55 protein-coding genes and 1 pseudogene (2 of these 56 only partly in view) are annotated in these 57437 nt (G+C 56.8%); 15 read left to right on the top strand and 41 right to left on the bottom strand.

Annotation, left to right across the window (positions count from 1 at the left end; translation table 11 throughout):
• The 5 genes in view from K3762_RS05525 to K3762_RS05505 are tightly spaced (at most 23 nt apart) and all read right to left on the bottom strand, a layout consistent with a single transcriptional unit that may run on beyond the window.
• Positions 1 to 136: the 5' portion of a hypothetical protein gene (locus K3762_RS05525; RefSeq protein ID WP_260012174.1), read on the bottom strand. The gene continues 14 nt to the left of window position 1, outside the view; only the first 136 of its 150 coding nucleotides appear in the window; its start codon is at positions 134 to 136; the stop codon falls past the left edge of the window.
• Between the two features lie 23 nt (positions 137 to 159).
• Positions 160 to 477, bottom strand: a complete 318-nt coding sequence (locus K3762_RS05520; RefSeq protein WP_260012172.1) for a hypothetical protein — start codon at positions 475 to 477, stop codon at positions 160 to 162.
• Complete coding sequence (locus K3762_RS05515) at positions 474 to 677, bottom strand: hypothetical protein (protein ID WP_260012170.1); 204 nt, start codon at positions 675 to 677, stop codon at positions 474 to 476. The genes K3762_RS05520 and K3762_RS05515 overlap by 4 nt, the downstream gene beginning before the upstream one ends.
• Positions 674 to 871: a hypothetical protein gene (locus K3762_RS05510; RefSeq protein ID WP_260012168.1), complete on the bottom strand. Its 198-nt coding sequence runs from the start codon at positions 869 to 871 to the stop codon at positions 674 to 676. The genes K3762_RS05515 and K3762_RS05510 overlap by 4 nt, the downstream gene beginning before the upstream one ends.
• A gap of 11 nt (positions 872 to 882) precedes the next feature.
• A complete protein-coding gene (locus tag K3762_RS05505) occupies positions 883 to 1671 on the bottom strand; it encodes a hypothetical protein (protein ID WP_311198988.1) in 789 nt (262 codons plus the stop codon).
• Positions 1672 to 1963: 292 nt separating this feature from the next.
• Here K3762_RS05505 and K3762_RS05500 point away from each other — a divergent pair, with 292 nt between their 5' ends.
• Together K3762_RS05500 and K3762_RS05495 are read left to right on the top strand one after the other, a co-directional pair.
• Entirely contained in the window at positions 1964 to 2506 is a 543-nt protein-coding gene (locus tag K3762_RS05500; RefSeq protein ID WP_260012164.1) for a hypothetical protein, read from the top strand.
• Between the two features lie 64 nt (positions 2507 to 2570).
• On the top strand, positions 2571 to 3986 hold the full coding sequence (locus K3762_RS05495) for an AAA family ATPase (protein WP_260012162.1): 1416 nt from the start codon (positions 2571 to 2573) through the stop codon (positions 3984 to 3986).
• A gap of 173 nt (positions 3987 to 4159) precedes the next feature.
• Here the strand turns inward: K3762_RS05495 and K3762_RS05490 are convergent, their stop codons facing one another.
• The 10 genes from K3762_RS05490 to K3762_RS05445 all read right to left on the bottom strand — a co-directional run bounded on the left by K3762_RS05490 (position 4160) and on the right by K3762_RS05445 (position 14535).
• Positions 4160 to 5194, bottom strand: coding sequence for a site-specific integrase (locus K3762_RS05490; RefSeq protein ID WP_260012159.1), 1035 nt, complete (start codon positions 5192 to 5194; stop codon positions 4160 to 4162).
• Between the two features lie 20 nt (positions 5195 to 5214).
• Positions 5215 to 5625, bottom strand: a complete 411-nt coding sequence (locus K3762_RS05485; protein ID WP_260012157.1) for a helix-turn-helix transcriptional regulator — start codon at positions 5623 to 5625, stop codon at positions 5215 to 5217.
• Positions 5626 to 6271: 646 nt separating this feature from the next.
• Positions 6272 to 7417 carry an alpha-hydroxy acid oxidase gene (locus tag K3762_RS05480; RefSeq protein WP_260012155.1) on the bottom strand — a complete coding sequence of 382 codons (1146 nt, stop codon included), beginning with the start codon at positions 7415 to 7417 and terminating at the stop codon, positions 6272 to 6274.
• Positions 7408 to 8787, bottom strand: coding sequence for an FGGY-family carbohydrate kinase (locus tag K3762_RS05475; protein ID WP_260012151.1), 1380 nt, complete (start codon positions 8785 to 8787; stop codon positions 7408 to 7410). Before K3762_RS05475 ends, K3762_RS05480 begins: the two co-directional genes overlap by 10 nt.
• On the bottom strand, positions 8784 to 9098 hold the full coding sequence (locus K3762_RS05470; protein WP_260012148.1) for an L-rhamnose mutarotase: 315 nt from the start codon (positions 9096 to 9098) through the stop codon (positions 8784 to 8786). The genes K3762_RS05475 and K3762_RS05470 overlap by 4 nt, the downstream gene beginning before the upstream one ends.
• Entirely contained in the window at positions 9098 to 10102 is a 1005-nt protein-coding gene (locus K3762_RS05465) for an ABC transporter permease (RefSeq protein ID WP_260012145.1), read from the bottom strand. Before K3762_RS05465 ends, K3762_RS05470 begins: the two co-directional genes overlap by 1 nt.
• Positions 10099 to 11076: an ABC transporter permease gene (locus K3762_RS05460; protein ID WP_260012141.1), complete on the bottom strand. Its 978-nt coding sequence runs from the start codon at positions 11074 to 11076 to the stop codon at positions 10099 to 10101. The genes K3762_RS05465 and K3762_RS05460 overlap by 4 nt, the downstream gene beginning before the upstream one ends.
• A complete protein-coding gene (locus K3762_RS05455) occupies positions 11073 to 12599 on the bottom strand; it encodes a sugar ABC transporter ATP-binding protein (protein ID WP_260012134.1) in 1527 nt (508 codons plus the stop codon). The genes K3762_RS05460 and K3762_RS05455 overlap by 4 nt, the downstream gene beginning before the upstream one ends.
• A 91-nt stretch (positions 12600 to 12690) precedes the next feature.
• Entirely contained in the window at positions 12691 to 13683 is a 993-nt protein-coding gene (gene rhaS, locus K3762_RS05450; protein WP_260012132.1) for a rhamnose ABC transporter substrate-binding protein, read from the bottom strand.
• A gap of 51 nt (positions 13684 to 13734) precedes the next feature.
• The gene (locus tag K3762_RS05445) at positions 13735 to 14535 is read right to left on the bottom strand and encodes a DeoR/GlpR family DNA-binding transcription regulator (protein WP_260012790.1); all 801 of its coding nucleotides are present in this window, start codon (positions 14533 to 14535) and stop codon (positions 13735 to 13737) included.
• A gap of 193 nt (positions 14536 to 14728) precedes the next feature.
• Between K3762_RS05445 and K3762_RS05440 the strand changes: the two genes are divergently transcribed.
• Together K3762_RS05440 and rhaI are read left to right on the top strand one after the other, a co-directional pair.
• Positions 14729 to 16825, top strand: a complete 2097-nt coding sequence (locus K3762_RS05440) for a bifunctional rhamnulose-1-phosphate aldolase/short-chain dehydrogenase (protein ID WP_260012788.1) — start codon at positions 14729 to 14731, stop codon at positions 16823 to 16825.
• A gap of 86 nt (positions 16826 to 16911) precedes the next feature.
• Positions 16912 to 18186: an L-rhamnose catabolism isomerase gene (gene rhaI / locus K3762_RS05435; RefSeq protein ID WP_260012126.1), complete on the top strand. Its 1275-nt coding sequence runs from the start codon at positions 16912 to 16914 to the stop codon at positions 18184 to 18186.
• A gap of 127 nt (positions 18187 to 18313) precedes the next feature.
• Here the strand turns inward: rhaI and K3762_RS05430 are convergent, their stop codons facing one another.
• The 3 genes from K3762_RS05430 to K3762_RS05420 form a co-directional block, all read right to left on the bottom strand.
• Positions 18314 to 19783, bottom strand: coding sequence for an NAD-dependent succinate-semialdehyde dehydrogenase (locus tag K3762_RS05430; RefSeq protein WP_260012117.1), 1470 nt, complete (start codon positions 19781 to 19783; stop codon positions 18314 to 18316).
• A 324-nt stretch (positions 19784 to 20107) separates the two neighbouring features.
• Positions 20108 to 21349, bottom strand: a complete 1242-nt coding sequence (locus K3762_RS05425) for an alpha/beta fold hydrolase (protein WP_260012114.1) — start codon at positions 21347 to 21349, stop codon at positions 20108 to 20110.
• A 1-nt stretch (position 21350) separates the two neighbouring features.
• The gene (locus K3762_RS05420; RefSeq protein ID WP_260012112.1) at positions 21351 to 21758 is read right to left on the bottom strand and encodes a carboxymuconolactone decarboxylase family protein; all 408 of its coding nucleotides are present in this window, start codon (positions 21756 to 21758) and stop codon (positions 21351 to 21353) included.
• A 124-nt stretch (positions 21759 to 21882) separates the two neighbouring features.
• Here K3762_RS05420 and K3762_RS05415 point away from each other — a divergent pair, with 124 nt between their 5' ends.
• On the top strand, positions 21883 to 22542 hold the full coding sequence (locus tag K3762_RS05415) for a GntR family transcriptional regulator (protein WP_260012109.1): 660 nt from the start codon (positions 21883 to 21885) through the stop codon (positions 22540 to 22542).
• 5 nt (positions 22543 to 22547) lie between these two features.
• Here K3762_RS05415 and K3762_RS05410 read toward each other — a convergent pair whose 3' ends face one another.
• The 4 genes from K3762_RS05410 to K3762_RS05395 all read right to left on the bottom strand — a co-directional run bounded on the left by K3762_RS05410 (position 22548) and on the right by K3762_RS05395 (position 26454).
• A complete protein-coding gene (locus K3762_RS05410) occupies positions 22548 to 23855 on the bottom strand; it encodes a TRAP transporter large permease (protein WP_260012106.1) in 1308 nt (435 codons plus the stop codon).
• A complete protein-coding gene (locus tag K3762_RS05405) occupies positions 23855 to 24334 on the bottom strand; it encodes a TRAP transporter small permease (protein ID WP_260012102.1) in 480 nt (159 codons plus the stop codon). Before K3762_RS05405 ends, K3762_RS05410 begins: the two co-directional genes overlap by 1 nt.
• Positions 24335 to 24400: 66 nt before the next feature.
• A complete protein-coding gene (dctP, locus tag K3762_RS05400; protein ID WP_260012094.1) occupies positions 24401 to 25438 on the bottom strand; it encodes a TRAP transporter substrate-binding protein DctP in 1038 nt (345 codons plus the stop codon).
• A 77-nt stretch (positions 25439 to 25515) separates the two neighbouring features.
• A complete protein-coding gene (locus tag K3762_RS05395) occupies positions 25516 to 26454 on the bottom strand; it encodes an NAD(P)-dependent oxidoreductase (protein ID WP_260012090.1) in 939 nt (312 codons plus the stop codon).
• Positions 26455 to 26535: 81 nt separating this feature from the next.
• Here K3762_RS05395 and K3762_RS05390 point away from each other — a divergent pair, with 81 nt between their 5' ends.
• A complete protein-coding gene (locus tag K3762_RS05390; protein WP_260012088.1) occupies positions 26536 to 27321 on the top strand; it encodes an N-acyl homoserine lactonase family protein in 786 nt (261 codons plus the stop codon).
• A 248-nt stretch (positions 27322 to 27569) separates the two neighbouring features.
• Here K3762_RS05390 and K3762_RS05385 read toward each other — a convergent pair whose 3' ends face one another.
• The 6 genes from K3762_RS05385 to K3762_RS05360 form a co-directional block, all read right to left on the bottom strand.
• Positions 27570 to 28877, bottom strand: a complete 1308-nt coding sequence (locus K3762_RS05385; RefSeq protein WP_260012087.1) for a glycerate kinase — start codon at positions 28875 to 28877, stop codon at positions 27570 to 27572.
• 1 nt (position 28878) lies between these two features.
• Positions 28879 to 29847: an NAD(P)-dependent oxidoreductase gene (locus K3762_RS05380; RefSeq protein ID WP_260012084.1), complete on the bottom strand. Its 969-nt coding sequence runs from the start codon at positions 29845 to 29847 to the stop codon at positions 28879 to 28881.
• 67 nt (positions 29848 to 29914) lie between these two features.
• Positions 29915 to 31198, bottom strand: coding sequence for a TRAP transporter large permease (locus tag K3762_RS05375; protein WP_260012077.1), 1284 nt, complete (start codon positions 31196 to 31198; stop codon positions 29915 to 29917).
• On the bottom strand, positions 31195 to 31728 hold the full coding sequence (locus tag K3762_RS05370) for a TRAP transporter small permease (protein WP_260012075.1): 534 nt from the start codon (positions 31726 to 31728) through the stop codon (positions 31195 to 31197). The genes K3762_RS05375 and K3762_RS05370 overlap by 4 nt, the downstream gene beginning before the upstream one ends.
• A 68-nt stretch (positions 31729 to 31796) precedes the next feature.
• The gene (locus K3762_RS05365; protein ID WP_260012071.1) at positions 31797 to 32774 is read right to left on the bottom strand and encodes a TRAP transporter substrate-binding protein; all 978 of its coding nucleotides are present in this window, start codon (positions 32772 to 32774) and stop codon (positions 31797 to 31799) included.
• Positions 32775 to 32872: 98 nt separating this feature from the next.
• Entirely contained in the window at positions 32873 to 33820 is a 948-nt protein-coding gene (locus tag K3762_RS05360) for a LysR substrate-binding domain-containing protein (RefSeq protein ID WP_259948277.1), read from the bottom strand.
• A 76-nt stretch (positions 33821 to 33896) separates the two neighbouring features.
• On the opposite strand from K3762_RS05360, the gene K3762_RS05355 reads away from it, so the two are divergent.
• The 3 genes and pseudogenes from K3762_RS05355 to K3762_RS05345 form a co-directional block, all read left to right on the top strand.
• On the top strand, positions 33897 to 35123 hold the full coding sequence (locus tag K3762_RS05355) for a CaiB/BaiF CoA-transferase family protein (protein WP_260012069.1): 1227 nt from the start codon (positions 33897 to 33899) through the stop codon (positions 35121 to 35123).
• 1 nt (position 35124) lies between these two features.
• A complete protein-coding gene (locus K3762_RS05350; protein ID WP_260012068.1) occupies positions 35125 to 35994 on the top strand; it encodes a CoA ester lyase in 870 nt (289 codons plus the stop codon).
• 429 nt (positions 35995 to 36423) lie between these two features.
• Positions 36424 to 36541: pseudogene (locus tag K3762_RS05345) on the top strand (ATP-binding protein); the annotation flags it as partial.
• A 175-nt stretch (positions 36542 to 36716) separates the two neighbouring features.
• Here K3762_RS05345 and K3762_RS05340 read toward each other — a convergent pair.
• The 8 genes from K3762_RS05340 to K3762_RS05305 form a co-directional block, all read right to left on the bottom strand.
• Positions 36717 to 38012 carry a TrkH family potassium uptake protein gene (locus K3762_RS05340; RefSeq protein ID WP_260012066.1) on the bottom strand — a complete coding sequence of 432 codons (1296 nt, stop codon included), beginning with the start codon at positions 38010 to 38012 and terminating at the stop codon, positions 36717 to 36719.
• A gap of 50 nt (positions 38013 to 38062) precedes the next feature.
• On the bottom strand, positions 38063 to 38740 hold the full coding sequence (locus K3762_RS05335; protein ID WP_093926265.1) for a TrkA family potassium uptake protein: 678 nt from the start codon (positions 38738 to 38740) through the stop codon (positions 38063 to 38065).
• A gap of 118 nt (positions 38741 to 38858) precedes the next feature.
• Positions 38859 to 39791: an aldo/keto reductase gene (locus K3762_RS05330; protein ID WP_260012063.1), complete on the bottom strand. Its 933-nt coding sequence runs from the start codon at positions 39789 to 39791 to the stop codon at positions 38859 to 38861.
• Between the two features lie 42 nt (positions 39792 to 39833).
• Positions 39834 to 40628 (bottom strand): N-acyl homoserine lactonase family protein, encoded by a 795-nt coding sequence (locus K3762_RS05325; protein ID WP_260012060.1) that lies wholly within the window; start codon positions 40626 to 40628, stop codon positions 39834 to 39836.
• Positions 40625 to 40915, bottom strand: coding sequence for a putative quinol monooxygenase (locus K3762_RS05320; RefSeq protein WP_243265723.1), 291 nt, complete (start codon positions 40913 to 40915; stop codon positions 40625 to 40627). The genes K3762_RS05325 and K3762_RS05320 overlap by 4 nt, the downstream gene beginning before the upstream one ends.
• Positions 40915 to 42420, bottom strand: coding sequence for a tripartite tricarboxylate transporter permease (locus K3762_RS05315; RefSeq protein WP_243265724.1), 1506 nt, complete (start codon positions 42418 to 42420; stop codon positions 40915 to 40917). Before K3762_RS05315 ends, K3762_RS05320 begins: the two co-directional genes overlap by 1 nt.
• On the bottom strand, positions 42420 to 43190 hold the full coding sequence (locus K3762_RS05310; protein ID WP_243263080.1) for a hypothetical protein: 771 nt from the start codon (positions 43188 to 43190) through the stop codon (positions 42420 to 42422). Before K3762_RS05310 ends, K3762_RS05315 begins: the two co-directional genes overlap by 1 nt.
• Before the next feature lie 69 nt (positions 43191 to 43259).
• Entirely contained in the window at positions 43260 to 44267 is a 1008-nt protein-coding gene (locus K3762_RS05305; RefSeq protein ID WP_093926270.1) for a tripartite tricarboxylate transporter substrate binding protein, read from the bottom strand.
• Between the two features lie 230 nt (positions 44268 to 44497).
• Between K3762_RS05305 and K3762_RS05300 the strand changes: the two genes are divergently transcribed.
• Entirely contained in the window at positions 44498 to 45505 is a 1008-nt protein-coding gene (locus K3762_RS05300; RefSeq protein WP_260012052.1) for a Gfo/Idh/MocA family protein, read from the top strand.
• Between the two features lie 46 nt (positions 45506 to 45551).
• Here K3762_RS05300 and K3762_RS05295 read toward each other — a convergent pair whose 3' ends face one another.
• Positions 45552 to 46247, bottom strand: a complete 696-nt coding sequence (locus K3762_RS05295) for a GntR family transcriptional regulator (protein WP_260012044.1) — start codon at positions 46245 to 46247, stop codon at positions 45552 to 45554.
• A 272-nt stretch (positions 46248 to 46519) separates the two neighbouring features.
• Here K3762_RS05295 and K3762_RS05290 point away from each other — a divergent pair, with 272 nt between their 5' ends.
• From K3762_RS05290 to otnC, 4 genes are read left to right on the top strand one after another with little or no spacing between them, the layout of a single operon-like run.
• A complete protein-coding gene (locus K3762_RS05290) occupies positions 46520 to 47617 on the top strand; it encodes an isocitrate/isopropylmalate dehydrogenase family protein (protein WP_260012042.1) in 1098 nt (365 codons plus the stop codon).
• 3 nt (positions 47618 to 47620) lie between these two features.
• Positions 47621 to 48007, top strand: coding sequence for a methylglyoxal synthase (locus K3762_RS05285; protein WP_259948239.1), 387 nt, complete (start codon positions 47621 to 47623; stop codon positions 48005 to 48007).
• A 1-nt stretch (position 48008) separates the two neighbouring features.
• On the top strand, positions 48009 to 49271 hold the full coding sequence (otnK, locus tag K3762_RS05280; protein ID WP_311198987.1) for a 3-oxo-tetronate kinase: 1263 nt from the start codon (positions 48009 to 48011) through the stop codon (positions 49269 to 49271).
• A complete protein-coding gene (gene otnC / locus K3762_RS05275; RefSeq protein WP_259948236.1) occupies positions 49268 to 49906 on the top strand; it encodes a 3-oxo-tetronate 4-phosphate decarboxylase in 639 nt (212 codons plus the stop codon). The genes otnK and otnC overlap by 4 nt, the downstream gene beginning before the upstream one ends.
• An 88-nt stretch (positions 49907 to 49994) precedes the next feature.
• Here otnC and K3762_RS05270 read toward each other — a convergent pair whose 3' ends face one another.
• From K3762_RS05270 to K3762_RS05260, 3 genes are all read right to left on the bottom strand, one after another.
• Positions 49995 to 51641: a BCCT family transporter gene (locus K3762_RS05270; RefSeq protein WP_260012040.1), complete on the bottom strand. Its 1647-nt coding sequence runs from the start codon at positions 51639 to 51641 to the stop codon at positions 49995 to 49997.
• 161 nt (positions 51642 to 51802) lie between these two features.
• Positions 51803 to 54313 carry a CoA transferase gene (locus K3762_RS05265; protein WP_260012038.1) on the bottom strand — a complete coding sequence of 837 codons (2511 nt, stop codon included), beginning with the start codon at positions 54311 to 54313 and terminating at the stop codon, positions 51803 to 51805.
• Positions 54314 to 54338: 25 nt separating this feature from the next.
• The gene (locus tag K3762_RS05260; RefSeq protein WP_260012036.1) at positions 54339 to 56003 is read right to left on the bottom strand and encodes a GMC family oxidoreductase; all 1665 of its coding nucleotides are present in this window, start codon (positions 56001 to 56003) and stop codon (positions 54339 to 54341) included.
• A gap of 176 nt (positions 56004 to 56179) precedes the next feature.
• Here K3762_RS05260 and K3762_RS05255 point away from each other — a divergent pair, with 176 nt between their 5' ends.
• The gene (locus K3762_RS05255; RefSeq protein ID WP_260012033.1) at positions 56180 to 57085 is read left to right on the top strand and encodes a LysR family transcriptional regulator; all 906 of its coding nucleotides are present in this window, start codon (positions 56180 to 56182) and stop codon (positions 57083 to 57085) included.
• A 179-nt stretch (positions 57086 to 57264) separates the two neighbouring features.
• Here the strand turns inward: K3762_RS05255 and K3762_RS05250 are convergent, their stop codons facing one another.
• Positions 57265 to 57437: the end of a universal stress protein gene (locus tag K3762_RS05250; protein WP_260012031.1), read on the bottom strand. Its footprint extends 247 nt past the window's final position; the window shows 173 of its 420 coding nt (coding positions 248-420); its start codon lies off the right edge, out of view — the gene reads right to left on this strand; the stop codon is at positions 57265 to 57267.

The raw sequence follows: 57437 nt of genomic DNA, 5'->3' as shown, positions 1-57437 counted from the left end.
CCGGGCCGATCTTCTTGCGGCCCTCAGGGTCTGGGCATGTCACGGTCACGCGCGGCGGCTCATAGACCTCCTCAACCTCTTTGGCACAGCCAGCTAGGACGCCAACTATCACCAACCCAAGCATCGCCCTCTTCATCCTAACCATCATCTCATCTTTCACTATCCCCCAAACTCTGACGGCATTGCCTTTTCAAGGCACTCATCTCGCGGCGCCTGGCTCAACCTCTCAAGGCGACCCTGAAGCGCCTCAGCGGCCCGCTTTTCGGCCTCCAAGGCTTGCTCCGCGCGCTTGGCCGCAGTGTCCGCCGCTTGCCGTGCGGCATCGCGCTCAGCCTGCAGTTCTTCGATCTGGATCTTCGCGTCCTGCATTTTACCCAACAAATTTTTAGTCCAAAATGTCGCGCCAGCACCGACCGCCAGCATGAGCAGCCAGGCCATCGCGCGGCCGCCGACTGCGTTGAGGATGGTGAAGATCATTTCTGCCTCATGTTCTTGGACATCTCATCAAGCCCAAAAGCGCCCGCGGCAAAGAGGAACACTGGCGCGACAAGGATGCGCAGCGCCTCCATCGCCGGCACAGATGGGCCAACCACAGCGGCCACGGCCAGACCGCAGACGAAGCACAAAAGCACCATCGAGACCTCGCGCTTGTATGTCTTCTGGCGCGGCTCCATCACAGCTCGATCCCCGGCTTGCAGGTTGTCGAGAGCATCATCTGATTTTGGAACAGATTGACGACGCCGCCTTTGAGCTCTTCGTGACGCTCGGCGGCGATCCGATCACTGCGCAGGATCATCGCGACGAGGGCAATGGTCAGGCAGAGTGAAATAAGAAATGCCAGGGCTAAAGGGGCAAAGGGGGATAGCTTCATATTTATAAACCTCACACGCGCGCGAACTGGAAATGCATCAAGTCAAAGTTTTTTTCGCGACCCAGGCTAGCGCCGCCGTGCTTCTCAACGATCCTCCAGAAGGCCTCATATTGAGGCTTTGCGAACTTTGCTCGACGAGATGTCCAGCGCAGCTGATTGTTGATTGGGTCCAGGACCACGGCGATGCCATAGGCGTGCGTCGATTTCCGAGAGCCGCCACGCATGTTGCGATCATTGAAACATCCGCCGAACCGGTCGAGACGCAGACGCCGGAACTCATCCTCGCCGTAATGCTCCACAGCCTCCTCGAAGATCGCAGTCAGAGGACCGGCAACCTTCTCATGACAGGAAAAGCGCGAAATAGTTTGTGAAGGATTCCAGGCGATCTTGAATGGGATTGGTAAAATCACTTTTCCAGCAGTTGCCTCAGATCCGCCAGCGGGTCCGTAAAAACGCTCAAGATCATCCTGCCGAGGCCAGCTCCCTTGAAGGGTGCCAGTGGCACTGCGATCGATCACCAGAGGGACGCCAGCACGGTGCTGCAGGTCGTATGCAAGGCAAGCGTTTTCAGTGTTGTGGCCATCAAAGCCACCAATAGTGCCAGGCTCACATCCATGCTCATCAAGGATCACTTGAGCAGCAGCAATACGGCGCCGATCGATATTCCAACCCTTTGTTTCTGGATGGTTTTCCAGGACCTCATTAATGCCCGCACGGGTCTTGGGTCCGATACGTCCATCGATGCGTCCGGGGTAGTGTTTTGCGAATTTGAGGATTTGTTGGATCTGTTCGTTTGTCACGCAGCCTCCGCTTTTCCTCACCATACATCATATCGTCGGAAAACGACTTATCGACCAGAATAACGAGACATTTATCGCAACATTGAATACATAATTAATTCTTATTTAATTGGTATTATCACGGATTCTCCCGATCAAAACGGGACATAATGAAACATTATTAATTTCGGGTTTTTCCAATTTTGCGGGATATTGGTCATATCAAGAAATCAATCCAGCAGGAGCAGAAACATGAAGGATCTTTTCGACGAGCACCCTCCCAAAGCGGCGCTCAATCACAGCACTTAACCGCGTGCGAGGTGTAGAGGGGCTCATCGCAGCTCAGGTCATCGAAGATGTGCAAAGCATCACGCGTCGCATTATTGAGGAAGGCACGATCAATCGCTCGGTCGGCTTCTCGCACACGCCAATCTCCGGTTCCAAAACCGGCGCAATCGATTTCGCAGAGTTGATGCTCTTCACTGCGGGCACGGCGTCGCTGATCGAGTATGCCCTGACAGATGGTCAGTGGCGACTTGAGGTGATCCAGCCCGGTTCGGCTGATGCATCCACGCTCACCGCAGCTCTCCACCATTTGCGCGCATCCCTTATGAGGCGCTCAGATGAGATCCGAAAGACATTCCGCAGTGGTCGGGTTGCACCCTACTCCAAGCGCGCCCTGGCGATCTTGGTGCTCTCCCTGGATGCCGCAAAACATCATTCAGAGGCATGCATGATACAGGCGGGCGTGGCCTTGTTCAGTAATGATCCCGTCGGCGATGCACAGCTTCTTGCTGAAGAGTGGGACCTTTCCAATGGCCTGGAACCCATCATCACTCCGATCAACAGGGTCTGACCTTACGGTTAGTCCTCCCTCCCCTACGCACTACACGAAAAAAAGAAAAGAAAAGAGACACAACATGGACTTCCTGAATAGCGCATGCCTGAACATAGAGACGATCACGCGGGATATCAAACCGCAGGAGTATATCGACGGGCACCTCATCCCGATGGGCGTCCCAACGCTCTTCGGCGTTGCCGGCGGCAGCGGTAAGACAACCTCGATCCTGAAGGCCGCCATCGGTGCATCGGCGACCGGTAAATTTGAGATGTTCGGCGCACGCCAGCACGACCGCCCGCTTAGGGTTGTTCTGATCTTCGGTGAAGAGGCCGGCGATGGTCTTGGCCGCAAGATCCGGTATGAGCTGAAAAACATGGAGGAGGCCACTACAGGTCAGCGCTCAGGTAATCTGAAGATCGTCAGCTGGGAAGAGTTCAACGACACCCGGGAAAATCCTGAGCCTCTCTTTTCAAGCGAAGATGGAACCCTGACGGATTCCGGTCGCTCGCTGTGGAAGGATCTGATCGAGTACAAGCCGGACTTCGTTGCAATGGACACGCTGTCCTCTTTGAGCCGCGCTGATTACAACTCGAGCAATGTGGCCTATGCGACAATGTCGGAGTTGCGCAAACTGGCAAGGAACTCTGGCGCGGCAGTTGTCATGACGGCCCACCTCAACAAGGGTGGGCAAGACAAGGTTTCACCGAAGAGCGCGCCAGGCGAGATGCTCTCATTGCTCAAAGGGTCTGGCTCTCTGATTGATGCCGCGCGCCATGCCATCGTGATGCTCTTCGCCTCACAGAATGCCTATACGAACCTGAACGCCGCCGAGAAAGATGCGCCCATGATGGCCGCGGTGAAGACCAATGTCCCGGGCTGTGAGCTGAGTGGCAGCATCTTCCCTGTTCTGCGCTCACATGAGCACCGCAATTTTGTAGCGATTGACGGCACAGGTAAGCCGCTGATCAAGGTCCAGAAAGAGGCGAACACAGCCATCCGCGGTGTCCTGCACAATAATCTGCCGAACTATATCAAGCTGGCCGCGCAGATCCGTCGCCCCTTCGCGATCTCCCAGAAATCGGCGACATCTGTGGAAACTCTGAGCCGCGCCGCCCTGGCCGAGTTCTTCCCTGATAACATTGAGGATGGTCTTATCTCGAATGTCTTGGAGGGACTAGAAGCTGAGAACATCATCGTGCGCTGCACCACGGGCCGGACAGGCACGGGCGGCGTCTGGGATGTGCCTGAGGGTGACTACGCGAACCAGCATGAGCATGAGGAGAGGATGCGCGAGATTAAGGGCAACAAGAACTACAAGCTTCCCTTCAATGCAGGCGCGCCGAGCGTGGAGGATTTCAAGAACGGCCTGATCGATGATGGCAAGACGGTCAAGAAGCAGAAGAGCGCAGATGCCGATTTGCATGCGATCCTCAGCAAGCCTGCGGAGACCCCTGAAGTGGCGAAAGATGAGCAGGACATTGAAGTGCCATTCTGATCTAAAATGAGAAAAAGGGCGTCCGAGGAGGGCGCCCTTTTGTTTATCCTGATGTGATTTTTGATGATCGTTTAACCATCATGGACGAAATCCATGATCGGTTATATACAGCATTTAGCTGTTCCCTATTATTAAACGACATCACATAACGATCAGGCGCTGATCTTTTCAGCTTATGTGAGGGCTTCGCGTGCCTCTATCATGTGATCCGGGCAGTGATGGCCGTATGTGAGCTCGACCTGTTTTGTCGATGAATGACCCATAAAACCCGCCACCTGCCAAAGGTCCACACCCGCTTGGCACATCCATGTGGCGGCCGTATGGCGCAGGATGTGCGGCGTCACATTGTCAGGTAGCCCGGCGCGCTTGACTGTCATTTTCACGCCCTTCCAGACGCTCTTGAGAGGTTTGCCGTGATATTCGATCACATGATCACCCGCGGTGTTCTCACGGGCCTCTCTGAGGATCTCAACGATGCGATCCGAGACCGGAACCATAGCCCTCTTCTTGCGCCTTACTTTCACATCTTCATCTTCATCAGGCGACACGCGCAGATCGATCTGAGCCTTGTCGAAATGGATCTGATGCCATTGCAGTTCCAGGATGGCGCCATGCCGGCCTGCGGTGGCCAGGGCCAGCTCGATGAACAGACGGATATGCGGAGCGATACTGGCCTCAACCAGGTTGGCGGCCTCTTCTCTTGTTAGCCATCGCTCGCGCGGCGCTGAGGCATCTGGAAGATCGAAAGCCTTGGGCGGCAGGGTGAGCATCTCATGGTCCACAGAAAGCTTCCATGCGGCTCTGATGGTGCTCAGCTCCTGGCGGATCGTGGGACCCTTGACGCCTTCTGCACGGCGCGCTGCTGCGTATGTCTTGGACCACTTATAGCCGGCCGCGGAGAGCTGAACGTCTTCGGCGTGGCGCTTGATTGTGCCGATGACAAACTTCCATTTCTTGTCCCACATGCCATTGATCAGCATCCCGGGTTTTTTGACCTCGATCCAGTGATCGATGACATCGCCGATGGTTTCCAGTTCAGATCCGGAAGCTGACCCGCTGACCTCTTCGATGTATTTCATCATCTTACGAGTTGCGGCACCACGAGACATTTCTCCAGTTGAGATGCGGCGTTTGCCGTCTCTGATATGCCAAGCGTCCCGTCCCGGAACTTTCAAAATGTAGATATTTCGCTCTTTGACCTTACTCATCCAGCCTTATTCCTTTTCTCTCACCCTGCCTCTTTGGTCTCTGTCTGGAGCTGGCGCTCGATCTCTTCGACGATGCGCACGGCCATCCCGGCCGGGAGTTCTGTGTTGATGCGGAGCATAAGATAGCCTGCCCGCCGACTCATCGCTGGCGTCATCTGATAGATCGGATCACCCTCGATCTCTGTCATCTCGACATCATCCAGCCCGGTGGCGTCAGGGTTGATATCGGATGGCTTGACCTTGAGCGCCCGGGCGATCGCGATCAGCTTTTTCGCGGGCGGCGGGGTCTTGCCATGGTAATATCTCCCGAAGGCGTCTCGCTTGAGCCCTGAGGCCTCGGCGACTTCGGATTGCTGCAAGTTGCGCTCCTCTAGTATTCGTTGGAGGTTCTGCGCGAAAATTGGCATCTCGTCTGTCTCGACAACTTCCATGGTCTTATCCCCTGAGTGTGATATCTTATTTCACATCATTAACACGAAAGCAGACAAAATCAAGCAATACAGGACAGCACACCCCCTCCTATAATCGAATACTGCAACCGGATTTGACGGAATGATGACACACCAGATCGGCATAATTACAGATTGACTGTCCATAACGTAGTTGCTTCTGATTTCTAGAAATCAGCCAATATTCTCGACACCCCACGAACGAGGCTCGCCCATGATCACAGCATTCAAATCCACCGGCGAAGTTTAGAAAAATGCCGACTGAGCATCATGGTCAGCATTTTCCGGAGGGAGCGATATAGGGCGGTAGCCTATTCCACCCGCACGGAGGCAGTTTGAGCTCTCGGCCGCTCCGCAGCGTTTCCGTCTGACCGGCCCTTTGTCGGTGCGTTGAACGGGAATTCCGCAGGCAATTTACTTTCACTATGAAGGTGCCTCCACCTGACGAAGATTGACTTGGGCATCTGGATCGCGGCGATCTAACTCATGTTGACGTCCTCCAGGAGAACTCAAATCCATTAAGGCCACTCTGTAAAACTTGGCTGATCACGACCAATCGCTAGGTTGCAGCTCGGTGAGCATCAACAACCTGACAAAACCCTACAGTTCTAGATGACATTCACTTCCGTCACCGAAACCGGAGCATATCCGGGGTGAGATCAGCGACCCGTGTCACGCCCATAAGGCGCATGTCGCGGGTGATTTCGGCGGTCAACTGGGTCAGCATGCGCTCGATCCCAGGCTGGCCTGCCGCGGTAAGCGCGTAGAGATAAGCACGGCCCAGACCTACAGCTTTCGCACCTATCGCCAGCGCCTTGAGAACATGAGTTCCGCGCTGGAACCCACCATCGACCATCACGTCGATCTTGTCGCCGACCGCCTGAACGATCTCGTCAAGCTGATCGAAAGCTGTCCGTGATCCGTCCAACTGTCGACCGCCGTGATTTGAAAGAACGATGCCCTGACACCCAATCTCGGCGGCCTTCTCTGCATCCTCTACGCTCATAACGCCTTTGAGGCAGAATGGCCCGCCCCACTCGCTGACCATGCGTTCAACATCGTCCCAGTTCATCGACGGGTCGAGCATATCTGTAAAATAGCGCCCGATGGTAAGCGTATCGCCCTTCATGTCGACGTGGGCGTCGAGCTGCGGCAGACTGAACTTCTCATGGGTAAGATAGTTGATTCCCCACATCGGTTTGACCGCAAACTGGATCATACCGCCCAATGTTAGGCGAAAAGGGATCGAAAAGCCCGAACGCAGGTCACGTTCGCGGTTCCCGCCAGTGATGCTATCGACGGTGAGCATTATTACATTTATGCCGCTCTCTTTTGCATTCTGCATCATTGCAGAATTAAGACCGCGATCCTTATGGAAATAAAATTGGTAGACCTGCGGTGTCTCGTGTTTCGCCGCCAGTTCGGCCATTGAGACCGTGCCCAGAGACGAAACCCCGAACATCGTCCCAAATTTTGCCGCCGCTGCCGCCGTGGCATGTTCGCCTTCGTGATGGAACAAGCGCTGTAGCGCAGTCGGCGACAGGTAGACCGGAAGATCGAGCTTTTGCCCCATGACCTCGGTCGAGAGATCGACATCGGTCACACCGCGCAGCACGTTGGGCACGAGATCGACGTTCTCGAAGGCTTCCTTATTCCGGCGCAGAGTAACTTCGTCATCCGCACCACCGTCAATGTAATTGAAGAGCGGGCCAGGGAGGCGGCGCTCGGCCAAGCGGCGGAAATCGTGGATGTTGTGACAATCGGTTAGACGCATGTCGCTTCCTTTTGAACTCTGGCGCGCCAGGCTGCGGCGTAGTGCGTAAGCAACGGGTTTTGCGAAGGCGCAACCTGAAGGGTGTGTGGCGGAGAAGAATTCTCGGCGTACAACATGGCGGCACCGACGGAGGTGCCGGTTGCGGATACCGCAATGTCGACCCCGCCTGCGTGCAGTGAAGCGAGCATGTCGAGATATTCCCGGTTGCGGGCGAAAGGGCCTTCGACGATCACCGGGCCGTCCGCGCCGACAAGATCAAGACAGGTCTTTGTCATGAGTGCGAGATAGAACCCGAGCGCGGCCATGCGCTGGCCCTGCCCCTGCGGGTCTTTTGTCCAAGTGGCTGGGCGCCCCCTGAACGGTCCCGATCCCGGCTCTACCGCAGGCAAAAGCATGATCTCGTCAGCGAGTACCAACGCGCGATCTGCATCGGTCACACTCGTATCAGCGCCAGCGCGGATGATCTCATATTCCCGCCCCCCCATAAACCGGGCCGAGGGCACGGCTTGTCCAAGAGCATTGACATTCACGAGTGTATCGCGGCCCGGGTCGAGCGAGGTTGCCTGCCCCTCGACGGACATAACCACCACCCACGTGCCGGTAGACACAACGGAAAACGCCCCAATACGACCCAAGAGATGGGGCAGAAGAGAAGCGTTTGAATCATGGATGCCGCAAACCACTGGCGTATCCTGCGACAGGCCGGTGCGCGCTGCGATGTCCGGGGCTACGGTGCCCAGGACATCGCCCGAGGAATGCGCTACAGGAAGGCTGTCCGCGAGGCCAAGCCGCGCAACGAGAGAGGAGAACTGACCCTCCCACGGGTTCCAGAGATCAGTGTGACAACCCAAAGATGTGACATCCGTTGCCATTTGCCCAGTCAGACGAAAACCCCAATATTGCGGATAGGTAAGCACATGGGCGACGCGGTCCTTGAGCGTCGGATCGGTCTGGAATTGCCAGTAAAGCTGCGCGCCGAGGTTAAGCCCCATGCCAAGACGCGGTGAACCGGTTTCGGAGAACGGCGGGCGAAGTGCGTCATAGTCCGCGGCCAATGTGTCCGGCCCATCGTGCTCATAGTCGAGCATCGGCGCGGCGAGATTGCCCGCAGCATCAAGCAGGACTGCTGCGGCACCATGGGTTGTCACGGAAATGGCGTCAATCCCGTGACTTTTATGCAGCGTCGCGAGATGGTCCAGGAAGAACTCCCAATGCCTCTCAAGATCAAAATGCGGCCAAGGAGGTCCCTTCAAAACGGTGTTCGGGCGGGTGAAGACCGCGATTTCCGAGAGGCTTTCACCATCGACAAGCGCGAGCTTGGCGTTAGTCTTTCCGACATCGAGAACGGCGATATGACGCGGTATGGTCATGGCAAATGGAACACGGTTTCAAGCGGCTGGACTTTCGGGCTGTTGTTGACGTGGGTCTCCATGATGTCCGCCATATGCGCCCACCAGCGTTTCATCACCGGATTGTCAGGCAGAGCCCCCATGCCATGATCGTCGCGCCGCCAAAGTACCCCGAAAAGATGCCGCGTTTTAGGATCGTAATGGATCGAATAATCTTCCACACCCGCGTCTTGGAGCAACTCGATTAACTCAGGCCAGATCTCTTCATGGCGTTTGCGGTACTCATCCAGACACCCTTCGTTCAGGACCATCCGGAAGGCGTATTTCTCCATCATTTCCTCCGCAGGTTCTGGTAGATTCGGGGCAAGGCGATCACTCCGATCAAGAGCGCGCCGACCACGATGGACATCACAATTCCGGGCACATTCAACAAGCCAAGTCCGAAGGTCACCAGTCCCATGACAAAGGCCGCAATCACGACACCGGGGATCGTTCCTGCCCCCCCGAGAATACTGACCCCGCCAAGAACCACCATGGTAACGACCTCCAGCTCCATGCCTGACGCGATGGACGGCCGTGTCGACCCAAGCCGTGAGGTCAGACATACGGACGCCAGACCCGACATCAATCCTGTAAGCAGAAACAAAATCAGTTTTACTCGCTCAACACGAATGCCAGAAAAGGTCGCGGCGGTCGCATTGTTGCCGATGGCATAGACCGCGCGGCCAAAGTTGGTTTTGTGCAGTACCATGCCGTAGATCACGGCAAGGATCGCGAAGATCACCATTTCCACCGTAATCACCCAGAAGACATAGCCTTGCCCGAAAAACGCAAAGTCCGCCGGGTAGCCACGGAACGCGCCATCGCCCAGCACGATATAGCTGATACCGCGGAACAAGCTCATGGTCCCGATGGTGACGACAATGGACGGAAGCCCCAAGCGCGTGACCAGTACCCCGTTAAATGCGCCGCAAAGCAGGCCGGTCACGAGACCCGTTGCAACAATCGCGGGCGTGCCAAGCCCCGCTTGCATCACCACCCCCATCGCCGTAGACGAAAGCGCTATGATGGACGCCACCGACAGGTCAATTTCGCCTGCGATGATCAAAAGCGCCATCGCAAAAGCGATCATCGCCTTTTCGGTAAAGTTGAACGTCGCATCTGATAGGTTCCACGCGTTCAGGAAGTAGGGCGAGGCAAAGCTATTGAGGATGAAAATTCCGATTGCCACCAACAGTAAAAGGCTTTCCCAACTCCTTAAGGTGCGCGCCAGCGGTGTGCTGAGCCGGTCGGGGATATGACGGGTCGGTTGCGGTTGTGTCTTTGCAAAGCTCATTGTGCATGCTCCGCTGATTTAAGGATGACGCGCCCTTTCGAGCGACCGGCGCGCGAATTGAAGGTCACAGCAATGATGATCGCGGCCCCAGAAATAGCAAGTTGCCAGAAGGGCGAGACGTCAACTACGGGCAGCGCATTCTTGATGACCCCAAGAAACAGCGCGCCCAGAAGCGCGCCCCCGACTGTGGCCACGCCACCCGCGATGGACACGCCGCCAATCACACAGGCGGCCACGACATCCAGCTCGAAACCGCCCGCGATATCCACATAGGCAACCGCGTAGCGAGCCACCCAGAGATACCCGGCTAGACCGGCGAGCATGCCCGAGATCACGAAGGCGAGGAACTGTGTCCGTCCAACATTGATGCCGGTGTAGACCGCTGCATGCGGGTTGCCCCCCACCGCGAAAAAAGCGCGACCCAACGTGGTCCTGCTCATCACGACACCAAGGATCATAGTCACGATCACGGCGATCCATCCCAGGACCGGCACACCGATAATGCTCTCGCGCGGCAAAGCTTTGAACGCAGCGCTCATCTGGTGAGAATTCACCCAGCTTCCGTTGGTCAAAAGAAAAATGATGCCGCGGAAAATTGTCATAGTGCCCAGCGTCACGACAATCGGCGGAATCGACAGCTTCCAGACTAGAAAACCATTTACAGCACCCATGACTGCGCCAAGCCCTAACGCAAGCGCGACCAAAGCCAACACCGGCACACCGGGGAATGCCACGTTGACCAACGCGCAGATCATACCGGTCAACGCAAGGTTCGCCGCCACCGATAGGTCAATGGCGCGTGTCAAGATCACAACCATCTGCCCGAGCGCGAGAATGATCAGAGGAGCGGTGTCCGTAAACACGGCCACAAGGTTAGAAGGGGTGACGAACCCGGGGAAACGGCTTGCAACAAGGACCAACAGAAGCAGTATCGCACAAACAAGGATCGCCTCGCGGGATTTTAACAAAGTCATGCCGCCTCTCCTTCAGGTGAGATGCCCGCCGCGTGGCGGACGAGGGTTTCGGGAGTAAGATCTCCGCCTTCCAGCTCGGCCACGACCCGACCTTCACGCATGACGATCACACGGTCTGACATGCCAAGGATTTCGGGAATTTCTGAACTGACCATAATGACGGAAAGCCCTTCGGACGCGAGTTCAGACATGAAATCATGCACGGCGGCCTTGGACCCGATGTCGATGCCTTTGGTTGGCTCGTCGAGGATAATGACAGTCGGCTGCGTGGCCAGCCATTTAGCGATGACCACCTTTTGCTGGTTCCCGCCAGAAAGGCTTCCTACCGTGGTGTCCAGCGAGGCCGCGCGTAGATCGAGCCGTTCGGTATATTGACGCGCCAACGCGAATTCTTCGGCCATCTGGGTGAAGCCGTTTTTCGAAAGGCGAGGCAGGGACGGCAGGGTGATATTCTGGAAAATCGGCATGTCAAGGATCGCCCCCTGTTTGCCGCGATCTTCGGGGACATAGACGATCCCCGCGTCGATCGCATCGGCAGGAGAGCGGATCACCCGAACTTTGTCGTTCAAGCGGATTGCGCCTTTCGAGGGCCGTGTCACGCCAATCAGGCTCTGCATAAATTCCGATCGGCCCGCACCTACAAGGCCGTAAAATCCGAGAATTTCGCCACGCCGCAGATTGAAATGGATGTCTTCGAATTCGGTCGGGTGGCTGTAGCCCGCGACGGTGAGGACATCTTCACCAATCTCAGCGGCACGTTTGGGAAAAATCTGATCGACGGAGCGCCCGACCATCATCTTCACAAGGTCTGCTTCCGTGACATTCGCCATATCGCCCGCGCCTATAAACTGACCGTCACGGAACACGGTGTAGCGATCGGCGATGCGGAAAATTTCATCGAACTTGTGAGAGATGAACAGGATGGCTTTGCCCTGCGCTTTAAGCTTTCCGACAAGCTCATAGAGCTCTTCAATTTCTTTTCGGCCGAGCGCGGCAGTTGGTTCATCCATTATCACAACGCGGGCTTCGACAGAGAGGGCCCGGGCGATCGCAACGAGGTGGCGTGACGCGATGCCAAGGTCTTTGAGACGAACGCCTGCGTCGATCTGCGCGCCTATGCCGTCAAGAATATCTTGCGCTTTTGCTTGCATGACCGGCCGGTCAATGAGACCAAAGCGACCCCTCGGTGCGTGACCAAGAAAAATGTTCTCCGCGACAGACATTTCGTCGAAGAGCACGGTTTCCTGGTGAATCGCAGTCACGCCAGCAGCGGAGGCATCCTGCGCGGTGGCAAAATGGATCTCTTTTCCATCCAAGAGAACGCGCCCGCCATCTGGCTGATAAATACCAGTGAGGGTTTTCACCACGGTCGATTTGCCCGCCCCGTTTTCACCGATCAACGCCGTTACCTGCCCAGCATAAAGCTCAAGCGTGATGTCATCGAGCGCTTTGACGCCTGGAAATATCTTTGAAATGCTATCAAGCGCGAGAACCGGCGCGGCATGTGTCTGTGCATTGCCCATGGCTACCCCACTGGCTTTTGTCTGTTGGAAGGCTGAAATGGGCGACGCTATGGTTTATAAAGCGCCGCCCGCAAAGAACGTCTTCGAAGAGTTAGAAGATGTCTTTGAAGTCTAAGATGTTGGACTCGTCATAGACGAACGGATCGGCCATCGCGCCGGAGTTCGTCTCATCAAGCGTCACTTCGCCCATGCGGCCCATCGGGATACTGGCGCCCGGCTCGGCTACCGCGTCTCCTTTCGACAGGTGATAGGCAATCATCGCTGCCGAATACCCAAGATCAATCGGATTCCAGATCGCAAAGGACTTGGATGCACCGCTTTCAATCGCGCCGGCCATCTCGGACGGAAGACCAAGACCCGTCACGTTGACCTCGCCGACTTTGCCGGCATCGACCACAGCTTGAGCAGCAGCTACAATACCGACGGAAGTCGGCGCAATGATCGCATCGAGATCAGGGTAAGATTGCATGAGACCGGTGGCCTCACGGTAGGATTTGTCAGCGAGGTCGTCACCGTAGACGGTCGCGACCACCTCGACGCCCGGATAGTCGCCCATCACCTTGTTCATCTCGTCGATCCAAATGTTCTGGTTCGTTGAGGTCGTGGTGGCGGAGAGCACAGCAACTTCACCGCCATCGGGCAGTTCATCGGCAGCCAACTTAATGATCATATTGCCGATGAGCGGGTTGGATGAGGGGTTGAGGTGCATCTGGCGGCCCTCTTCGGCCACGCCGGAATCCCAAGAAATGACAGTGATCCCGCGCTGCATCGCTTTTTTCAGGGTCGGCACTAGCGCATCGGTATCGTTGGCGGACACGGCGATGGCATCGACATTTTGTGCGATCAGCGAGTTGATAACTTCGATCTGACCTTCGGCGGTGGTGTCCGTCGGGCCGGTGTAGATAATCTCCACATCCCCAAGTTCCGAAGCTGCCTCTTCGGCACCTTTTGCTGCCGCCTCGAAAAAGCCGATGCCGAGGGCTTTCACAACAAGCGCTATCCGCATGTCTTCGGCAGACGCGCCCCCCGCGAACAGGCCAGTGGCGATTGCAGCGGTCGTCAGAAGTTTTGTCAGTTTTTTCATTATAGTGTCCTCCCTAAGTCTCTTGGTTAATCTTGGCGCCCCATCTCCTAATCAGGACGCCACATTCTCCCGCGCCGCGCTAGACGGCGCGACGATGAGTTTGATGTCAGCCGCTTCAATCATGGCGGCCTCCCGATCCCCGATCCCCTCATCAGTGATCATTACGTCGATCCGGTCGAGCGAGCAGAGCACGAGGCTCGATCGGTGTTTAAATTTCGTTGAATCGACCAAAAGGACGAGTTCGTCCGCTTGGCCGATGAGCTTTTGTTCGGCCTGAATCAGCAAGGGATCGGCCTCCATGACTCCCAGTGGTGCTACGCCTTGCGCGCCCATAAACATGCGTCGTGCGTAGAAGTTTCGGGTCACATCATTGTCGAAGGGCGAAAGCACAATGTTTTGTTCGCGGTAAATCACGCCCCCGGAAATCAGCACCGAGTTCTTTGACGTTTTCAAGAGATGCTCGGCAATTGGGAAAGAGTTGGTGAAAACCTGACAGCGCCGCGTTGCGAGCGGATGCACCATCTGAAACGTCGTCGTGCCGCCATTGATGATGATCGGCTCCCCCTCTTCGACCAGATCGACCGCGGCGCGCGCGATTGCTTGTTTCTGCTTGATGTTGCGCGTTTCGTTCACGGCAAAAGGGCGCCCTGCAAGGCCGGGAAAAGGATTGGGCGCGATGGCCTCTGCCCCGCCGCGCACACGGCGCAGCTTCTTGGCGACGTGCAATGCAGCGATATCGCGACGAATCGTGGCCTCAGACGCTCCCGTCAGTCCGCAAAGCTCGGAAACGGACGCGACCGGACGCTCTTGAACTGCAGACAGAATGACTCCGTGGCGCTCTCTCTCGTGCATCGGTAAAGTTCCTCCCCAAGCTTGAACCGTGGCGCCCCAATCAATCAATGTCAATCATAAAATTCCATCTGTAGGGAGAAATCGATCAAATATGATCGTTAATGACTATTTATGATTGACAAAAAGTCAGTCGCCGCGCAGGTTTGGATCAACAAGAGACCATCCACTACCTGATGATCGGGAGGAGAACACCATGACATCCGCGTCTACGCGGCTCACTTCGCTTTGGGATGATGCCAAAGCGCAAGCTATGACCGAGCCTGAAAAACTTTTGTATCGCTCTAACCTATTGGGATCCGACAAGCGCGTTACTAATTACGGCGGCGGCAACACCTCGGCCAAGGTCATGGAGGACGACCCCCTGACGGGGGAAAACGCCGAAGTGCTCTGGGTCAAGGGCTCTGGCGGTGATGTTGGCTCGATCAAGATGGACGGGTTTGCGACTCTGTACATGGACAAGCTCCGTGCGCTTAAAGGTAAATATCATGGCGTCGAATTTGAGGATGAAATGGTCGGTTACCTGCCGCATTGCACCTTCAACTTGAACCCCCGCGCGGCCTCGATCGACACGCCTTTGCACGCCTATGTGCCGAAAAAACACGTCGACCACATGCACCCGGATGCGATCATCGCTATCGCGGCAGCGAGAGATTCCAAAGCCTTAACTCAAGAGATCTTTGGCAACGACATCGGTTGGCTGCCTTGGAAAAAGCCGGGCTACGAGTTGGGGCTGTGGCTTGAAAATTTCTGCCGTGAGAACCCGGATGCCAAAGGTGTCGTGCTTGAATCCCACGGTCTCTTTACATGGGATGATGATGCGAAAGCCTGTTACGAGCTGACGCTTGAGATTATCAACAAGGCCATTGCCTATTTCGAAGAGAAGACAGCAGATGTGCAGGCTTTCGGCGGTCCGGTGCATGAAAGTCTCGACCGCGAGGCTCGCCGCGACGTGGCTGCGAAACTGATGCCCGCGATCAGGGGCTTTGTCTCCGGCACGCAACATATGGTCGGCAATTTTGACGATTCCAAAACCGTACTCGAATTCGTCAACGCCAAGGACATGCGCGATCTCGCAGCTCTCGGCACCTCCTGCCCCGACCATTTCCTGCGGACCAAAATTCGGCCGCTCGTGGTGGACTTTGACCCTGCGAAAAGCAACCTTGAAGAGGTTCTTTCCGGTCTCGACGCCCAGATCGCCGCTTACCGCGAAGATTACGCGGCTTACTACGATCGCTGCAAACATGACGATTCACCTGCGCTTCGTGATCCGAATGCGGTTGTCTATTTAGTGCCGGGTGTCGGCATGATCACCTTTGCCAAGGATCGGGCTACTGCGCGTATCTCGGGCGAGTTCTACGTTAATGCGATCAATGTAATGCGCGGCTCTTCCGCCGTGTCTGAATATTGCGGCTTGCCGGAACAGGAAGCTTTCGACATCGAATACTGGCTGCTTGAGGAAGCCAAGCTTCAGCGTATGCCAAAACCGAAATCTCTCGCAGGCCGTGTAGCCCTTGTCACCGGCGGCGCTGGCGGGATAGGCGCGGCCACGGCGGCGCGTTATCTGCAGGAGGGCGCCTGCGTACTCTTGGCGGATATCAACGAGGCCGCCTTGGACGAGGTCCGGTCCGGCTTCGCCAAGCAATACGGCGCGGATGTTGTGCGCTCCGCAGTGATGAATGTCACCGATGAGAGCGCAGTGGCCAATGCCTATGCCTATAGCGCGGTAGAATTCGGCGGAGTCGATATTCTCGTGTCGAATGCGGGCATAGCTTCCTCGGCAGCGGTCGAGGACACGACACTTGAACTGTGGAACAAGAACATGGACATCCTGTCCACGGGCTATTTCCTCGTTTCTCGCGAGGCTTTTAAGGTGATGCGCACGCAGGGCATCGGCGGCTCCATCGTATTCGTGGCGTCAAAGAACGGCCTCGCTGCCAGTCCGAATGCCTCAGCCTATTGCACGGCGAAGGCCTCGGAAATCCACCTCGCGCGTTGTCTGGCGCTTGAAGGGGCCGAAGCGGGCATTCGTGTAAACGTGGTAAATCCCGACGCCGTGCTGCGTGGGTCCAAGATCTGGGAAGGCGATTGGCTGGAACAGCGCGCAGACACTCACGGCACTGACAAAGAGGGGCTGGAGGAAATGTATCGTCAGCGCTCAATGCTCAAACGTTCAGTGCTACCGGAAGACATCGCGGAAGCGGCCTATTTCTTCGCTTCGGAACAATCGGCAAAATCGACCGGCAACATCGTAAATGTCGACGCTGGCAACGTGCAGGCCTTTACCCGCTGAGCGAGTGCAAAGACAGCACCGCACAGTCCAATCTGCGCGCCCGTTATAAAGAAGGGCCGGGCGCGCGGTTTTCACTGGAGGAAATCATGATCAATACCACCATCATCGAGGCCCAGAACGCCACGCGCGATGCAGACCTGAAAAATGACTACGACGCTTTGGGCGACAAATTGTCCCGCGACGGAATCGACATTGACGCCCTCAAAGGCCGCGCAAAGGGCTTTTCCGTAGCTGTGCCGAGTTGGGGTACGGGAACCGGTGGCACGCGCTTTGCCCGCTTCCCTGGTGAGGGCGAGCCACGCGACATTTTCGACAAGCTCGACGATTGTGGTGTGATCCATAAGTTGACGGGGGCCGCATCCTCCGTGTCGCTCCATATTCCATGGGACAAGGCCGCGCCTTCTGATCTTTTGAGCAAAGCCGAGGAGCATGGACTAAGCTTTGATGCAATGAACTCGAACACCTTCCAAGACCAGCCAGATCAGGCCCAGTCGTATAAATTCGGTTCGCTCAGCCATGTTGACGCGGCAACCCGTGCGCAGGCAGTCGAACACAACCTCGAATGTATCGAAATCGGTCAAAGCATCGGCTCCAAGGCTCTCACGGTCTGGATCGGAGATGGTGCGAACTTTCCCGGCCAAACCCATATGGGTCGCCAGTTCGAGCGCTACCTGACCTCCATGAAAGATATCTACAAAGGCCTGCCGAAAGATTGGTCGATCTTTTCTGAACACAAAATATATGAACCGGCGTTCTATTCGACGGTGGTTCAGGACTGGGGCACTTCGCTTTTGACAGCGCAGGAACTGGGGGACAAGGCGAAGTGCCTCGTAGATCTCGGCCACCACGCACCGAATGTGAATATCGAGATGATCGTCTCACGGCTAATCCACGCAGGCAAGCTCGGGGGCTTTCATTTCAACGATTCGAAATACGGCGACGATGATCTCGACAGCGGGACCATTGAACCCTACCGGTTGTTCCTCGTCTGGAATGAACTGGTCGACGCCGAAGGTACGCCGGACCTCGATCTGTCCCATATGATTGACCAGAGCCACAACGTGACTGATCCGATCGAGAGCCTTATGATTTCGGCGGTCGAAATCCAGCGCGCTTTTGTACAGGCAAGCCTCGTGGATCGCGCCGTACTTGCGGGCTATCAGGACAAAAATGACGCGCTCATGGCCTCTGCCACCCTACGCGCGGCTTTCCGTACGGATGTTGAGCCTATTCTGCAAATGTCGCGCCTCGAAACCGGTGCGGCCATCGATCCAGTCATGACCTACCGCGCGTCTGGGTATCGCGCAAAGGTCGCAGCCGCCCGGCCCAAGGTCTCCGGCGCGGGCGGCGGGATTGTCTGACAGGCTCTGAACTATAATGACTTACGCGGAAAGCTCCATTTCCATTTTTTTCGAAATGATAAGGGCTCTCACCTCGTTAGGCGAAGTTTGCTTGAAGCTCTGCGTGTAGCCTCGGGACTTGATTGGCTCAAGATATTCCTCCGATACAGACAGCCTTGAGTTCAAGAAAATCTTCGATCCCGTATTTAGATCCTTCCCGGCCAAGGCCCGATTGCTTGATGCCGCCGAAAGGGGCCACTTCGGTTGAGATTAAGCCAGTGTTTACACCGACCATGCCGCTTTCAAGCGCCTCGGCCACGCGCCAGACGCGCGACAAGTCATTGGCATAAAAGTAAGATGCGAGCCCGAACTCACTGTCATTTGCCATGTCAACGACTTCAGCTTCGTCTTCGAACCGGACCAGTGCGGCCAATGGACCAAAGGTCTCGTCACGGCAGACTAACATTCTCGGTGAGACATCCCGCAGCACCGTAGGTGTGAAGAAGGTACCGACTGCATCCAAGCGGTTGCCCCCAGTCATAATTTTAGCGCCTTTGGCTATTGCATCGGCGATATGCGCCTCGACCTTGGTGACAGCAGCTTCGTTTATCAGCGGCCCCATGGTAGTGTCTTGGTCAAAACCATTACCGACGCGGAGGTCTTGGGCCTTGGCCGTCAACTTCTCTACAAAAACATCATAGACGTTTGATTGGACGTAGATCCGATTAGCACAGACACAAGTCTGACCGTTGTTGCGGAACTTGGCGATCATCGCGCCTTCGACCGCCGCGTCGATGTCCGCATCGTCAAAGACAATGAAAGGCGCATTGCCGCCTAGCTCCAGCGACAATTTCTTGATCGTCCCGGCTGCCTGCTTCATCAGAATCTTGCCCACGTTGGTCGATCCAGTGAAGGTGATCTTGCCCACCTTCTGGTTGGCACAGAGTTCTTGGCCTACACCCGCTGAATCGGTGGAGGGGACAACGTTAAATACTCCAGCCGGAATGCCCGCGCGTTCGCCAAGCACCGCCATGGCAAGTGCGGACAGTGGAGTTTGCTCGGCGGGGCGGGCCACAAAAGTACAGCCCGCAGCCAGTGCCGGGGCGACCTTGCGCGCGATCATGGCATTAGGGAAATTCCACGGTGTAATCGATCCCACGACGCCTACCGGCTGCTTCAACACCATAATGCGCTTGTCACGTTGATGGCCCGGAATGATATCGCCGTAAATTCGTTTGGCTTCTTCGGCGAACCACTCGATGAAGGACGCGCCATAGAGAATTTCGCCGCGGGCCTCAGACCAAGGTTTGCCATTCTCGGCGGTCAGAATGGTGGCTAGATCGTCCGCGTTCTTAACCATTAAGTCATTCCAATTTCGCAGAATGATAGCGCGCTCTTTGCCGGTCATCGCAGCCCATGCGGGCCCCGCAGCATAGGCCGCGTCGATCGCTCGCGCCGTCGCTGCTGCGTCAAAGTCTGCGACCTGTGCAACGGTATGTCCCGTCGCGGGATCGACAACCCCGAATTTGGTTGGCCCTTCAATCCAACGCCCGTCCACATAGGCGCGGGTTTCCAAAAGGCTGGGATCACTCAGATTTAATGGCATCAGGCGCTCCATCGTGCGTGTTCTTTTTTTATTGCGCCGATAGTAGCTTCGAAATTGAAGAGCTTTCCGGCAATCGCTGCGTTGGTGACGGCTCCGAGGGCAAGAAGTTGGAATACATTGCCGTAGGAGCCAAAATTTAGTTGTATTGGGCCCTTGCGAAGGGGCTGGTCTCGGATGCTATTGGCCATCTCAAGCTTTGGAGCTTTGGTCTGCGGGGTGTAAATTCTAGGTGCGGCTATAAAGCTATGACAGCGCACACTTATTCTTTTTGGTATGTGGCACCTCACCCGCGAATTTAATTCGCAGATGAGGTCGAGGATGTACGGGGTCTTTAAGCTATTGAGAAATATCATGATTTTTCGCCACATGATCCAGTGCCTGCATCAGGAATGGGCGGAACAGTTCAGGGTGTTCCGTTGCGGGGAAATGCCCGAGGCCGTTCATGACAAGATGCAGCGCGCCGGGGATATCTTTCGCCAAACGGGCTCCATCTTCCGGCGTTGCTGAGAAATCGTAAGTGCCGGACAGAAGTGCAACGGGCGTGCGAGCGGCGTCAATCTGAGGGCCAATCTCGCCGCCATCGAATTCTTCGCTGTAGAATGCAAGGTCCCCGCGATATATGCCCGGTGCGCCCTGCGTGTAGATCCAGCTTGCTAAGCGACGTCGGTGCAGCGGGCTTGTGGGGCTCATCAAGCCCCGGGTGAAGGCACTGTTATGCAGGCCAGCATGAATTCCGACGTGGTCCTGATGCGGATTACGCCGTCCCTTGGAGCGGTAGGGAGGTTCGAGCGCAATGACAGCGCGGGTAAGCGCGGGCCTTTCCGCTGCCATTACCAAAGCAATCGCCGCCCCCATCGATCCGCCGACAAGCACTGCTGGGCTACCGACAACACCTTCGATAAACGCAGTGACCCAATCGCGGTAAATTTCTGCTGTAAGGTGATATGGCCCACCGTCCCAGCCATCGGGCGGCATGGTGCGCCCATGGAACGGCATATCCGGCGCAAAGAGCGTAAAGCGACTGGCGAGCTCGGTGTCCGCCATTTGCTCGAGATATTGCCGTGCATCGGCGCCCGCGGTATGCAGAAAAACCAGCGGCACATCGCCCTGCCCCGCAACCTCATAGAACATTTGACATGGCCCCTGTGACGTAGCGACCCGAGCGTAGCGTCCGGAGATTTGGCGATGGTCTGTTTTCGTAGGCGTAGCTTGCGCGGGGGCAACGGGAGCTAGACATTCCACCAGTCGGTCTAATGCTGCGCGCGCCCGGCCAATTGTCTCGGCATCACCCGACACCTCGAACGACGGGTTGGCGATCTGCAATGCAGTAAAGCTGTTATGCAGCGGAGGTTGCGGATGCGCAACAAGCGCGTCCCAACCTTCGGCCTCTCCCGTCACAACAATCTCGGGCATCTCGCCATCGACCAGTGCTATCTTGCCATCCACGATGTGCAGCGTTACCGGATCGTCTGGCAGATCGAACCTCACTCGGACATTGAGATGCGGGCTGTTCCGACGCAACTCAGAGTCGTGCGCGGCCGCTTCTATGCGGGCGCGAAATATAGTTCCGAGCGCCATTTCAGTCTTCGAACTCGCGCATGACTTCCTGCGCGGTGCGAAAACTGTCAATCCCGGCAGGCACACCACAGTAGATTGTGATCTGCATGAAGATCTCGCGCAGCTCCTCTTTGGTGATGCCGTTGCGCAGCGCGCCGCGGACATGCAGCTTCAGTTCGTCTTTGCGCCCTAGTGCGGCAATCATGCCAAGGTTCAGGATTGAACGCGCACGCCGGTCGAGGCCAGGGCGATTCCATATCGTATCCCAGCAATACTCCGTAACCAGCTCTTGCATGGGAAAGTTGTATTCGGTCGCATTATTCACCGATTGGTCAACATAGGTATCCCCCAAGACTTCGCGCCGGGTCTGAAGCCCCTTCTCGAAACTCTCTGAGACCTTTGACAAGTCGGGTTTGGATGAAACATTCATTTAGAACTCCTTTTAGGTTGAGACAATGAGCCTAGCCGCTATATTATGCGACAATCTGACAATTTGGATGGTGCGTCATGCCATGGCGCCCGGCGCATTCAGGTACTTTAAGTGAGGAAGCAAGATGGACATGCTGGTCGAGAAACGGCACGCGACGCTGCGTGGGCTGGTCGAGGACAAAATCAGGGATGCGATTGCGGGGGGTATGTTTAAGCCCGGACAGCGTTTGATTGAGCGCGAACTTTGCGAAACGCTTGGTGTAGGCCGTACATCGGTACGCGAAGCCCTGCGGCAGTTGGAGGCCGAAGGTCTTATCGAAAACACGCCGCACAAAGGACCATCGGTTACGCAAGTGTCGCCCGAGAATGCCGCACACCTCTACGCGGTGCGCGGTATGCTTGAGGCCTTTGCTGGTGCGTCCTGCGCGCGTCAAGTTACCCCCGAATTCGCCGACGCGCTCGATGCCGCAATCGACGCTTTCGTAGCCGCCTGCGATGCTGGATCGCGCGCCGACATGGTCCAGACGAAAACTGCCTTCTACGCGCTGCTGATGGATCGCTGCGGCAACGCCTATGTCACTAAGTTCCTTACGAGCTTGCACAACCAGATAAGTACGCTGCGCTTCACCTCGATGAGTAACAGCGAAAGGCTGCCCCATTCCATTCTGGAAATTCGCGAAATCGCGGCTGCGATCCGGGCCGGAGATGCTGATCGTGCCGAAGCGGCCTGTCACATTCATATCGAGAATGCATCGCGGGCAGCGTTGGCGCAAATGTCCGAATAGCGCCTTCATCCCATGCTATCCGACAGAAATGTCGCAATCACAGGGAATGCGAAGATGAGAACCAAGCATATCACTTCGGCCACGATGAAGGGTAAGATACCGGCAAAGACATCCTTGGTTTCGACTTGACCTTCCGATGCGCTCACCACAGCGAAGAGGTTCATGCCGACAGGAGGCGATATCACCGCAATCTCGACGAGCTTGACCACGACAACCCCGAACCAGATCGGGTCGATACCCATTGCCTGCGATACCGGAAATAGAAACGGCAGCGTCATGACCATGATCGAGATTGGATCAACGAACATACCCAGCACGAGGTAGAGAACGATGATCATGCCGAGGAAGACCATCGGCGTGACCGCATTCGCCGCCATAAAATCGTTTACGTCTCCAATGAAGCCGGACGTCAGTAGAAAACGGGAAAATAGTGCGCCACCGATGATGATGAAGAATAGCGCCGCAGTCAGCCCAAGTGTCGACTCCACGCTTTCCCCGAAATCGCGCGCCGAAAGCTTGCGCCGAGCGAGTGCGATTACAATAGCGCCGACGACGCCAACAGCGCCCGCGCCGGAGGGTGGCATAATACCTGAATAGATCCCGCCGAGTACGAGTAGGATCAGCAGCATGACTGGCCAGATCGCCCTAAGCGCACGGAGTTTTTCCCGCAACGGCGGAATCTCTTCGATATGCGGTGCCCAATGCGGCTTCCAGCGTAGCATGACTGCGATGGCCATCATGAACAGCGCTGCCGTCAGCATGCCCGGAAGAATACCGGCCACTAGTAGCCGGCCGATGCTTTCCCCTGTCAGAATGCCAAAGATGATGAAGGACAGCGATGGCGGGATCAGTGCGGCAAGCGTGCCAACCCCGGCGATGCAACCAGCCGCAAACGCTTTATTGTAGTCACGGTCCATCATCTCGGGCATGGCGATCTTTGTGAACATGGCGGAGTTCACAATGGTCGAGCCGGAGATTGCGGCAAACAGTGTCGAGCCGACGACCGTCGCATGGTAGAGACTGCCGCGAAACCGTGCGAGTGATAGCTGTGCAAAGTGATAAAGCTCTTTCACCACGCCCGAAGAGGACATGATCGCCCCCATCAGAATGAACATTGGCACCACCACGAAAGTATAGGTGGAAACGGTTGCGAAAGGCACCAATTGGGCCTGGATAAGCGCGAAAGGTAGGCCCCGGGACATCCACATTCCGCCGAACGCCACCAGGAAAAGCGCGATCGCGACTGGCACCCGCACGGTAACGAGGAACATCACCACGAGAATTGCTATCGCACCGAGAGACAACGGCTCCATCAGGCTTCCCTCCAATCAAAAATTTGGATCAATGCGATTACTGCCGACCCAACGGTGCCGACCAGAACGCTGACCTTGAAGGGCCAGACAGCGAACGACAGGATTCCCTGCGCGCTTTCCTGCATAAGATAACTTTTCTCGACCAAGTCGATCGCCTGCCAGCCTATGATCGCGAATACGACAAGCGATGCGAGCAGGCCGAATATGCCGAACAGCCTCTGCACGATGCGCGGCATCAGGTTCGACACAATATCAACAGCGACATGGCTGCGCCGGTATTGTGCCAGTGGCAATGCCAGGAAGAATGCCGCTCCGAGCGATTTCGACGCGAGTTCGAGCGCTCCGGGCACGCCGCTTTGGAAGAGCTGGTAACCGACGACATCGGCAAACCCCAACGCAGCGATCCCCACGATCAGGACTGCCGCCAACAAGGTGCAGCCGACGACGAAGGCACTCAATAAGGTATCTATCAGGGACAAAGGTTTCTCCGAAGTGTTGATGGGACGTACGACACCCGCGCCCGGCGAGTGTCGTGCTGCGCTCCCTTACGAGTCGTTCGCGTCTCTCATCAGTTCGCGCACCTGATTGGCAGTAGCCTCAGCGGACGCGGCCAGATCGGGCGAGCGCTCGGAGACTTGCTCCACCCAAAGGTTTAGCATGTCGGGAATGGCCGCCATCGCGGCTTCCTTCTCCTCAAACTCGACGATCTCGACACCGTTCTCACGCATTACTTTGAGCGCTGCATCCTCTACTTCCTGCGTCATCGGCACTGACATTTCCTTAGCCTCTTGCGCTACTTCGTTGAAGAGGGCCTGCGTTTCGGGTGACCAGGAATTCCAGTTATCGACGCTGGTAAAGAGCGTCACGGCATTGATCGCTCCCAATTCGAGATCGGACATGTATTTGGCCACCTCGTGCAGCTTGAACGGCACGGTGAGTGATCGGGTCCAATAGACGCAATCGACAACGCCGCGCTGAAGCGATTCGTACATCTCGGGCATTGAGAGATTGACCGGCGTCGCGCCGAGCGCTTCGAGCATTTGCGGAATATAGGCGCCATAGCTGCGAACCTTTTTACCCTTCAAATCCGCCATTGTGCGCACGGGTTCGGTGCAAAGCAGCGTGTATTGGGGCAGGTGGCGTAGAACCAACGGCTTGAGGTTTAGTCGCTCGAATTCTGCGAGAATTGTTTCGTTTTCGGTGTAGAGAGTTTCAGTGATATCTAAAACTGTGTCGGACTCAAAGGTGGCAGGCACTGCGTTGGTCAGACCGGCGAAGGGCATCTCGCCAACGTGATAGCCGGTGACGACACCGCCAAGGCCTACGGCACTAGCGCCGACCAACGGAATGATCTCTGCTGGGCTGCCAAGCGCGTTGGAGAAGTTGAGGTCCACTTCGATCTTTCCGTCCGACCGTTTGGTAAGCTCATCAGCAACGAAGCGGTCGATATCCGATAGATAGACACCCTCGGGAAAGGGCGACCCCAGTTGCAGCGACAGGTTGTCGATTTCAGCCAAGGCAGGTCCCGTAGCGGCCGCTAGGCCAAGGGAAGCCCCGAAAAGTAAAGGTGTGAATTTGGTCATGATGCTCCTCCCAGAAAACTTGATAACCAATTGTGGTTTTTGTCTCGCTAAGAGAAAAACCGAAATCTAAGCATAAATCAACAGATGATCAGACAATCTGTCAAATTACTTTCATTTTTTTTACTCTGGGCGCGAACGAGATAACGGAACATTTCGGTATGGTCAGAGCCCTCTTTGAGGACATCAGCTGCATCTCGCCAGAGCGCAGCCATCGCTCGAAGCGTTGGTAGCTTAACACCTTGGGCCTCGGCCAACTCCGCAGCGATGCCGATATCCTTGGCCATAAGCCCTAAGCCGAAACCTGACGCGTAGCTTTCCGATAGGATGAACTGACGGAGCTTCGCTTCAGTCGTGTTGTTGCGCCCTGTCGAAACATTGAGGATATCGACCATCTTTTCCGGGTCGAGCCCGAAGCTTCGTCCTAGAACCACCGCTTCCATTGCCGCTACGGCACCTGCGCCGGAAACGTAGTTGTTGATCGCCTTCATGGCATGCCCGGCGCCCAACCCGCCGCATCGAAACACGCGTTCGCCCATTGCCAAAAGGGCGGGTTCGGCTTGTGTGATGACCGCATCCGCACCGCCAGCCATGATTGTTAAACTACCATCTATCGCCCGTTTGCGGCCCCCAGATACAGGAGCATCCATCAGAACGATGCCCCGTGCTACTAAGTCGTCGCCGAGCGCAATGGTCTCTGTTGGGGCGGATGAGCTCATGTCAATCACGAGGCTAGGCTGCGCATTTCCGGCCAGCGCGCCATCTGCGCCAAGCAAGGCCTCGCGCACGATTCCTCCGTTCGGCAAAATTGTAATAATAATATCAGTTTGGCTTGCTACTTCCACAGGCGTTGCACTTGTAAGTATTCCAGCTTTCGATCCTTGGAGGCGTGCTGCTTCTGATAGGTCGCAACCTTGTACGCGATAGCCGGCCGAGACCAGATTCGCGGCCATGGGGAGGCCCATTTGTCCGAGTCCGAGAAAGGTGATCTTCGGTAAGTCTGATTTTTCTGCAGTCATGTCGTCCTCTTGCGCCTTGGCTTTAAATTCGACATTCATACAATCAGACAATCGTAAGTTTAACAATGATAGGATGTCCGAATGACATGGGAAGTCCTCGCGCTGCGATACGGAACTGCCGATCTTTGTGCCCATGAATTGGCGCTAGATGCCGATCCACACGACCAGATCGGTCGACTGGATTACTTTGTTTGGCTCCTGCGTGACGGCAAACGGACCGTGCTTGTGGATACGGGATTTGAGACTGGCGAAGGACAGGCGCGCGGGCGTAGAATGTTGCGGCACCCCGTTGATGCGCTGGCCGAGATCGGCGTCGTGCCCGACGATATTGATGATATCGTAATCACTCACTTGCACTATGATCACGCGGGTAATCTGGATCGCTTTGCAAATGCGCGCTTTCACCTTCAGGATCGTGAAATGGCTTTCGCGACAGGGCGATGCATGTGCGATGCAGGAATGCGGCGCCCTTTTTCGGTTGAAAGCACGGTCGATGCGGTACGCTTAGTCTACGCAGATCGTATCGTTTTTCACGAGGGAGACTATACGATCTACCCCGGCCTCGACGTTCATCTGATCGGCGGTCATTCAGCCGGCTTACAGGTCGTTGTAGCGGATGCGGCCGTGCGGGTTGTTCTTGCCTCCGATGCCGCACATCTGGCACGATTTATCGAGACCTCAGAGATCTTCCCCGCTTTCGCCGACAAGGAGCAAGTGTTGGACGGTTACCGCCGGCTGCGGGAGCTCGCTGGGGACCAAGGTGTGATTGTTCCTGGTCACGATCCGGCTGTTCTGCACGACTGGCCAAGGCTGGAGGGGACGCAGGAGACAGTACGAATTGGACCGGCGAGGACTGTGGGTCGTTGAGTCTCGTTCTGCTCATTAATTTGAGCAGGGAATCGAAGGAATAGGCCGACATACCCGTCTCGGGTTCCACCATTGGCGGAAGGCGTCAGATACTGCTCTCAAATGCTGCAGACCGAGTGTTGCGGGAAGTTGCAGTACCCATCGCGACCGAGGGGCCAGATACTACGCGATGCTTCAATTTTGATTCAGGCTGCTTTCAATAGTGACGTGGCCGTATAGGGTCGCCTTTCGCCTCGGACAGGATTGCATCAGGAAGGGCGAATAAGAATGGCGCGGAAGTCGTTCACATTGGTAAGCGTTGGGCCTGTAATGACCTGATCGCCGAGCGCAGCGAAGAAACTATGGCTATCATGATTCCAAAGCGCCCTTTCCGGGTCAACAGACAGTGAGACCGCCCGGTGCAGGGTTTGCGCGTCTACCACCGCTCCCGCGACATCCGCCGCTCCATCGACGCCGTCCGTATCGCAGGCAAGCGCCGCGACACCCGGACGTCCCTGCAAGGCGACCGCAAGAGCCAGCGCGTATTCTGCGTTCGGCCCGCCAATCCCCTCGCCCCGATGCGTGACTGTGCATTCTCCGCCCGAGAGCAGGAGCAGCGGCGCATCGCCCAGCTTCATCCCCGCCTGCAGGTCTAGCGCCATCCGCGCGTGGTGGCGAGCCAGATCACAGGCTTCGCCTTCCAGCGCGTCTCCAAGGATGCGAACCGACATTCCCTCAGCCTGCGCCAATTTCGCGGCAGCCAGAAGCGATTGTGAAGGGGCCGCGACAATCCTGTTCTCGACCCGCGACAGCGCATCGGCTCCAGGCCGGCAGGTCAGCGGCGGACCGTCCAGCACCGCATCCATCTCGGGCGTGACGGGGATCGACCAGAGCTCTAAAAGGGCGCGGGCCTCCTGAGCGGTCGAGCAGTCACCGACAGTCGGACCACAAGCCACGGCCGCCATGTCATCCCCCGGAACGTCCGAGATGATCAGGCTCAGCATGGGCGCGGAACAGGCTGCTGCCAGTGCCCCCCCCTTGGCGATTGAAAGGTGCTTGCGAATGATATTCATGTCATGGATCGGCGCTCCAGATGCCAGCATGGCGCGTGTCATCTGCTGTTCCTGCGACAGCGAGATCCGCCCTGCAGGCTTTGTCAACAAGGCCGATCCGCCGCCCGATATCAAGGCCAGCACAAAATCACCGGGCTCGCAGGTTTTCAAAAGGTCGAACAACGCCTCGGTCCCCGCCTGCCCCCGCAAGTCTGGCACAGGATGTGCGGCTTCGATCACACGGATACCCGGCGCAGGTCTCGCATAGCCATCACGCGTCAGGATCAGGCCCTCGCAGCCCCCCCAGACAGAGGTGACCGCTTCTGCCATGCGGGCCGAAGCTTTGCCGGCCCCGATTACTACGACACGACCCGGCGGGCGCGGCGGCAGGGTACGGGAAATGACAAGCATCGGATCGGCGGCTTCGACAGCCTTGTCGAAAATTGCCCGCAAAAAGGCGCGATCCAAGGCAAGGCTGGGCACAAGTTCTGGCTCAAGCGCGATATTGGTTTGGAAATCCGTCATATCAGGGCGCTACCAAGTTGAAGGGTTTACCCGCGATCCCAGCAAGCACCATGGCCTGCAACTGTTCGGCAAGCGTGTGTATCGCCTGCCGTCCGGCCCAGGCAACATGGGGGGTCACGATCGCGCGGGAATGCCGGGCGATCTGCATCAACGGCCCCCCTTCAGGCGGTGGCTCAGGCATGGCAACGTCGATACCAGCACCGGAAACTTGACCGGTGTTCAATGCCTCAAGCAGCGCGATCTCGTCGATCAACGGGCCCCGAGCAGTATTGATTACGATCGGCCTGCGCGCCATCTGGTTGAATTCCCCAGTGCTCAGCAATCCGCGGCTATCCGAAGTCAATGGAAGATGCAGCGAGATCACGTCCGCCCTCTGCAATACCTCGGGGAAAGGTGTCCTCGGGTGTTGCGGTGCCAAATCGCCTCGGCGCCCGGCAAACAGAACCTCCATGCCGAAGGCCCGGCCCAATTCGGCCACACGAGAGCCAAGCGCGCCCGAACCCATAATCCCCAGAACCTGCCCTGAGAGGTTATCGACAGGATAGTCGAAATAGCAGAATTGGCCTGCTTCCTGCCACCGCCCCCGCTGAACCGAACCATGGTAGGCTCCGATCGACCGACGCAGCCCAAGGATAAGCGCAAAGACATGTTCGGGCACCGTGGCCTGCGCGTAATCGCGTACGTTGCAAACCGAGATCCCTTGCAGGCTGCATGCAGCAACATCAACACAATCGGTGCCCGTGGCAGCCACCACGATCAGCCGCAGTTCGGGCGCGGCCTCCAGTTCGGCCGAGCCGATCCGCACCTTGTTGGTGATCGCGATGGTCGCAGTTTTCAACCTATCGGCGGTCTGTTGGGTCTCGGTCCGGTCGTGCGCGACATAGGTGCCGGCGACCGCCGAGAAGTCCGGTTCTATATCCTCGGGCAGGGTCGCCCGGTCGAGGAAGACTATATGATTTTCGTTCGACATACTGATCCTTTCTATGGGGCATTGATCCGATCCGGGCCGGTATTTCGGCTTGGACCAGAATGCACCGTCAGCGGTAGAAATATTCTACGAGGCCGAGGCTGACGAAGGGCACGTAGGTTACGAGCAACAACAGTCCCAGCAGCAAGATCACAAAGGGCACGTTCGCCCGCGCCACGTTCCAGACATTCTCGCGCGCGACAGAACATGCCGTGATGAGAACGCTGGCAACGGGCGGTGTCTGCTGGCTGATTGCCATGTTCAGCGTCACGACGATACCGAAGTGTACCGGATCAATTCCCACGGCCGTCACAATCGGCATCACGATCGGTACTACGAGCACAATGGCCGCAGAGGAATGCAAGAACAGACCCAGGATCAGCAGCAGAACATTCAGCATCGCCAGTACCAGGATCGGATTTTGCGTGATCTCGAGAATGGCTGAGGCCAGTTGTTGCGGATAGCGCAATTCGGTTAGTACCGTACCAACCAGAGCCGAGGCCGCAACAAGCAGCATGACGATCGCTGTGTGCTGGGCCGCCTCGATAAACGCGGCGGCCAGACCTCTAAGTGTCAACTCGCGGTACAGAATTCCTGCGATTAGCAGCGCCGTCAGCACCGCGATAGCCGCCCCTTCGGTCGCCGTTACGATGCCGCCGAAGATGCCACCCAAAACGATGACAGGCAACAGAAGGGACCAACTGGCCTCGCGGAAGGCCCTACCCAGTTCGCCCCAGGCAAAGATGCCATCCGTTCCCATCTTGTTGCGTCGCGCATGCAGGTAGCAGACCAACATCATAAGTCCCCCGCCCAGCAGTCCCGGAACGACTCCCGCTACGAACATCTGCACGACCGAGGTATTGGCCATGACCGCGTAAAGGATCATCGGGATCGACGGGGGGATGATGATCGCCAGCGACGCCGATGAAGATGTGACGGCGGCGGCAAATGCTGCCGAATAACCTTTGCGCTTCATTGCGGGCACAAGGATAGAACCTGTCGCTGCCACGTCTGCCACCGCCGAACCGCTGATCTCGGCAAAGAACAATGAGGTCGTGACATTCACCATACCCAGCCCACCACGGACGAAACCGACCAGCGAGGAGGCAAAATCGATCAGACGGCGCGAGATGCTCGTCTGGTTCATGATCCCGCCAGCTAGGATGAAGATCGGGATCGCCAGCAGCGGAAACGAGGTGGTACCGCTATACATGGTCATTGCGGTACTGCTCAAGTCGGACCAGCCGCCCATGACATACAGTGTCCCCATGGCCGACAGGGCCAGAGCAATCGCAATCGGCAGCCCGATGAGCGTTAGCCCAATCATGACCGCAAGCATTAGAAAACCGGTCATTCGATTGTTCCTTCGTTCGGTTGGTAGCGGCCCATCCCCAGTAACTGCCGGCGGGTAGCAAGGGTCTCGGACAGGATGAACAGCACCGATCCAAGCGGAATGATCCCCTGCACCACGGCCACGGGCATCCAGGGAACCGTGATCAAATTGAACCCGGACATCACCTGCATCACCCTGATGCCATGCCAGGCCAGGACGATGAAAAACAGGCAGATTAGGGCCGCCCGCAAGACGATCAGCCCGGTGCGTAGTGCCCCGCGAGCGCGGACCACCAAGTTGTCCATCCCGATATGGCTGCCGTGCAGGGCGACAAGAGCAGCCCCGATGTAGGTCAGCCAAGCCAGCAGGATCGTGGCAACCTCGTCATACCACTGAAGACCAATACCAAGCTTTCGGCTGCTGACCCCGAGTAGAAGGACCACTAGCATGGCGCAGGTGAACAAACCCGACACGGATTTCAGTACAAGATCGTAGCGGCGTTCAAAGGCCAATATGGCCCGTGCGCCGCCGGTAACGGCGTGATATGTCATGGGACCCCCAAATCTTGAAATACGACCAGCGCGACCGTATCGCCGCGCTGGCATGTTCCGGAACTGCTTCAGGGGGCAGCAGCGCGTACCGCGTCGATCAGCACCCGGCCGCCCTCGACATTCTCGGCGAATGCGTTCTGAACTGCGCGTGTCGCCTCGACGAATGCAGTGGTATCAACCTCGTTGACCTCCATCCCCGCGTCCTGCAACAGCTTCAGCTGCTCGGCTTCCAGCTCTTGGGACTTGGCAAGATTCCAGGCCAACGTTTCCTCTGCGCCCTCGCGCAGGATCGTCTGCACCTCTTCCGGGAACTTCCCCAAGCTGCTGCCCGCGACCAAATAAACCGGCGCATAAATGTGGCCGCTAAGCGAAAGATATTTCTGCACTTCGTTGAAGCGGGTCGCGTAAATGATGGAGATCGGGTTTTCCTGACCGTCCACTACGCCTGTCTGCAAGGCAACGAAAACCTCGGAAAACGCCATCGGTGTCGGGTTGGCCCCGTAGGATTCGAAGGCCGCGACACGCCAGGGGCTTTTCGACATGCGAATTTTTATCCCTACCAGGTCTTCTGGCGACGCAATCGGGCGCTTGGAGTTAGTCATATGGCGATATCCGCTCTCCCACATGGACAGCACTTCGTAACCTTTGTCTCTCGCAGCTGGCACGAGGATTTCAGGCAGAATCGTTTCGCGGAGTGCGTCGACATGCGCCCTACTCTTGGTGATATAAGGCAGTTCGAAGACGCCAAAGCGTTCGTCCACCGAGGACATCACCGAACTAGGCAGGGCCAAGTCTACGGTACCAAGGCGCAGCTTTTGCAGAAGCTCCTGATCATCGCCCAACTGGCTTGCGCCGTAAGTCTCAACGCTCCAGCCCTCGGGCAGTCGAGCGTTCACGACTTCAGCAAAATGGTTCGCCGATACATCGTAAAGCGATCCTGGATTGCCAACGTGTGCCAGCTTTATTTCATCGGCCACTGCAGTGTGTGCCAGCAGCGCCAGTCCACTGGCAAGAATTCCGGTCTTGATCCTTTTAAACGTGTTCATGGTGTCCTCCCTCTTGAACATTAAGCGGTACTGGAACACGGAACGAATACCTTGCAAACAGGACAAATAAGACTACCTGACATAAGAATTCCTTATGCCTAAATGGATTTGATCACCCAAGACTCCCAGCCATGGGTTTCACGCAGGGCTTGTATCGCCTGCCCAAGCTCGCGCCGTACAGCCTGAAACGCTTCTGAAAAGGGATGTACTGGAGACCGGCAGAATACCAGTCTTCGCTCAAGCCGTGGCGAGACGATCGGGGTAGAGCGCAGCGCTCCCATGACGACGTCGGCATGAACCGGAGGATGCGACAGTATGGTATAGGCGTGGTCCTCAGCCACCATCTGCCGCATTGCGATCGTGGCATCCAGTTCGAATCTAATATCGAGACTGATATCGTTTTGCGCGGCGAAGCGTTCAATCAGCACCCTCAGTGAATGCGGCCGCCCGGGTAGAACCAGAGGCAAACCCGACAGCGCCGACGCAGGCAGGCTAGCTACGTCCGCAAAGCGCGGATCACAAGCCGAACTGATCAGCGAAAGCCCCTCGTGCAGGAGAATTTCACCATCACTGCGCTGTGCGTCTAAGGCCTCGAACAACACCGCGAGGTCAACCCGACCATTGTCCACCCATTCGCGTAAATGCCCCGACATTGATTCCACGATTCGCAAGCGTACTTCGGGATGTTTGACAGCCATTCGTCGCAATAACGGAGCCGAGACTGTCGCCGCAACCGTGGTGGGCAAGCCGAGCGTCACTGGACCGACCGCCCTGCCTTGCAGCTCCTGAACTTCACTGCGAGCGCGATCGTAATGCGACAGGATCTGTGTCGCATGCCCCCACAGCCGCTGACCTGCTTCGGTCGGAACGACACCCTGTCGCCGCCGATCAAAAAGGCGCATGCCGAATTCGGCCTCAAGTGCCTTCAGATGTTGGCTAACCGCAGGTTGGGCCAGTTTCGCCGCACGGGCTGCAGCTGAGATCGATCCAAGCTCGGCAACAAGGACGTAAGTTCTGAGTTTCTTGATATCCACAACGTTAGTCATAAGAAATCTTTATGCTAAGCATCAAGCCTTTATTGAACGTTTCGTGACATCAAGGCGAAAACGACAGGAGATTAACTTGACTCAAACAAACGCGCAGCCGCCGCTGACCGGCATCACCGTGATCGACCTATCCAGACTTGTGTCGGGCAATATCGTCACCCATATCTTGGCCGATTTTGGCGCCGAGGTGATCAAGGTCGAGAAACCCGGTCGCGGGGATGATTTGAGAAACTGGAAAGTTGAAGGCGTCTCGACCTTCTGGAAAACCTATTGCCGCAACAAAAAATCCATTGCATTGGACTTCCGGCACCCCGATGGCATGGCTGTGCTGAAACGTCTGATCAACGGGGCTGACGTGCTGGTCGAAAACTTCCGGCCCGGTACGCTTGAGAAGATGGGCCTTGCACCGGACAGCCTTCTGGAAAACAATCCCGGCCTGATCGTGGTGCGGATTTCGGGCTGGGGCCAGACCGGCATTTGGCGGGACCGCCCTGGGTTCGGCAGCCTGATCGAGGCCATGTCGGGTTTTGCCGCGATGAACGGATTTGAAGACCGGCCGCCGGTCCTGCCTCCGCTTGCGCTCGCTGATATGATTGCGGGCCAGTCTGGAGCGACGGCGGTGCTGATGGCCCTGCGCGCGCGCGATCGTGACGGTACCGGTCAAGTGGTCGATCTTTCCCTGTTCGAACCGATGTTTGCGGCGCTCGGGCCGCAAATCGCAAACTTGCGGCTTAGCGGGCGAGAACCCGGCCGGATGGGATCGCTGTCAGAACTTTCGGCACCCCGCAACATCTATGAAACGTCGGACGGGGGGTTCGTCGCCCTCTCTGCCTCCACTCAAGCCATGGCTGAACGGGTATTCCGGGCGATTGGGCGGCCCGAGCTGGTCGACGACCCACGCTTCCGTACCAATTCGGATCGGGTCCGCAATCTGAATGATTGCGACCAGATCGTCGCCGACTTTATCCGGACCCGAACCCGGAGCGACATCATGGACCTGTTTTCGACCGCTGAAGTCACGATTGGAATTGTGGCTACCTATAAAGACCTTGACGGACATTCCTATATCACCAGCCGTGGAGTGATCGAGGAGGTCCCGGATCCCGGATCAACAGACTTCCCGATGCATGCCGTATCGCCGCGCATGTCCCGTACCCCCGGCGCTATCACCCATATCGGGCCCAGTCTCGGGGCAGACGGCCCTGATCTTCTGAAAGACTTCGGGTGTAGCGCCGACGACATCGCGCGGCTGGTGCAAGATGGTATCCTCGCCCTTCCGACAGACCTTGAGGAGGAGGTGTGACATGCGTGCAGCCCTGCGGCTAAGCCCTTTGACGTCGGCTTTGTTCGTCCCGGCGGGCAACACCAAACTGTTGGACAGCGCCTCTGCCAAGAGGGTTCCAGCCGTGATTGTTGATCTGGAAGATGCGATCCCGCCGCAGGAAAAGGAGCGCGCCCGGTCAGGGTTAGCTGCTGACATCGCCCGGCTGCGAGCTGGCATCGGGCATATCTCGGTGCGGATCAACAAACCTTGGATGCTTCTCTTCCCGGACCTCGAGGCCGCTGTCGCAGCCGGGGCTGACGCCATTATGGTGCCCAAGGTCGAACGCGAATCCGACGTGCGCATCGTGGCTGAAATCCTGGACGCGCTTTCACCAAGCGGGCCGCAGGTAATCGTATCGCAAATCGAGTCCAGCCTGGGACTGCTCAGAATGCCGCGCATTGCTCAGACCCGCCCGGACCGCCACGCTGCCCTGATGCTGGGCCCAGAGGACCTGGCGTTGGAATTGGGCGCTGTGTCGACCCCTGAAGTCATGACCGCCCATGCCCAATCCCTGATCACGGCCGCTCGCAGCGGCGGGTTGATGGCCATCGGTTCGCCCGGCTCTATCGCCGAGATTACCGACATGGAAAGCTATAAGCGCCAGCTTGAGGCCGGAAAGCGCATGGGTTTTGACGCTGTCGTGGCCATTCACCCGAAGCAACTTGGGGCGATCGACGCGATCTTCAGGCCTTCCGATGCCGAGATCGCTGAGGCTCGCGCCGTCGTGCAAGGAGATCGCGACAATAAGGGGCGCCCATTCACGCTGGCGGGCAGAATGGTCGACGCACCGATCGTCGCGCGGGCGCGCAAACTTCTAGTCCGATGTGGCCAGCTTGCGCCAGAGATCTAGCCTGACGCATTTCGCTCGGTTATCAGACGTTTACTCGCAAACATCGGCTTCGATCAGATTGCCGTCGAGCTCACGCAGATAGGCAGATTGCCCTAGTGTGAGCGATACTTGAACTGCGGCTCCTGTTGGGATTAAGGTAGGAGTGTCATCGCATTCCTAGAAAAACTTTTCGCGGAAGACCTTGGCCGGTGTCTTCCATCCAAAGCACTTACGCGGCATGTTATTGAGGTGATCACAAATCACCTCAATATCGTGGTCTGTGCATTGTTGGAGGTCCCGCCTACAGGGCAATCACCTTCGAAGGCGGCGGTTTGTTTTCTCGACTGCGCCTTTCTGCCAAGGCCTGGAGAGGTCGCAAAACCACGTCCAAGTTCCGATCTCGGCTTGGAAATACGGCCAACTGAAAAACTCGGTTCCGAGGTCGAAGATGTCAAACTACTGGTCATCGACGAACTGAGTTTTGTGCCACTGGGTAAAACCAGTCCGGAGCTGTTGTTCGAACTGATCTCACAACGCTACGAACGCAGATCAGCCCTGACCACCAGCAGGGGTTGGACCAAGGCATGGATACCAAACGACCTATGTTCGGCAGAGCCGACACGTAAGAACTACAGTCACGCTAGCACATTGGAGCATCGATCGAGACCGGGTCAGAACCGAACGTCGGCATCGTCCCGCATGCTCCAAGCGTCGCCTGGGGCGGGCCGACAAATTTCCTTCCCTCACCCCAAATAAATCTGCCCTGAGGGATATTTCACCTTAGGAACGCTGCGTGTGGCGAGGAAAAAACCGATTGCCAAGGGCCCGACCCGCCCGACGAACATGATCAACATGAGGATAAAGCGCCCGATGCCATCTAACTCCGGCGTAATACCGCGCGACAGGCCTACCGTTCCGAAAGCGGATGTAACCTCAAAGGCAATATCGGTGAACTGGCCGTCGTGGTTGATTGTCATGACGAAAACCCCCGTCAGGACCAGCAGCATGGAGATCGTGGTGAGAGCCAAGACTTTCATCACCTCGTCCAGCCCCAAGGACCGACCAAAGGCGTGCAATGTCGTCTGACGCCGAAAGAACGCGATCGTGGCAAGCAGCAGGACAAAGAGCGTGGTCACCTTGATCCCGCCCGCCGTCGAAGTGCTGCCGCCCCCCACCAGCATCAGCGTCATTGTCAGCAAGGAGGTGCTGTCGTGCATCCCGCCGGTGTTGATCGTGTTGAAACCGGCGGTCCGCGGCGTGGTGCCTTGAAACCAACTTGCCCATAGTTTTTCAACGACACTCAAGGGGCCGAGGGTCTCAGGGTTGCCCCATTCGAGTAGGCCAAACATGACACTTCCCCAAGTGATCAGCAGTGCCGTGCCAACCAGCATCAGCTTGGAATGCAGGGTCAGTTTACGCCAATTCCGGCTGCGATACACATCGCCCACCACGATAAACCCAAGCCCTCCAAGGATGAAAAGCGCCGGGATCACAAGATTGATGATCGGGTTTCCCACCCAATGCGACAGGCTGTCGGGGTGCAGGGCAAACCCGGCATTGTTGAAGGCTGAAACCGAGTGAAAGACCGCCTCCCACAGCCCGGCCCAGCCGAACTCAGGCACAAAGACAAGGGCCAGAAGCGCTGCACCCACCGCCTCGCAAGAAACCGCGATGATCAGGATCATACGGGCGATATAAGACAGGTTCGACAGTGATGTCTGATTCAGGTCCTCGCGCAGGATCAGCCGTTGCGGCATGCCGATAGGAATACCAAGCGCGCCCAGCAACAGCACCGCAAAGGTCATCAGGCCAAGACCGCCAAGCTGGATCAACGCTGCGATCACCGCTTGACCAAAGCCCGTGAATGTCGCCCCGGTATCGGCGAGCACCAGCCCCGTGACCGTTACTGCGGAGGTCGAGGTGAAAAGCGCCTCGCCCAGACCGATATCACCGTGATGCGAAATCGGCAGCCAGAGCAGAATGGCCCCCAGAATGATGAATGCCATATAATAGAGCGACAAAAGCGCAGGCGGCGGCATCCGCAGGGTCTTTTTCCGCCGCAGAAAGGTCCGAAACGACAGGGGCATTGTCAGAGGCTGGCCGCAAAGCTGTGCAGGTCTTTACGCTGGCCCAACAGCAAGAGCAGATCATCACATTGCAACTGACATTCGTCTCCATCCTGCCCGATGAACTCGCTCCCCCGCATGACCCCGATACAGCGCAGATTATAAGTTTTCCCATGCGGCAACTCGGTTAGCCGCCTGCCCTCCAAGCTCTCGGGGATGCGAAAGTTAACCACATGGTAACCGTTCCCGAGGCTGACATAGTCCCGCAAAAGCGGATTGTGCAGGATCTGCGCGATATGCTGCCCGATCTCGACCTCGGGATGCACGATTCTGTCCACGCCGAGCTTCTTCAGGATCCTGTGGTGGGTTCTGGTCGTTGCCTTGGCCCAGACGACCTGAACGCCCACGAGCTTAAGGTTCATCGCCGATAGAATGCTCGCCTCTAGGTCCGACCCCATGGCCACCACGGCGGTATCACAGTCACCAAACCCGGCATCACGGAGCGCTGCATCATCGCGGGCGTCCACAATCATGGCCTGCGACAGGGTATCGGCGAGGTTGGCAACGCGTGCCTCCGAGATGTCGATGCCGATGACGTGGTTGCCGAAACGTTGCAATTCCTTGGCAACAGAGCTTCCGAAATTGCCCAAACCAACGACACCAAATGTGCGTCTTTTGATTTTCGTCACGTTACTGTCCATTCAAACTGACTGTCGCGGAACATTGCCGCAACGCAGAATGATGTCAATGAAGCGGAGCGCTTTTGGGTTTCACATTTATGCGCGGTGAAGGCGCTCTAGTTTTACCGACCGATCACGCTTAGGTCTCCTCCGACCGATCCGTCGCGGGCGTCGGTTTCGGGCTTAGTTGCGAAATTTCAGCGTAGCTATCCCCGGACAAGTCCAAGCCCATCGCATCCAGTGAAGGCTGCAACTGGTCAACATTCCGGCCCGAAATAAGCGCTGACGTCACCGCCGGGTGCCGGGCAACCCACGCCACGGCAAGGGTGGTGGCCGCAATACCCAGACGCTGCGATAGCGTGGCCAAATCACGCGCAACCTCGTGCATCCATGGCTGCCCATAGCGTGCGGCATAGGTCTTGTCGTCTTGCAAACGCCCCTCGGCACCTTTGGCGTATTTCCCGGTCAACAAGCCCCCACCCAAGGGCGAAAAAGGACTAACGGCAATGTTTTGGTCCGCGCAGGCCGGAAGAATTTCGACCTCTACCTGTCGTTTCACAAGGTTATACATCGGTTGGCAGACATCAATCTGGGTGCCGATCGCCTTACACACCGCTTGCGCCTTCATGATCTGCCAAGCCGCAAAGTTCGACACGCCGATGTAGCGTATCAGCCCTTGAGACTGCATCTTGGCCAAGGTGGCAAATGTCTCTTCGAAAGGTGTTTCAGCGTCAAAACGGTGTAGGTAATAGATATCCACCCCATCCACGCCCAGCCGTTTGCGGCTTTCATCCAAGGCGGCGTATAAGTTGCCCGAAGTGGCGGGCCGATCATTGGGGGCTTTCGTACCGATTATCAGATCATCGACATTCGATCCCAAGATCTGCCCCAACATGCTCTCAGACGCGCCGCCATTATAGCTATAGGCCGTATCGAAGTGATTGATCCCCGCCGCGACGCAGGTCTCAAACATCTCTTTGGCGTTGCCCACATCCGCCGTACGGCCAAATTGCATGGCGCCAAATCCCAATCGCGAGATGGGGGTTCCGTTCTTGCTTTGAATGCGGGTCATCGTCGAGCTTTCGGTTTGGGAAGGGAGCCTCGGGGGCATAGATCAAGCGGAGGACGGCTTGGGACCACGGTCCAACCGCACGATGTGATCCGCCTTGTCACTTGGGAAGGATGACATGACCAAGGGATCATGTCCGGGCACAATCAATTCAGGTCGGCTGGCGAGCCGCTCGATCGTTGTAAAACCCTCCAGCATGTCCTGCATATCGACCACGATGGGAAAGGGTTTGCGGCTTTGGAAGTTCTCATAAAAATGCGCAGCGTCAGAGGCCAGCACGAGCCAGCCTGCCGATGTGAGCACCCGCACCGCTTGCAGCCCCCGGCTATGCCCCCCGATACGGTGGACCGTGACCCCCTCTGCAACCTCGGCATCGCCATCATGGAAGATCACCTTGCCGGAGTAGAGACGTTTGACCGCCTCACAGATATGTCCCGAAGAAAAGGGCATCCGCAGCGTATCATGGCACATGCAAGGCCCCGTGGCATAGGCCATCTCAGCCGCTTGGATATGCAATTGCGCATTGGGGAAAAGATGCAGGCCGCCTGCGTGGTCGTAATGAAGGTGCGTCACGATCACGGTCTCGACTGCTTCGGATGTGATGCCCAAGGGCGCCAAGGCACTGCGCGGATCAAGCTGGATCGGGCGGCCGCGCGCGTCGGCTTCAGCCGCATCATAGCCCGTATCAACGAGGATCACCCGCTCTCCTTGGCGCAAAACCCAGATGAAATAATCCATCGGGTGGGCCACGTCGTGCCGGTCATCAAAAACAAAGCTGTCGCCTCTCACCCGCGCGTTGCGATCTGCGTATTTGACCGCATGAACCTCCCATTCACTCATGATGCTACAGTGCTCCAGCTCGTTACGTCTTTGCCTACCACCATATCAGCCGTGGCCGCGCTAAATGCTTTGAAATGGGCGCTGTCGCAGTGGGCATCAAAGGCCGCGCTATCCGTGTAAAGCTCATAGAGGAACACCTCATCAGGCTTATCCGCATCGGTAAGCACGTCGAAGCGGTGGCAGCCCGGTTCAAGCTTTTTAGAGGTATCGGCGTTATCAAGCATCAGAGGCATGAAATCCTCCATCTGCCCTGTTGCGATACGAAAGGTCACGCAGATGGCAAACATTATCTAGTCCTCAATTTTGCGAATGTACGGCGAACCACCGGCAACTGCCCGGCAATCAGCGCCACGTTCAGCGCCAGCAAGACCGCGGCGGTGGGTCGGGTGAAAAAGCCTGACAGGTCGCCATCGCTCAGCAGCAAAGAGCGGCGGAAGGTTTCATCGAATAGTCCACCCAGAATAACGCCGATGACCAGCGGTGCGATCGGATATCGCATCAGGTTCATAAAGTAAGCCAGCGCACCCACGCCCAGCATGAGGTAGAGATCATTAATCCCGCCTCCCACGCTAAAACTGCCAATGGTGGTCAAGATCAGCACGACGGGCAGAAAAACAGTCTGCGGCAGGCGCAGGATCTGAATGAAAACCCGCGCAGTGAACAGGCCCATGATAAACATGGTCAGCGACGCCAGCACCATGATCGCGCAGACCCGCAAAATGATTGAGGGATCAATCGTCGGCCCGGGGATGATGTTGTTGATCTTAAACGCCCCCATCAACGCTGCCGCGGGAGGAGAGCCGGGAATACCCAAGACCAGCAACGGGATCAGCGCACCGCCGATGCAGGCATTATTTGCCGTCTCAGACGACAGTAGCCCTTCGATTGATCCCTTGCCGAAGTTCTTGCCATCGTGGCTGGCTGATTTGCCAACACCGTAGCTGACCCAACCGGCCACGTCCTCGCCCACGCCCGGCAGCGCACCCACTCCCGTCCCGATCACGCCAGACCGGGCGATGGTGGGCATATGCCGCCGGATGGCTGCGAGGTTGGGCAGGATACGTCCCTTGAGCGCGATGACTTTGCCCGCATCAATCTGACGCAGCCCATCAATGATCTGCGGGATCGCAAAGGCCCCCATCAGCACCGGCACGACCTGAAACCCTGACAACAGATAAGACCAACCAAAGGTATAGCGCGGCTCGCTCAGCAACGGATCAAGCCCGACCATCGCCATCGCCAGTCCCGCAAGCCCTGCGATCCAGCCTTTAACCACAAGGTCTTCGGACATCAGTGTACCGGACAGCAGAATCCCAAATAGCGCCAACAGCGCCTTTTCAGGGCTGGCGATGGATTGCGAAATCAACAAAAGCGCCCAGACAAAGACCAACAGGGCAGCCGTCCCGATGAGTGTGCCGATGAAGCTGCCCGTGGTGGTCAGCCCCAAGGCCTCGGCCCCCCGTCCCTGTTTGGCGAGTGGGTGGCCGTCCATCGCCGTGGCCGCGCTGGCTGCCGTGCCGGGAATGTTCAGCAATATCGAAGGGTAAGACCCGCCATAGATTGCGCCCACATAGGCGCCCAACAGGGCAATCAGCGCATAATCAAGCGGAATTTTATTACCAAAAAAGCCGGTGAGGATCGTGACCGCCAAGGTCGCCGTCAGCCCCGGCAACGCGCCAAAGACAATGCCCAGAAAAACCGAGATGATGATATAGGGATAGGTAATCGGATCCGTGACGAGGGCAGCAAAAGCCCCACCGAAACCTTGCAACTGTGATAGGAAAAATTCCATCAGTTTCTCCAAAGCGGACGAAGAGTGACGTAGTAGTGATACTCAATTTTTGAAAACAGCAGCCCGCCCCGGTTTGGCACGTTTTGCCGAAATCCAAAGGCCATGGCGGTCACAAGTATCAGCGGGGTCAGCACCGCAACCCAAGGTGTCGCCCGCGCGATACGGCTGCGATCATGTGCAAACATCCAGAGGGTCAGCAGCACCCATGCGGCCATCACCAGCCAATCGTCATCATGGGGTTTGTTCCACTCTGCCTGCGGAAAGTGCATGAAGAGTGCGTAAATCCCGGGCAAAATCACGGCAACTGCCGACTGCAGCATCCGCTCGACCCGACCCGCGTGAAATCCGTAAATCAGCGCAGTAATCACCAGACCACTGGCAAGGATGAAATCCACACGCGGAACGAGAGCAAAAATGAACATGCCCATGATGACCGCGATTGAACCGATGCGGATGGCCTCTTGGCGGTCCCAGCCAAGGCCGACGGCGGAAAATGCCCGTTTTGCGCCCCCTGCCTTGATCGCGATGCGCAGCAACACCAATCCCAGTAGGAGCATTGCAAACCAGATGCCAAAAGGAACGATGGCAGCGGAGTTATACCACTCTGCCCCGCTCACCCCGGCGCGGTTCTCTCCCAGAAAGGGAATGAAACTTGTGCGCCAGAGAAAGAAAACCGCACAGCAGATCAGCGCAAGAGCGCCCCAGAAATCGCGGGCACGCAGCATCTCTAGATCTTTGTCCAGTTCTGCCTGCAGTTTTTCGATACCCATTTTGCTCCCCCTCAATCGGCGAAACGGGGCACAGATGCGCGCCCCGATCCATCTTGTTTTCAGTGATTGTTAAGGCTTTTCAATGCCAAGGCTTTCCGGGTCGACAGTGGTAGAGCCGAGTTCTTTCAGCGTATAGGCAAAGGTGCTTTCCAGCTTAGAGAAAATTGCCTGCGCTTCATCGCCGGACTGGCCACCGATATCGTAGTAGTTCGCCGCTGCCCACTCAGCCACTGTATCTGACGCCATCGCCTTATCGAATGCGTCGGTCAGCGTGGTCTTCACGTCGTCGGATGCAGAGTTCGCAACGCCAAACCCGATAGATTGCTTGAGCGGAAGATAGGCTTCTAGCCCGTCATACATGTCAAATGCGGATGGGATTGTGGTCTCGCCCAGCTTGCCTTCTTCGGGTGTCAGCATTGCCAGCGGACGCAGCTTGCCACCTTCAATCAAGGGCGCCTGCTCGGCCAAGGAAGTCACGACCAGTTCCACTTCACCCGCCATCGCGGCTTCTTGGCCCGCAGCGGAGCCTTCATAGGGGATGAACTTGAACGATACTTCCGCGCCTTTTTCGATGGCCAGCAGGTTCAAGTGGTGGATCGACCCTGCGCCCGAAGCGGCGGCGGGAATAGAACCCGGCTCTGCCATCGCGGCATCCATAAGCTCTTGTAGCGTGCTATAAGGGCTGTCTGCGGGGACCGAGATCAGATCGGGCGAGCCACCGATGATGAAGGGATACCAAAAATCAAACTTCTGATCCCAGCCGCCCTGAACGGCAGCTGTCACATTGGATTCAGAGATGCCCGCAAGTGTATAGCCGTCGTCGGGTTGGTTCTGGACAAAGACCATACCGTTGGATCCAGCCACGCCACCTGTCTGGTTGGTCACGTTGATCGAAACCGGCAGATGTTTCTCCATCTCGGCCATGATCATCCGGTTGATGCTGTCGGTGCCGCCACCCGCGCCCCAAACGACAACGTCGGTAATATCGCGGAATGGGTATTCTTGCGCCTGCGCCGAAGCGGTCAGCCCGGTGCTTAGCGTCGCGGCAAGCGCGACCAGTGCAAATTTGGTTTTCATCTCATCCTCCCAATGGATACGGTGCCTATTGCATTTATCTGCGTATGCATTAACAAATGTGTTGTCAACTCACACGTCAGACTAAAGGGGCGTTTCTACACTTTTGCCCAGCCCGGACTTGGTCGCGAGACGCACCTGAAATCTGCGGTGCCAACAAGATTGGGCGTAACCGACGCAATGGGTTAAGCAACACCCAAAGGCCGCGCTGAGAAAAAAAAGGGAAGAATGACATGACTTTACGGATCGCTTGTCTGGGGGCTGGCTATTTCAGCCAGTTCCACATCAGCGGATGGCAACGCATGGAGGGCGTGACCCTTGTTGGGGTCGCAGATCGTTCGCCCGAAAAAGCAAAAGCCTTTGGCGTCCCAGCCTTTGACAATATCGACGCCCTTTTGGCAACAAACCCCGATATCGTCGACATCATCCTCCCCCCCGTGGGGCACGCAGAAGCCATTCGCAAGGCGCTCGCCCGAAGCCCGCAAGCGATCATTTGCCAAAAGCCCTTCTGCACATCATTGCAAGAAGCCCGCGAAATCACCCAACTGGCGGAAGATGCAGGCGTGCCACTTGTCGTGCATGAGAACTTCCGCTTCCAGCCGTGGTACCGCAAGATCAAGGCTGCTCTTCAGACAGGCCGGATTGGCACCACGCTACAGGCCAGCTTTCGGTTACGCCCGGGTGATGGCCAGGGCCCAGACGCCTATCTTGCCCGCCAGCCGTATTTCCAAAAGATGGAGCGCTTTTTGATCCATGAGACAGGCGTTCATTGGGTCGATACTTTCCGGTATCTCTTTGGTGAACCAAGCCATGTCTACGCTGATCTGCGCCGTGTGAACCCGGTAATTGCGGGCGAGGATGCGGGTTACGTTACTTTTGACCATCCCGGTGGGGTAAGAGCCCTATTTGACGCCAACCGCAGTCTGGATCACGCTGCCGATAACACCCGCCGCACCATGGGCGAGGCGTTGATTGAAGGAACCGAAGGGGCGCTTACGCTCTATGGTGACGGATCAATCTGGGTCCGCCCTTTCGGCGCGCTAGAGGCTGAAGAAATTTCGCCCCCCGACCAGCATGAGGGATTCGGCGGGGATTGCACAAAAGCCCTGCAAGAACATGTTGTATCGGCGCTGCTGAACGGCACCGCACTAGAAAATGAGGCCCGCGATTATCTGCGTGTGATCGAGATTGAGCATGCAATCTATCGCTCTGCCGACGAAGGCCGCAAATTGGAGGTCTAGGCTTGCCGCATCTCAGGCGATACGCCTGCCCAGCGTATCGCTTTGCTCAAAACCGCGACAGGTTGTTCTGTTCTAGCAATGAGATCAACAATGCTTTCGCCTTCACCCGATGCTCATGGTGCAGGTCGCGGGCACGCTCAGGCTCCGCGTTGCGGATCGCATCATAAAGCGCGCGGTGGTTTTCGTTCGAGGCGTGGGGCAGCGGGCGCATATAGAGGGTCAGCAACCGCACGCGATGCACCTGCGTGCTGTACATCGCAATCACCTCCTCCAGACGTCGACTCCCCGACAGGGACACCAACCCCTGATGGAAACGATCATCCGCCGCCGCCCATTCTTTGCGGTCTTCTTGCAGCAGAGCGCTTTCCATTTGCGTTAGGCTCTCATCCAACCCACGCAGGTCCTTTTCTGGATAAGCCATCTCAGCGGCCTTAAAGGCGGCCAACGGCTCAAGCTCAATCAAGATGTCATAGATTTCTACCATGTCAGCGATGGTCAGAGGCAGAACGCGGATACCATGCCGAGGCCGGATTTCGACCAAACCACGGGAGGCGAGAATTACCGCAGCTTCGCGGATCGGGGTGCGCGAAACGCTCAACATCTCCCCAAGTTCGGCTTCTAGGTAATTGGAGCCGGGCGGCAGCTCGTTGTTCGTGATCATCCCCTGAAGAATGGCCGCAACACGAGCAGCCTGCGAGACCGGTTTCTCGGCCTCTGCCGATTTGACCTTGCTCGAATTCATTCCAACCGCTCCCTCTCGTTCAGCGCCACGAGAAGATAACCCGAAACCCATTGACTATCAATGCATCAACGCATACGCAGATAAATACGTGGCGAAGTGATGCCGTGCGAATTGCAGACTGAGTGGGAGCATTACAGCGTGTTTTGTCGAACCAGAGCGACACAACGAAAGTGCATGGTTTGTCCCTCAGCTGTGGCGTTCGTCAGAGGTGCACGCACGTTCGTGTGGGCTGCCTTCGACCAAAGTGAAATTTTAAGTCCAAGGAAAATGACATGGCTTCTGGTTTGAAAATCGCCCTTATCCGTGGGGATGGGATCGGTATTGATGTCGCAGATGCGACCATCGAAGTCGTCAATGCAGCCTGCGAAATAAGCGGCGCCCCTGCCCTTTCCTATGACGAGATCAACGCAGGCGCGGGCTACTATGCTGAAACCGGCCATGACATCGAGCCCGGTGGCGAAGAACGCGCAGGCGAGGCAGATGCCATCTTCCTAGGCGCGATCGGCCTGCCCTCGATCCGCCATGATGATGGCACAGAAATCTCACCTCACCTGCGCCTGCGCGACCGCTTTGGCCTTTACGCTGGCATTCGCCCCATCAAGGCCTACCCCAACGCGCCCCAACGGCTAGCCGATCCTCGTGCGGCGCATATCGATATGGTGATCCTGCGCGAGTCCACCGAAGGGCTGTTCTATTCCGCCGCGGCCCATAAACGCAGCGAAGTGATCGGCGATACAGAGGTGCGCGACACCCTGCGCATCACCCGCGCAACTACAGAAAAGCTTCACAACTTCGCGTTCAAACTGGCCCAGAAACGCAAAGAGCGCGGCAAGCCCGGTCGCGTGACTTGTGTCGATAAGGCCAATGTTTTCACGTCGATGGCTTTCTTCCGCAAGATCTTTGACGAGATCAAACCGAACTATCCCGACATCGAGGCAAATTATAACTACGTCGATGCCCAAGCGCTTGATCTGGTGCGGCGTCCTTGGGATTTCGATGTCATGGTAATGGAGAACATGTTCGGCGATATCCTGTCTGATCTGGGCGGTGGTCTGGTCGGCGGCATGGGCATGGCTGCCTGCGCCGAAATTGGAGATGAAAACGGTCTTTTTCAGCCCGCCCATGGCAGCGCCCCTGATATCATGGGACAGGACAAGGCGAACCCCCTTGCCGCAATCCTGAGCGGAGCACTGATGCTGGACTACCTTGGCGAACGCTCTGGGGACAGTCGGTATACCGACGCGGCCGCTTTGATCGAAGCTTCCGTCGATAAGGGCTTTTCCGCCAATGCGCTGCGCCCGATGGAATTTGGCGGTGATATGGGTACCATCGCAACAACACGCGAAGTCGTGGCCGGCCTTAAGGGGTAACCGATGCGGATCGCGCTGGTTGCTCATGATTGCTGCAAGGACGCTTTAATTGCGTGGTCTACCCGCCATAAGGCGGTATTGGCGCAGCAAACACTCTATGCCACCGGAACGACGGGCAAACGTATCGCTCTGGAAACGAAGCTCAAGGTCACCCGGCTGCTAAGCGGACCGCTTGGGGGCGACCAACAGCTTGGCGCGATGATCGCAGAAGGCCGAATTGATGCCTTGGTCTTTTTCTTCGATCCGCTTTCAGCGGTACCCCACGATGTGGACGTCAAAGCCCTGCTGCGGGTCTCAGCGCTGTATCAGGCAATTGTCGCAACCAACCGTGCAACCGCAAATCTACTTATCGCGGCTCTCGAACGCGATATCGATCTGAAAGGATACTGAAATGCCCATCGTTCTTGGCGCTATCGCCGATGATTTCACCGGCGCCACAGATCTTGCCAATACGTTGGTCGGTGAAGGGATGCGGGTCGTTCAGGTCATCGGAGTCCCCAGCCCTGAAGCGACCTATGGCGATGCGGATGCGGTTGTTGTGGCGCTGAAATCACGAACGGCGCCGGTAGAGGATGCAATTGCCGAGTCCTTGGCCGCGTTGAAGTGGCTCCAGTCAGAAGGCGCTGAACAAATCCTATTCAAATACTGCTCAACATTCGATTCAACACCGAAAGGAAACATCGGGCCGGTCGCCGATGCGCTTCGCCAAGCAATGAGCTGCGAACTCACATTGATCTGCCCTGCTTTTCCTAAGAATGGCCGCACGATCTACAACGGCGTGCTCTTCGTCGGATGGTTGCCCTTGGCGGAAAGCTCGATGAAGGATCACCCGCTAACGCCAATGCGCGATTCAAATCTTATGCGTCTGATGGAGGCGCAATCCACCGGCAAGGTAGGACTCATTCCCGCACCAATCGTTCAACAAGGTGTGCCAGCAATCCGCGCAAGAATGGAAGCGCTGATAGCCGGAGGCCATTCATACGCCGTTATCGACGCGCTAGACGATGCCGAACTGAGGACCATCGGCCAAGCTGCGGCAGATCACAAGCTGATCACCGGCGGCTCAGGTATCGCGCTCGGCTTGCCGGACAATTTCCGGGTGCGCGGCAAAATGACCCTTAGGCAAGACTTCAATTTCTCGGCCACCAACGGCCGTGCGCTGATTTTGGCGGGCAGTTGCTCGGCCGCCACGCGCGCACAGCTCGCACAGGCCAAGGCAATGTGGCCTCACGCAAAGGTGGATATCGATAGGGTCGCAGCGGGTGAGGATATGGTGACTGAATTGGCAGAATGGGCAAAAGCTCAGCCTAGCGATAGTCCAGTGATCATCTACGGGTCGGCAGAGCCAGAAGAAGTCGCAGGCATCCAGAAACGCTACGGCGTGGCCGCCTCTGGGCAAATGATGGAAGACACCCTAAGCGCCCTTGCTTTGCGCCTTACCGAGGCGGGCTTTCATCGGGTGGTGGTCGCAGGGGGAGAAACTTCCGGCGCGGTTGTCTCGGCCCTTCAAATCAGAACGCTCGAAATTGGCCCCGAGATCGCGCCAGGCGTGCCGTGGACCCAAGCATTGGACCGCCCCTTAACATTGGCGCTGAAGTCTGGAAACTTTGGTCAACCCAGCTTTTTCGAAGATGCCCTAAAGGTGCTGCCATGAGTGATGCGAAAATCCGAGAAGACATCGTGCGCCGTGCAGCGTCGCTTTATAACCGGGGGCTCAGTTTCGGTTCCTCTGGGAACATCAGCGTGCGGGTCGACGACGGTTGGCTGATGACCCCAACCGGTTCCTCCATGGGAGACCTCGATCCAGCGCGCCTGTCATTGCTGGACCCCGAAGGCCGCCACATTTCAGGTGATGCCCCCACCAAAGAAGCATTCTTACATATGGCGATGTATGCCAAACGGTCCGGCGCGTCGGCCATCGTGCATCTGCACTCCACCCATTCCGTCGCCGTAAGCTGCCTGAAATGCATTAACCACAAAGATGTCCTTCCGCCCTTAACGGCTTACTACGTTATGCGTGTCGGCAAACTCCCCCTCGTGCCCTATTTCGCTCCGGGAGATATGGAATTGGCAAAGGCAGTCGGCGAAATGGCCTCGAACCACCATGCGGTTCTGTTGGCGAACCATGGGCCGGTTGTATCGGCGAAATCGCTGTCCGACGCGGTCTATGCGACCGAGGAGTTGGAGGAGACCGCAAAACTGTTTCTTGCACTCCAAGCGATGGAAACGCGGCCTCTCACAGCTGAACAGGTTGCGGATTTACAGCGGCGGTTCCCGACGCAAACCTGATGTTGCTATCGAGCAGTGCTCCGATCGCATCTTTCTCGAACCTAAGTACAATAAGCGGGGGCGCAGAGCATGCACCCCCGCAAAACCACTATTCTGCGACGTAGAAACTTTGAACACCGTTCTTGTCGCGAATGGCGTCACGAATGACCGCCTTAATCAGCGCGATGCACATCAAGAACATAACAAAGCTGAAGGGCAACGCCCCGATCACCATCGCTGTCTTGATGGCATTGAGCCCTCCAACCAGCAGCAAGCCGCCTACGACAAGGCTGAGCGCCACGCCCCAAAAGACGATGTGGGCACGACCCTTTGGGTTTTCCTCCCCCGCCGCGTTGATCGTGTTCACGATCAAGATCGCCGAGTCTGCTGTTGTAACTAAATAGGTCAGCAACAAAACCACAACAATCGCGGCCATCCCCCATGCCAATCCATCTGCCAGGATGAGGTCGAGCATTACGAAGAGTTGGCTTTCCTGACCAGCACCTGAAATCGCATCTCCTGCTGTGGCATTTAGGGTAAGATCGATCGCTGTGCCGCCGACAATTGTGAACCAAACGAAACACATCAACGAAGGGATAACGATTGCCCCCAACACGTACTCACGAATGCTCCGCCCCCGTGAAATACGCGCTAAGAACACACCGACGAAGGGGGCGAAGGCGATCCACCATGCCCAATAGAAAACAGACCACCCCCCCTGCCATGCGGCCAACGCGTCACCCGTCTCAGTTCCATCCGCATGCCAAACGGTGAACAGCATTCTGGGCAGCTCTACCAGATAAGCAGAAAGCCCAGATACCAATGATCCGAGACCAAAGAAGGTGGACCCGAAGAGAATAAAGAATGCCAATAGGAAAAAGCTCAGCCCCATATTTAAGTTAGACAGCCACTTGATCCCCTTCCCGACCCCTGAAAGGGCCGAGAGCGTGGAGGCCCCGAGGATAACAATCAGTGCTACCACGATCCCCATGGCCGACGGTTTGCCATTCTCAGATATTATCCAATCGCCAAATCCGATACGGCTAAGCCCCGCGACAAACTGCTCAACGCCAAAGCCCAAGGTCTGGGCTACGCCGAGGATCGTGGCAACCACAGCGACAATATCGACGACGTGCCCGCCAATGCCTGACAGGTGCTTTCCGAAAAGGGGCGTGAGGCCGGAACGGACTGTAAGCGGCAAGCCGCGGCGATAGGAGAAATAGGCCAACGACAGCCCAACCAGCGCATAGCAGGCCCAAGCCGAAAAACCCCAATGCAGGAAAGACCAGACGTAGGCCGACGTCACATTGCTGCTTGCCGAACCAGTCGTCTCGCCCGTAATGACATTGGGATTGTTTGCGAAGTGGTACATTGGCTCAGCGGTGGCGAAGGTCAGCATGCCAATGCCAATTCCCGCGCCAAACATCATTGAGAACCACGAAAACCGCGAGAATTCAGGCTTGTCATCAGGCAGTCCGAGCACCAGGCGGCCGGTTGAGGGCACAAGCGCCAAACCGATGCAAAGCAGTAAAAAGAGCGCGACCACCCAAATGTACCAACTGGCGAAACTGCTCAGCATTGCGCCATTGAGCGCGTTCAGTACAGAAGCAGCATTCTCTGGGACGGTTATCGCCCAGACGATAAGGGCGCTCACCAGAATTTTCGATGGAATAGCGACACTGCGGGTAAAGCCGGAGTAGAATCCCCGGCGTGTGGTTGCGATATGCAAATCCATTAAGGGTGGTTTGTAGGCCATATATCCTCCATCATGGCAATAAGATCCAGACAGCCTCCTCCACTTGCCGTACACTGATGCACGACATGACTGGTCCGAACCCTTCGGGTAACGCAGCACCTCGGTTGTCCGAATGCGCCGCAATAGAAGGGCAGCCCGTTCGGCGCCGCCCTCATTTTTTGCTAGCTAGGCAGGTATTCTCCGCTCCAGCTTTCGCTGATCTGCCCCGATTTCAACATCCGCTCGATCGCGCCATCGGAATAGCCTAGCTCGGCCAGAACCCTGCGCGTGGAGGCTCCGAACTTCTCGGTTGGTGACAACGCAAAGACCCGCCCCCGCGCCGGTCGCACGGCATAGGGGTCAAGTTGAATGACCTCATGGCCGCTGGGATGGTCAGCATACTGCGAGAATGAGTAACTGCCCCGTTCGGTGCCCGGCGAGCCGTCCGGCTCGCGCATATTTTCGGAGCGCAATTCGTCGATGTTATTGCACAACGCACAGCCGATATCGGCACTGCGCAACCGGGCGATCCATTCGGTTGCGGAGTGGGACTGGAAAGCTCCCGCCAGAAAAGCGGCACGCTCATCCGCAGGCACATTGGGCAGTTCTTCGAGTCCTTCCACAGCGCGAAAACGAGGGACGTCTGCTTCATAAGCGCTGAGCAGGATATAAACCCCCGAAGCGGTACTGTAAAAACGGCTTAGCGGGTCATAACCATTCACTTCCGGCCCTGAGGGCTCATCGAAAAGACCCCGTCCCCGGAAATCATAGGCGAAGGGGATTTGCAGCAGGCCGCTGTTTGAACTAAGCGAGGTACGCCCCCGCCCGATCCGACCGAAACGGTGTTTCTGGTAAAGCGACGCCGCCACAGCCAAAGCCCCGCCGAAGCCGCACATTACGTCAATGGTACCCACATGGGCGTGCTCTTCGGGCCGGTCCATCGCACCGCCAAAGCGCAGCATGATCCCCGTTGTAGCCTGTACGAGGTCGTCATAGCCGATGTAATCGGTCCGCACACCGCGCTGAACGCCGCTGAAGCAGTCAAGTTTACAAAAGATCGCTTCGGGATTCAGCTTACGCAGGCTTTCGGCATCAAGGCCCATCCGACGGATCTGACTGTCGGGCGCATTCCAAAAGATCACATCAACCGATTTCACAAGGTCTTCAAAAACCTTGCGGCCGTGCTCAGATTTGATGTCCGCCAGAATGGATTTCTTTCCTCGCCCCTGGCTCATCCCGTAAATCACGGTGTTCCAGCTGTCGTAAAGCGGCGTGGCCGGGTCCAATTTGATCACTTCAGCACCGAACCGCGCCAGATAGCTTGCGGCATGCGGCCCTGCGATCACGTTACACATGTCCAATACTCGAACGCCCGAGAGCCAGCCCTCCTGATCAATGCCCTCTTCCGGTTCGGGGATATCAGTTCGAAGTTTGCGCAAAGCCTTCAGGGCCACATCGAATTCGACCCATAGGCGCGGTGCGGGGGCCAGCGCCTCTTCGCCGCTTTCCTCCATCCACACTACAGGACCGGGTTGGGTCATCTCTCCGTAAATCGGATCATCGACGTCGATCATCAGGCCGGAAGCTTCGGCGTATTCGTCATTAATCCACTCTTGCAACCAACGTTGCGGTGCGCCCGGAATTCCAGCCCGCCCAAACATGCGTTTCCACTCATGAGAGGTCCGGGTCATAAAGACCTCTTTCATCCGAGCAGCGATCTTATCTGCCCAAGGTTTCGGCATCGGATAGACACCAAGTGAGGTATCCGTCTCCCACTCTGCCTGCGGCTTGTAGGTGTCGTCTTCTTCCTGAAGCCCCTCCTCAACCATTTCGTCATAGAGGCCCAACACCTCAAGACAGCGCCGGGCATGGTGTTTATGGCTTGGGCAAACGACGTAGAACATACGCCCGTCCTTGCACATGTAGCTGCGAAAAAACGGATCCAGCAGTTCCTGCAAATCCTCATATGAAACGTTCATTGGCAGACCTTCGACGCGGCGGCGTTCAATTTCGATCTCGCGCTGCGTCAGATAGCGCTGCGGCATATCTGCGACCTTGATTGAATTATAGCACAGTCCTTCCATCACCGCGGCGGCCAGCGGCACTTCGATATGATCTCCCAAACCGGACAATTGCCGCGACTGAAGCGCCAGCACGGTGGCCGAGGCTGCAATTTGCGAGGCATAGGCCGACGACAGCGGCAAGGGAGAGAAGGACGGGTTCAACCCCATAAGGACGCGGTTTAGACCCATGTCCGTAAAGACGCCGGAACTAGCCGCAACGACGCTTTCAAACGCGCGTTGTTCGCGTCGTTCGGCATCGTTGGAGGCAAACCCGGGGATAGACACGGTGATCAACTCGGGCCGCGCGGTGCGCATCTCGGTAAAGTCGATTCCGAGTGCGGCCAGTTTGCCGGGCCGGAAGTTTTCAACAATGATGTCAGCCTCGGCGCAAAGCGCCCGTGCCTGCGCCAGCCCTTCTTCTGATTTCAGGTCAAGCGTCACAATCATCTTATTGCGCATCAGCGCAGCATTGGCGGGGCTGTCCCACATCGGTCCGTCCGGGGGATCAATATGTACGACAGTTGCGCCCAGATCCCCCAGCAACATCGCCACAGCAGGACCAGCGATATATTGGCCGAAGTCGATAACTTTTACCCCGGTCAAAGGAAGGTTGGATTTAGTGTTTCGCATATTTCCTCCTCGGGAAATGGGGTGTCTACTGGCCGGCAAGAATCCAGCGTGCTGCTTTTTCCGCGATCATCAAGGTGGGCGAATTGGTGTTTCCGCTGACTATTTCCGGCATGACACTGGCATCGACCACCCGCAGCCCTACTACGCCTTTCAGTCGCAGGTGCGGGTCGAGAACGGCGCTATCATCGTCAAGCCTCCCCATTCTGACCGTACCGGCAGGGTGAAAGATCGTATTGGCGATATCTCCCGCGAGTTTGGCGAGATCTGCGTCGCTTTGATATTGGGGCCCGGGCTTGTATTCCTCCGGCTCATAAGGTCGCATCGCAGGCTTCGCCATAATCTCGCGCACTTGGCGCAGGCTGTCCGCGGCAACTTTGCGGTCGTCTTCTGTCGCCAAATAATTTGGCGAGATCATCGGCGCATCGCGGAAATTTGCAGACCGAATCCGGACATGCCCGCGACTGGAGGGGTTGAGGTTGCAAACGCTGACCGTAATTGCCGGAAACTTATGAAGGTCGTCACCAAAGGCTTCGAGGCTCAGAGGTTGCACGTGATATTCGAGATTTGCATAGGTCCGTTTCGGGTCCGAGCGCGTGAACGCCCCGAGCTGACTGGGGGACATGCTCATCGGGCCAGAACGCTTGAAGAGATATTCTGCCCCAATGGCGGCCTTACCCAAAAGGTTTCCCGCCAATGTGTTCAGTGTTCGTGTCCCCGCCACTTTATAGACCGCACGGATCTGCAGGTGATCCTGAAGGTTTTCCCCCACAGGCGCGTCTCGCACCACCTCGATGCCATGCGTCTTTAACAAGTTTGCCGGGCCAATACCCGATAGTTGCAATATCTGTGGGGAGTTAATCGCGCCAGCTGATAGAACTGTCTCACGCCACGCGGTCACCTCAACCGTCCGCCCTTTACGTTGAACCCGCGCGCCGTTGCAGCGTAGCTGTCCTTGCGGATTAGTTTCAAATACCAGCTTCTCCACCTGAGCTTCAGTCCAGACAGTCAGGTTCTGCCGATCCTTGGCGGGCCGCAAGAAAGCTTTAGACGTATTCCACCGCCAACCAGAGCGCTGGTTCACGTCAAAATAGCCAACACCTGCGTTGTCACCAGAATTGAAATCTTCTGTCTTCTCGATTCCTGCCTGTTCTGCCGCATCGGCAAAGCTATCCAAGACGTCCCAGCGCAGCCGCTGCTTTTCAACTCTCCATTCCCCGCCATGCCCATGCATGTCAGAAAATCGGCTGTTGTCGCCCGTGGTCGGGTCGGCGCCATCGTCAAGCTTTTGATGATCCTCATGCGCCATGAAATCGCGCAGCGAGCTTTCCCAGCCCCAGTCCTCGTCCCCGCTAAGGGACGCCCAATTGTCGTAGTCTCTGGCCTGCCCGCGCATATAGATCATACCGTTGATAGAAGAGCAGCCTCCTAAAGCTTTTCCGCGCGGATAGCGTAAGACCCGGCCGTTCAGCCCGGGATCGGCCTCGGTATTGTACATCCAATCGGTACGTGGATTGCCGATGCAATAGAGGTACCCGACAGGAATATGGATCCAATGATAGTTGTCCCGCCGCCCCGCTTCGAGCAGCAGAACCCGGTTGCTCGGATCCGCGCTTAGCCGATTGGCCAGAAGACACCCTGCGGAACCGCCCCCAATGACGATAAAGTCGAATTCACTCTCGGCTTGCGACACCGCCCGGCCTCCCCTTTGTCATTGCTGCAGCATTCGTGCGAGGGGCTCGCTGCGATCGAACTGCGCAACTCACTACTCCAAAGGCCCCAGGCCGCTGCAACATCCGCCTAGGTTTAGTTAGCCAAGCGCAGCTTTCCTAATGACAAATTCCTTCGCCTGATATTAAAGATTTTAATATGGACAGACTGACGAACGTGAATGGAATTTTGGCTTTCGCAACCGTTGCGCGTGAGGGCAGCGTCTCGCGCGCAGCCGAGGTGCTCAACCTCACCCAACCCGCGCTCAGCCATCAGATCAAACGCCTGAGTACGGACCTAGGTGTCACCCTGTTCACACGTTCGCCGCGCGGCCTGGTGCTCACGGCTGATGGCACGACACTGTTGCCGCTGGCAGAGCAGGTTCTCGCTGCCATGTCCGATTTCCATCGCCGCGCGAGCACGCAGTTTGGTGAGCTGTCAGGCAAACTAAAAATTGGCACTATTGTTGATCCCGAGTTCATCCGCCTTGGACGGTTGTTAAGCCAGTTGGGCAAGGCTCATCCCAAAGTGACTACAGAGTTGGTACACTGCATCAGCGGGGACATCCTGCGCATGCTCAAGGGACGCCAGCTTGATGCTGGCTTTTACCTCACCGATCCGAATGAAGTGGACGCAATTCCTTCGACACGGCCTTTGCATACCAAAACGCTAGCTGAATTCTTTTATCGCGTCATTGCGCCCGCAGGATGGGAGGCGCAGCTCGCCTCCGACGATTGGGCGCAGCTTGCAGCCCTTCCTTGGATCGGCACCTCGCCCGCTTCGGCCCATCATCGCCTTTTAGCAAACATCTTTGCGCGCCATGGCTGTCAGCAAAAGACAGTCGCTTTGGTCGACCATGAAGCCTCTATGCTAGAAATGGTTCGCTCTGGTGTGGGGCTAAGCCTGTGCCGCGAATCCATCGCGTTGCATGAGCGTCAGAGTTTTGGCCTGACAGTGTGCGAGGGCTTGCGCGTGCCCGCCTGCCTTTTGATCATTGCCTTAGAGGACCGGATGAAAGACCCCGTCGTCGCAGCGCTCTTTGAGCAGGTGCAGAAAGTTTGGTGAACGGTCAGTTTGTCATTACATGTGTGGATGGCTCCTGCCAAGCAAGGCGTTTTTAAGTGGATGTGTAGATTTCCCAGAAGCAGTCCTGTGTCCCGGTCTGTTTGTGCGGTTTTGACCGCTGGCCAAGCGCTATGCAATTCGATGTAGCTTTGGGGTCCGACATTGTTCATGGCCAGTTTCTAAAAACAACGCATGATATGGACATCGCACGGTGCATGCCGGACGATCTGCGCTGCATGCGTGCCTAGTGTACTGTAATGGCTTCCTAAACGAACTGCATTTAGCACAAGAACGGTTGCCCCAAGCTTCTTGGCCAGCTCAAAGACCTGATCCCCAATGCCTCCCCGAAGAA

This window comes from Sulfitobacter sp. W074, assembly GCF_025142275.1.
GTDB classification, from domain to species: domain Bacteria; phylum Pseudomonadota; class Alphaproteobacteria; order Rhodobacterales; family Rhodobacteraceae; genus Sulfitobacter; species Sulfitobacter profundi.
This window is presented reverse-complemented; position numbering and strand designations above follow the sequence as displayed.

Bases quoted from the DNA above. Each gene is read 5' to 3' on its own strand.
- K3762_RS05520 (WP_260012172.1), bottom strand. From the start codon at position 477: ATGATCTTCACCATCCTCAACGCAGTCGGCGGCCGCGCGATGGCCTGG.
- K3762_RS05510 (WP_260012168.1), bottom strand. From the start codon at position 871: ATGAAGCTATCCCCCTTTGCCCCTTTAGCCCTGGCATTTCTTATTTCA.
- K3762_RS05495 (WP_260012162.1), top strand. From the start codon at position 2,571: ATGGACTTCCTGAATAGCGCATGCCTGAACATAGAGACGATCACGCGG.
- K3762_RS05490 (WP_260012159.1), bottom strand. From the start codon at position 5,194: ATGAGTAAGGTCAAAGAGCGAAATATCTACATTTTGAAAGTTCCGGGA.
- K3762_RS05485 (WP_260012157.1), bottom strand. From the start codon at position 5,625: ATGGAAGTTGTCGAGACAGACGAGATGCCAATTTTCGCGCAGAACCTC.
- K3762_RS05480 (WP_260012155.1), bottom strand. From the start codon at position 7,417: ATGCGTCTAACCGATTGTCACAACATCCACGATTTCCGCCGCTTGGCC.
- K3762_RS05475 (WP_260012151.1), bottom strand. From the start codon at position 8,787: ATGACCATACCGCGTCATATCGCCGTTCTCGATGTCGGAAAGACTAAC.
- K3762_RS05470 (WP_260012148.1), bottom strand. From the start codon at position 9,098: ATGGAGAAATACGCCTTCCGGATGGTCCTGAACGAAGGGTGTCTGGAT.
- K3762_RS05465 (WP_260012145.1), bottom strand. From the start codon at position 10,102: ATGAGCTTTGCAAAGACACAACCGCAACCGACCCGTCATATCCCCGAC.
- K3762_RS05460 (WP_260012141.1), bottom strand. From the start codon at position 11,076: ATGACTTTGTTAAAATCCCGCGAGGCGATCCTTGTTTGTGCGATACTG.
- K3762_RS05455 (WP_260012134.1), bottom strand. From the start codon at position 12,599: ATGGGCAATGCACAGACACATGCCGCGCCGGTTCTCGCGCTTGATAGC.
- rhaS (WP_260012132.1), bottom strand. From the start codon at position 13,683: ATGAAAAAACTGACAAAACTTCTGACGACCGCTGCAATCGCCACTGGC.
- K3762_RS05445 (WP_260012790.1), bottom strand. From the start codon at position 14,535: ATGCACGAGAGAGAGCGCCACGGAGTCATTCTGTCTGCAGTTCAAGAG.
- K3762_RS05440 (WP_260012788.1), top strand. From the start codon at position 14,729: ATGACATCCGCGTCTACGCGGCTCACTTCGCTTTGGGATGATGCCAAA.
- rhaI (WP_260012126.1), top strand. From the start codon at position 16,912: ATGATCAATACCACCATCATCGAGGCCCAGAACGCCACGCGCGATGCA.
- K3762_RS05430 (WP_260012117.1), bottom strand. From the start codon at position 19,783: ATGGAGCGCCTGATGCCATTAAATCTGAGTGATCCCAGCCTTTTGGAA.
- K3762_RS05425 (WP_260012114.1), bottom strand. From the start codon at position 21,349: ATGGCGCTCGGAACTATATTTCGCGCCCGCATAGAAGCGGCCGCGCAC.
- K3762_RS05420 (WP_260012112.1), bottom strand. From the start codon at position 21,758: ATGAATGTTTCATCCAAACCCGACTTGTCAAAGGTCTCAGAGAGTTTC.
- K3762_RS05415 (WP_260012109.1), top strand. From the start codon at position 21,883: ATGGACATGCTGGTCGAGAAACGGCACGCGACGCTGCGTGGGCTGGTC.
- K3762_RS05410 (WP_260012106.1), bottom strand. From the start codon at position 23,855: ATGGAGCCGTTGTCTCTCGGTGCGATAGCAATTCTCGTGGTGATGTTC.
- dctP (WP_260012094.1), bottom strand. From the start codon at position 25,438: ATGACCAAATTCACACCTTTACTTTTCGGGGCTTCCCTTGGCCTAGCG.
- K3762_RS05395 (WP_260012090.1), bottom strand. From the start codon at position 26,454: ATGACTGCAGAAAAATCAGACTTACCGAAGATCACCTTTCTCGGACTC.
- K3762_RS05390 (WP_260012088.1), top strand. From the start codon at position 26,536: ATGACATGGGAAGTCCTCGCGCTGCGATACGGAACTGCCGATCTTTGT.
- K3762_RS05385 (WP_260012087.1), bottom strand. From the start codon at position 28,877: ATGACGGATTTCCAAACCAATATCGCGCTTGAGCCAGAACTTGTGCCC.
- K3762_RS05380 (WP_260012084.1), bottom strand. From the start codon at position 29,847: ATGTCGAACGAAAATCATATAGTCTTCCTCGACCGGGCGACCCTGCCC.
- K3762_RS05375 (WP_260012077.1), bottom strand. From the start codon at position 31,198: ATGACCGGTTTTCTAATGCTTGCGGTCATGATTGGGCTAACGCTCATC.
- K3762_RS05370 (WP_260012075.1), bottom strand. From the start codon at position 31,728: ATGACATATCACGCCGTTACCGGCGGCGCACGGGCCATATTGGCCTTT.
- K3762_RS05365 (WP_260012071.1), bottom strand. From the start codon at position 32,774: ATGAACACGTTTAAAAGGATCAAGACCGGAATTCTTGCCAGTGGACTG.
- K3762_RS05360 (WP_259948277.1), bottom strand. From the start codon at position 33,820: ATGACTAACGTTGTGGATATCAAGAAACTCAGAACTTACGTCCTTGTT.
- K3762_RS05350 (WP_260012068.1), top strand. From the start codon at position 35,125: ATGCGTGCAGCCCTGCGGCTAAGCCCTTTGACGTCGGCTTTGTTCGTC.
- K3762_RS05340 (WP_260012066.1), bottom strand. From the start codon at position 38,012: ATGCCGCCGCCTGCGCTTTTGTCGCTCTATTATATGGCATTCATCATT.
- K3762_RS05335 (WP_093926265.1), bottom strand. From the start codon at position 38,740: ATGGACAGTAACGTGACGAAAATCAAAAGACGCACATTTGGTGTCGTT.
- K3762_RS05330 (WP_260012063.1), bottom strand. From the start codon at position 39,791: ATGACCCGCATTCAAAGCAAGAACGGAACCCCCATCTCGCGATTGGGA.
- K3762_RS05325 (WP_260012060.1), bottom strand. From the start codon at position 40,628: ATGAGTGAATGGGAGGTTCATGCGGTCAAATACGCAGATCGCAACGCG.
- K3762_RS05320 (WP_243265723.1), bottom strand. From the start codon at position 40,915: ATGTTTGCCATCTGCGTGACCTTTCGTATCGCAACAGGGCAGATGGAG.
- K3762_RS05315 (WP_243265724.1), bottom strand. From the start codon at position 42,420: ATGGAATTTTTCCTATCACAGTTGCAAGGTTTCGGTGGGGCTTTTGCT.
- K3762_RS05310 (WP_243263080.1), bottom strand. From the start codon at position 43,190: ATGGGTATCGAAAAACTGCAGGCAGAACTGGACAAAGATCTAGAGATG.
- K3762_RS05305 (WP_093926270.1), bottom strand. From the start codon at position 44,267: ATGAAAACCAAATTTGCACTGGTCGCGCTTGCCGCGACGCTAAGCACC.
- K3762_RS05300 (WP_260012052.1), top strand. From the start codon at position 44,498: ATGACTTTACGGATCGCTTGTCTGGGGGCTGGCTATTTCAGCCAGTTC.
- K3762_RS05295 (WP_260012044.1), bottom strand. From the start codon at position 46,247: ATGAATTCGAGCAAGGTCAAATCGGCAGAGGCCGAGAAACCGGTCTCG.
- K3762_RS05290 (WP_260012042.1), top strand. From the start codon at position 46,520: ATGGCTTCTGGTTTGAAAATCGCCCTTATCCGTGGGGATGGGATCGGT.
- K3762_RS05285 (WP_259948239.1), top strand. From the start codon at position 47,621: ATGCGGATCGCGCTGGTTGCTCATGATTGCTGCAAGGACGCTTTAATT.
- otnK (WP_311198987.1), top strand. From the start codon at position 48,009: ATGCCCATCGTTCTTGGCGCTATCGCCGATGATTTCACCGGCGCCACA.
- otnC (WP_259948236.1), top strand. From the start codon at position 49,268: ATGAGTGATGCGAAAATCCGAGAAGACATCGTGCGCCGTGCAGCGTCG.
- K3762_RS05270 (WP_260012040.1), bottom strand. From the start codon at position 51,641: ATGGCCTACAAACCACCCTTAATGGATTTGCATATCGCAACCACACGC.
- K3762_RS05265 (WP_260012038.1), bottom strand. From the start codon at position 54,313: ATGCGAAACACTAAATCCAACCTTCCTTTGACCGGGGTAAAAGTTATC.
- K3762_RS05255 (WP_260012033.1), top strand. From the start codon at position 56,180: ATGGACAGACTGACGAACGTGAATGGAATTTTGGCTTTCGCAACCGTT.